Source organism: Streptomyces sp. NPDC096339 (assembly GCF_044762985.1).
Taxonomy (GTDB): Bacteria; Actinomycetota; Actinomycetes; order Streptomycetales; family Streptomycetaceae; genus Streptomyces.
In genome coordinates, this window is record NZ_JBIWFI010000009.1 from 121,636 (window position 1) to 179,306 (window position 57,671).

Annotated in this window: 44 protein-coding genes and 5 pseudogenes (1 of these 49 running past the window's edge); 23 read left to right on the top strand and 26 right to left on the bottom strand. The window is 70.1% G+C overall.

All coding sequences use genetic code 11. The features are described from left to right. Nucleotides 1-181: 181 nt before the first annotated feature. Nucleotides 182-1,378: a hypothetical protein gene (locus tag ACIQ5Y_RS15220; RefSeq protein WP_403879842.1), complete on the bottom strand. Its 1,197-nt coding sequence runs from the start codon at nt 1,376-1,378 to the stop codon at nt 182-184. 369 nt (nt 1,379-1,747) lie between these two features. Here ACIQ5Y_RS15220 and ACIQ5Y_RS15225 point away from each other — a divergent pair, with 369 nt between their 5' ends. Further along, nucleotides 1,748-2,488 (top strand): alpha/beta hydrolase, encoded by a 741-nt coding sequence (locus ACIQ5Y_RS15225; protein ID WP_403879844.1) that lies wholly within the window; start codon nt 1,748-1,750, stop codon nt 2,486-2,488. Nucleotides 2,489-3,151: 663 nt separating this feature from the next. Here ACIQ5Y_RS15225 and ACIQ5Y_RS15230 read toward each other — a convergent pair. Next, nucleotides 3,152-3,526, bottom strand: coding sequence for a DUF4260 domain-containing protein (locus tag ACIQ5Y_RS15230; RefSeq protein ID WP_403879846.1), 375 nt, complete (start codon nt 3,524-3,526; stop codon nt 3,152-3,154). Nucleotides 3,527-3,885: 359 nt separating this feature from the next. On the opposite strand from ACIQ5Y_RS15230, the gene ACIQ5Y_RS15235 reads away from it, so the two are divergent. Then, a complete protein-coding gene (locus ACIQ5Y_RS15235; RefSeq protein WP_403879848.1) occupies nt 3,886-4,311 on the top strand; it encodes a DUF3592 domain-containing protein in 426 nt (141 codons plus the stop codon). Between the two features lie 370 nt (nt 4,312-4,681). On the opposite strand, the pseudogene ACIQ5Y_RS15240 reads toward ACIQ5Y_RS15235, so the two are convergent. The 3 genes and pseudogenes from ACIQ5Y_RS15240 to ACIQ5Y_RS15250 form a co-directional block, all read right to left on the bottom strand. Beyond that, nucleotides 4,682-4,864 (bottom strand): annotated as a pseudogene (locus ACIQ5Y_RS15240) (IS5/IS1182 family transposase); the annotation flags it as partial. A 232-nt stretch (nt 4,865-5,096) separates the two neighbouring features. Then, on the bottom strand, nt 5,097-5,759 hold the full coding sequence (locus ACIQ5Y_RS15245) for a response regulator (protein WP_403879850.1): 663 nt from the start codon (nt 5,757-5,759) through the stop codon (nt 5,097-5,099). Beyond that, complete coding sequence (locus ACIQ5Y_RS15250) at nt 5,734-6,906, bottom strand: sensor histidine kinase (protein ID WP_403879852.1); 1,173 nt, start codon at nt 6,904-6,906, stop codon at nt 5,734-5,736. Before ACIQ5Y_RS15250 ends, ACIQ5Y_RS15245 begins: the two co-directional genes overlap by 26 nt. A gap of 175 nt (nt 6,907-7,081) precedes the next feature. Between ACIQ5Y_RS15250 and ACIQ5Y_RS15255 the strand changes: the two genes are divergently transcribed. After that, the gene (locus ACIQ5Y_RS15255) at nt 7,082-9,352 is read left to right on the top strand and encodes an MMPL family transporter (RefSeq protein WP_403879854.1); all 2,271 of its coding nucleotides are present in this window, start codon (nt 7,082-7,084) and stop codon (nt 9,350-9,352) included. Nucleotides 9,353-9,551: 199 nt separating this feature from the next. Further along, complete coding sequence (locus ACIQ5Y_RS15260; protein WP_403879856.1) at nt 9,552-9,731, top strand: hypothetical protein; 180 nt, start codon at nt 9,552-9,554, stop codon at nt 9,729-9,731. A 462-nt stretch (nt 9,732-10,193) separates the two neighbouring features. On the opposite strand, the gene ACIQ5Y_RS15265 is transcribed toward ACIQ5Y_RS15260, so the two are convergent. Then, the gene (locus ACIQ5Y_RS15265; RefSeq protein ID WP_403879858.1) at nt 10,194-10,430 is read right to left on the bottom strand and encodes a hypothetical protein; all 237 of its coding nucleotides are present in this window, start codon (nt 10,428-10,430) and stop codon (nt 10,194-10,196) included. 580 nt (nt 10,431-11,010) lie between these two features. On the opposite strand from ACIQ5Y_RS15265, the gene ACIQ5Y_RS15270 reads away from it, so the two are divergent. Next, on the top strand, nt 11,011-11,592 hold the full coding sequence (locus tag ACIQ5Y_RS15270; RefSeq protein WP_403879860.1) for a hypothetical protein: 582 nt from the start codon (nt 11,011-11,013) through the stop codon (nt 11,590-11,592). A gap of 51 nt (nt 11,593-11,643) precedes the next feature. Here the strand turns inward: ACIQ5Y_RS15270 and ACIQ5Y_RS15275 are convergent, their stop codons facing one another. Next, nucleotides 11,644-11,946: a hypothetical protein gene (locus ACIQ5Y_RS15275; RefSeq protein WP_403879862.1), complete on the bottom strand. Its 303-nt coding sequence runs from the start codon at nt 11,944-11,946 to the stop codon at nt 11,644-11,646. Between the two features lie 511 nt (nt 11,947-12,457). Next, entirely contained in the window at nt 12,458-12,853 is a 396-nt protein-coding gene (locus ACIQ5Y_RS15280) for a hypothetical protein (RefSeq protein ID WP_403879864.1), read from the bottom strand. A 266-nt stretch (nt 12,854-13,119) separates the two neighbouring features. Here ACIQ5Y_RS15280 and ACIQ5Y_RS15285 point away from each other — a divergent pair, with 266 nt between their 5' ends. Continuing rightward, nucleotides 13,120-13,443: a TfoX/Sxy family protein gene (locus ACIQ5Y_RS15285; RefSeq protein ID WP_403879866.1), complete on the top strand. Its 324-nt coding sequence runs from the start codon at nt 13,120-13,122 to the stop codon at nt 13,441-13,443. Nucleotides 13,444-13,614: 171 nt separating this feature from the next. Here ACIQ5Y_RS15285 and ACIQ5Y_RS15290 read toward each other — a convergent pair. Then, a pseudogene (locus ACIQ5Y_RS15290) lies at nt 13,615-13,782 on the bottom strand (hypothetical protein); the annotation flags it as partial. 334 nt (nt 13,783-14,116) lie between these two features. On the opposite strand from ACIQ5Y_RS15290, the gene budA reads away from it, so the two are divergent. Beyond that, a complete protein-coding gene (budA, locus tag ACIQ5Y_RS15295; RefSeq protein WP_403879868.1) occupies nt 14,117-14,899 on the top strand; it encodes an acetolactate decarboxylase in 783 nt (260 codons plus the stop codon). Nucleotides 14,900-15,034: 135 nt separating this feature from the next. Here the strand turns inward: budA and ACIQ5Y_RS15300 are convergent. The 4 genes and pseudogenes from ACIQ5Y_RS15300 to ACIQ5Y_RS15315 form a co-directional block, all read right to left on the bottom strand. Beyond that, nucleotides 15,035-15,130 (bottom strand): annotated as a pseudogene (locus tag ACIQ5Y_RS15300) (IS5/IS1182 family transposase); the annotation flags it as partial. A gap of 37 nt (nt 15,131-15,167) precedes the next feature. Further along, nucleotides 15,168-15,389: pseudogene (locus tag ACIQ5Y_RS15305) on the bottom strand (transposase); the annotation flags it as partial. A gap of 38 nt (nt 15,390-15,427) precedes the next feature. Continuing rightward, entirely contained in the window at nt 15,428-16,021 is a 594-nt protein-coding gene (locus ACIQ5Y_RS15310) for a hypothetical protein (RefSeq protein WP_403879870.1), read from the bottom strand. Then, nucleotides 16,018-16,302: a hypothetical protein gene (locus tag ACIQ5Y_RS15315; RefSeq protein ID WP_403879872.1), complete on the bottom strand. Its 285-nt coding sequence runs from the start codon at nt 16,300-16,302 to the stop codon at nt 16,018-16,020. The genes ACIQ5Y_RS15310 and ACIQ5Y_RS15315 overlap by 4 nt, the downstream gene beginning before the upstream one ends. Nucleotides 16,303-16,507: 205 nt before the next feature. Here ACIQ5Y_RS15315 and ACIQ5Y_RS15320 point away from each other — a divergent pair, with 205 nt between their 5' ends. From ACIQ5Y_RS15320 to ACIQ5Y_RS15340, 5 genes are all read left to right on the top strand, one after another. Then, nucleotides 16,508-19,525, top strand: a complete 3,018-nt coding sequence (locus ACIQ5Y_RS15320) for a hypothetical protein (protein ID WP_403879874.1) — start codon at nt 16,508-16,510, stop codon at nt 19,523-19,525. Between the two features lie 210 nt (nt 19,526-19,735). Beyond that, nucleotides 19,736-22,603: a peroxidase family protein gene (locus tag ACIQ5Y_RS15325; RefSeq protein WP_403879876.1), complete on the top strand. Its 2,868-nt coding sequence runs from the start codon at nt 19,736-19,738 to the stop codon at nt 22,601-22,603. A gap of 15 nt (nt 22,604-22,618) precedes the next feature. Beyond that, nucleotides 22,619-23,992 carry a hypothetical protein gene (locus ACIQ5Y_RS15330; RefSeq protein WP_403879878.1) on the top strand — a complete coding sequence of 458 codons (1,374 nt, stop codon included), beginning with the start codon at nt 22,619-22,621 and terminating at the stop codon, nt 23,990-23,992. Between the two features lie 10 nt (nt 23,993-24,002). Next, nucleotides 24,003-25,709, top strand: coding sequence for a thiamine pyrophosphate-binding protein (locus ACIQ5Y_RS15335; protein WP_403879880.1), 1,707 nt, complete (start codon nt 24,003-24,005; stop codon nt 25,707-25,709). A gap of 449 nt (nt 25,710-26,158) precedes the next feature. After that, nucleotides 26,159-27,097: an amidohydrolase family protein gene (locus ACIQ5Y_RS15340; protein WP_403879882.1), complete on the top strand. Its 939-nt coding sequence runs from the start codon at nt 26,159-26,161 to the stop codon at nt 27,095-27,097. 138 nt (nt 27,098-27,235) lie between these two features. Here ACIQ5Y_RS15340 and ACIQ5Y_RS15345 read toward each other — a convergent pair whose 3' ends face one another. The 3 genes from ACIQ5Y_RS15345 to ACIQ5Y_RS15355 all read right to left on the bottom strand — a co-directional run bounded on the left by ACIQ5Y_RS15345 (nt 27,236) and on the right by ACIQ5Y_RS15355 (nt 31,855). Next, nucleotides 27,236-30,157 (bottom strand): hypothetical protein, encoded by a 2,922-nt coding sequence (locus ACIQ5Y_RS15345; RefSeq protein ID WP_403879884.1) that lies wholly within the window; start codon nt 30,155-30,157, stop codon nt 27,236-27,238. A 280-nt stretch (nt 30,158-30,437) separates the two neighbouring features. Beyond that, nucleotides 30,438-30,611 (bottom strand): hypothetical protein, encoded by a 174-nt coding sequence (locus ACIQ5Y_RS15350; RefSeq protein WP_403879886.1) that lies wholly within the window; start codon nt 30,609-30,611, stop codon nt 30,438-30,440. 713 nt (nt 30,612-31,324) lie between these two features. Beyond that, nucleotides 31,325-31,855, bottom strand: coding sequence for a hypothetical protein (locus tag ACIQ5Y_RS15355; RefSeq protein WP_403879888.1), 531 nt, complete (start codon nt 31,853-31,855; stop codon nt 31,325-31,327). A 203-nt stretch (nt 31,856-32,058) separates the two neighbouring features. On the opposite strand from ACIQ5Y_RS15355, the gene ACIQ5Y_RS15360 reads away from it, so the two are divergent. The 3 genes from ACIQ5Y_RS15360 to ACIQ5Y_RS15370 are packed head-to-tail and all read left to right on the top strand — an operon-like array spanning nt 32,059 to nt 34,554. After that, the gene (locus ACIQ5Y_RS15360; protein ID WP_403879890.1) at nt 32,059-33,399 is read left to right on the top strand and encodes a radical SAM protein; all 1,341 of its coding nucleotides are present in this window, start codon (nt 32,059-32,061) and stop codon (nt 33,397-33,399) included. Next, entirely contained in the window at nt 33,396-34,409 is a 1,014-nt protein-coding gene (locus ACIQ5Y_RS15365) for an aminotransferase class I/II-fold pyridoxal phosphate-dependent enzyme (protein ID WP_403879892.1), read from the top strand. The genes ACIQ5Y_RS15360 and ACIQ5Y_RS15365 overlap by 4 nt, the downstream gene beginning before the upstream one ends. A gap of 7 nt (nt 34,410-34,416) precedes the next feature. Continuing rightward, complete coding sequence (locus tag ACIQ5Y_RS15370) at nt 34,417-34,554, top strand: hypothetical protein (protein WP_403879894.1); 138 nt, start codon at nt 34,417-34,419, stop codon at nt 34,552-34,554. Nucleotides 34,555-34,674: 120 nt separating this feature from the next. Here the strand turns inward: ACIQ5Y_RS15370 and ACIQ5Y_RS15375 are convergent, their stop codons facing one another. Next, nucleotides 34,675-35,319 (bottom strand): hypothetical protein, encoded by a 645-nt coding sequence (locus ACIQ5Y_RS15375; RefSeq protein ID WP_403879896.1) that lies wholly within the window; start codon nt 35,317-35,319, stop codon nt 34,675-34,677. 12 nt (nt 35,320-35,331) lie between these two features. Further along, complete coding sequence (locus tag ACIQ5Y_RS15380; RefSeq protein WP_403879898.1) at nt 35,332-36,219, bottom strand: HAD family hydrolase; 888 nt, start codon at nt 36,217-36,219, stop codon at nt 35,332-35,334. A gap of 547 nt (nt 36,220-36,766) precedes the next feature. Here ACIQ5Y_RS15380 and ACIQ5Y_RS15385 point away from each other — a divergent pair. Next, nucleotides 36,767-37,390 (top strand): C39 family peptidase, encoded by a 624-nt coding sequence (locus ACIQ5Y_RS15385; protein ID WP_403879900.1) that lies wholly within the window; start codon nt 36,767-36,769, stop codon nt 37,388-37,390. A gap of 509 nt (nt 37,391-37,899) precedes the next feature. Next, complete coding sequence (locus tag ACIQ5Y_RS15390; RefSeq protein WP_403879902.1) at nt 37,900-38,559, top strand: DUF1326 domain-containing protein; 660 nt, start codon at nt 37,900-37,902, stop codon at nt 38,557-38,559. Nucleotides 38,560-38,844: 285 nt separating this feature from the next. On the opposite strand, the gene ACIQ5Y_RS15395 is transcribed toward ACIQ5Y_RS15390, so the two are convergent. From ACIQ5Y_RS15395 to ACIQ5Y_RS15410, 4 genes are all read right to left on the bottom strand, one after another. Beyond that, the gene (locus ACIQ5Y_RS15395) at nt 38,845-39,306 is read right to left on the bottom strand and encodes a DUF5990 family protein (protein ID WP_403879904.1); all 462 of its coding nucleotides are present in this window, start codon (nt 39,304-39,306) and stop codon (nt 38,845-38,847) included. Nucleotides 39,307-39,551: 245 nt separating this feature from the next. Next, the gene (locus tag ACIQ5Y_RS15400; RefSeq protein ID WP_403879906.1) at nt 39,552-41,159 is read right to left on the bottom strand and encodes a phospholipase; all 1,608 of its coding nucleotides are present in this window, start codon (nt 41,157-41,159) and stop codon (nt 39,552-39,554) included. Nucleotides 41,160-41,393: 234 nt separating this feature from the next. After that, nucleotides 41,394-42,911 (bottom strand): alpha/beta hydrolase, encoded by a 1,518-nt coding sequence (locus ACIQ5Y_RS15405; RefSeq protein WP_403879908.1) that lies wholly within the window; start codon nt 42,909-42,911, stop codon nt 41,394-41,396. 905 nt (nt 42,912-43,816) lie between these two features. Next, the gene (locus tag ACIQ5Y_RS15410; protein ID WP_403879910.1) at nt 43,817-44,485 is read right to left on the bottom strand and encodes a lysophospholipid acyltransferase family protein; all 669 of its coding nucleotides are present in this window, start codon (nt 44,483-44,485) and stop codon (nt 43,817-43,819) included. Nucleotides 44,486-45,263: 778 nt separating this feature from the next. On the opposite strand from ACIQ5Y_RS15410, the gene ACIQ5Y_RS15415 reads away from it, so the two are divergent. Next, on the top strand, nt 45,264-45,788 hold the full coding sequence (locus ACIQ5Y_RS15415) for a peptidylprolyl isomerase (protein ID WP_403879912.1): 525 nt from the start codon (nt 45,264-45,266) through the stop codon (nt 45,786-45,788). A gap of 161 nt (nt 45,789-45,949) precedes the next feature. Here ACIQ5Y_RS15415 and ACIQ5Y_RS15420 read toward each other — a convergent pair whose 3' ends face one another. Beyond that, complete coding sequence (locus ACIQ5Y_RS15420) at nt 45,950-47,089, bottom strand: PucR family transcriptional regulator (RefSeq protein ID WP_403879914.1); 1,140 nt, start codon at nt 47,087-47,089, stop codon at nt 45,950-45,952. Between the two features lie 87 nt (nt 47,090-47,176). Between ACIQ5Y_RS15420 and ACIQ5Y_RS15425 the strand changes: the two genes are divergently transcribed. The 3 genes and pseudogenes from ACIQ5Y_RS15425 to ACIQ5Y_RS15435 form a co-directional block, all read left to right on the top strand. Beyond that, the gene (locus ACIQ5Y_RS15425) at nt 47,177-48,232 is read left to right on the top strand and encodes a ferredoxin reductase (protein WP_403879915.1); all 1,056 of its coding nucleotides are present in this window, start codon (nt 47,177-47,179) and stop codon (nt 48,230-48,232) included. A gap of 7 nt (nt 48,233-48,239) precedes the next feature. After that, on the top strand, nt 48,240-49,358 hold the full coding sequence (locus ACIQ5Y_RS15430) for a fatty acid desaturase family protein (protein ID WP_403879917.1): 1,119 nt from the start codon (nt 48,240-48,242) through the stop codon (nt 49,356-49,358). A gap of 58 nt (nt 49,359-49,416) precedes the next feature. After that, a pseudogene (locus tag ACIQ5Y_RS15435) lies at nt 49,417-49,503 on the top strand (DUF6207 family protein); the annotation flags it as partial. Between the two features lie 13 nt (nt 49,504-49,516). On the opposite strand, the gene ACIQ5Y_RS15440 reads toward ACIQ5Y_RS15435, so the two are convergent. Then, nucleotides 49,517-51,019 carry a glutamate synthase subunit beta gene (locus ACIQ5Y_RS15440; protein ID WP_403879919.1) on the bottom strand — a complete coding sequence of 501 codons (1,503 nt, stop codon included), beginning with the start codon at nt 51,017-51,019 and terminating at the stop codon, nt 49,517-49,519. A gap of 156 nt (nt 51,020-51,175) precedes the next feature. Here ACIQ5Y_RS15440 and ACIQ5Y_RS15445 point away from each other — a divergent pair, with 156 nt between their 5' ends. Continuing rightward, nucleotides 51,176-51,316, top strand: a complete 141-nt coding sequence (locus tag ACIQ5Y_RS15445) for a hypothetical protein (protein ID WP_403879921.1) — start codon at nt 51,176-51,178, stop codon at nt 51,314-51,316. A gap of 431 nt (nt 51,317-51,747) precedes the next feature. Further along, nucleotides 51,748-53,787 (top strand): M4 family metallopeptidase, encoded by a 2,040-nt coding sequence (locus ACIQ5Y_RS15450; protein ID WP_403879923.1) that lies wholly within the window; start codon nt 51,748-51,750, stop codon nt 53,785-53,787. A 92-nt stretch (nt 53,788-53,879) separates the two neighbouring features. On the opposite strand, the gene ACIQ5Y_RS15455 is transcribed toward ACIQ5Y_RS15450, so the two are convergent. Both ACIQ5Y_RS15455 and ACIQ5Y_RS15460 read right to left on the bottom strand, forming a co-directional pair. Further along, entirely contained in the window at nt 53,880-54,773 is an 894-nt protein-coding gene (locus tag ACIQ5Y_RS15455) for a hypothetical protein (RefSeq protein WP_403879925.1), read from the bottom strand. After that, nucleotides 54,770-57,671, bottom strand: the 3' portion of a protein-coding gene (locus ACIQ5Y_RS15460; protein WP_403879927.1) for a caspase family protein. Its footprint extends 1,616 nt past the window's final position; 2,902 of the gene's 4,518 nt are visible here — the last part of the coding sequence; its start codon lies beyond the right edge, outside the window; it ends in the stop codon at nt 54,770-54,772. The genes ACIQ5Y_RS15455 and ACIQ5Y_RS15460 overlap by 4 nt, the downstream gene beginning before the upstream one ends.

Genomic DNA, 57,671 nt, shown 5'->3' on the forward strand with positions numbered 1-57,671 from the left:
GCCGGGGCCGCCTGTGGCGATGGTGCTGGGAGCGATCCGCCGTCGCCTTACCCACCGCCGCCTTCGCCGGCACCCGCAGGCTCGTCGTGCTGCTCGCGCAGCTCGCCACCGTCACACCTGGAAGGGCGCAGCGAGGCGCCGGCGCGGGGCGGAGGCATGAGGGAAACGGTCCCCCGAGTGCCTACGGTTGACCCGGAATCAAGGAGCGGAAGGAAGCCGCCGCACGCTCGGCCACGGCTTCGACGTACGGCACGTACGCGTCAGGGTCTGCGTGGTCGGCCATCGGGAAGGTCAGGCGACCGTCGCGGCCCAGCGCGCGGAAAGCGATGATCTCGGTGCGCATCAGCCCTTCCGCGAACCGTTCGATGCTCTGCTTGAACCACTCGTACCTATAGCCATAGCCTCCCGGCGGGATCACTCTCCTGCTTTCCTCCGCAAAGCCGAACTCGCCGGAGCCGTTCACAGTGAGGATCTGGTCGGAGGGAAGGAACAACTGGTAGTGCCACCGGTTCTCCTCCACGCACCCGGGCGGTATCTGCGGTGGTTTCCTGAGCCCGGTGGTGGGGGGCAGGTCCGACCAGTCGAAGTGGATCCACCAGCCCCGCAGCACCTGGCTCGGGCCGGCCTTGATGGTGCTGATGCCCGGTCTGCCCGCCTCCTCCAGCGCCGCAACCGTTCCGGTGACCGCCTCGACGACGGTCCGTATGGCGCGTGCGCTCGCCTGCCGGTTGCGAGCCGAGGCCCGCACACCCTCCCACCACACGGCGGTGTCACCCACGGCCGCTTCCACTTCGGGAGGCCAGCTCGTGGGATCGTCCCCGTTCATTGCCATCTGCCGGGGACTGAGACCGCCTGGCAGGGGGCGGTCAGCCACCTCTTGCCGTCTCTCCCACTCCCTGAACCGGGCGATGATCTCCTTCCACTGACGCTCTTTCTCCAGATATGCACGTCTGGCCGTTTCACGCGCCCGAGCCTGCTGCTCCGCGAGGCGCGCTTCGATGGCGTTCCGGACGGGCTGGTAGGCCTCCACCGCAGGCCGCACCCGCTCCAGGAAGGATGTCCAGGCCGCGTCGTGCTTCGCCCGCGCCCGGCGGCCCGTCGTCATCCTGTCCCATCGCCGGATCCGGCGCTGTGCCCTCTCCAGCTCCTCCTGCTCGGCGGCGATCCGCCGCACCAACGAGGCAGCGGCGGCAGTCCAGGAGGCGATCTCCTCGGGTGTGCCGCTCACCTCCACGCGGCGGGGCATCGACGTGTGCCACGCGCCCAGGGTGTCCATGACGTAGTCCGCCGGCCGGTCGGGTTCACGGGGGAACCAGTACACGGTGATGTCCAGGTCCGTGCCAAGCGGAAAGCCCGTGTACGAGATCTGTAAGGCCATACACCCAGAGTGGCAGTTGCCCCGCCTTCGAGCACGGGGGTTCCGAAGGAACATCGAGAACCCGTCGGCCGGACGGTCCGGGCCCACCTGGCGGGGCACGGTGACGAAGACGATGACCTCTCGGCGATCTGCCCGGCACCCCGGCACCCCGGCACACGGCACACGGCACCCGATCCGGCCACGGAGCCTCCGCGAAAAAACCGTTTGGCCGACCTCCGCGACCGCTGCTACGTTTCCGGAGCCGTGCGAGAAACCAAGGAGGTGGTACCCGTGAACGCAGTATCGACATGGGTGCTCCCCTCCGGGGTCACGGTCGGGCGGTAGGTCGTCCGGGAGCGCCGTACAAGTGCACTCCCGAAAGGCACGACCATGCATTTCACTTCTGAGCGGCGTCTCGACGAGAACGTCGTCGAACGCGAATTCACCCTCGGCGAGATCCCCGGCATCCTGTGGACGCCGACATCCGCATCCGCGTCCACACCGGTGCCGCTGATCCTGCTCGGCCACCCCCCGCTCGGGCTGAACAAGATGTACTCCCGGCTGGCGGCGCGGGCCCGGCAAGCCGCGGCGGACGGTTTCGCCGCAGCCACCATCGAACTGCCCGGAAGCGGTGACCGGCCCCGTTGGGCCGCCGCCGAGCAGGCCCGCGCCGACCTGCGCCGGACCATGGAGGCCGGCGATCCAGTAGGCGACGAGATCATCGACGCCCTCGTCCTCCCCCTCGTCGAAAGGGCCGTCCCGGAATGGCAGGCGGCCTTGGACACCCTCCTGTCGCTGCCCGAGATCGGCGGCCCTGTCGGGTACTCGGGGGGAGTGATCTCCATCGGCGTTCGCCTTGCGGCGGTCGAACCACGCATCGTGGCCGCCGGCTTGTTCGCCGGGAGTCTCGTGCCTCGCGCCATGTTCGAGGAGGCCCGCCGGGTCACCATTCCGTTGCATGTCCTGCTGCAGTGGGACGACGAGGGCAATGACCGGCAGTCGGCCCTGGCCTTGTTCGACGCCTTCGGCTCCGAGGAGAAGTCCCTGCACGCCAACATGGGCGGGCACACTGGCGTCCCGCAGTATGCGGGGGACGCCGCAGCCCAGTTCTTCGCCCGGCATCTGAAGTGAAGACGGGCCGCCAGGCCGCCGGCAGACGGCGAGCCTCGCTGACCGGGAGGCTGCTCGTCCAGGGAAGGTCCTGGCGCTCGTCCGCTACTCGTACCGTGGTCCCCTGCCAACCCGGCAGGGGCCCGCACCACCCGAAGCCGTGTACGCCGAGCTGATCAATGGATCCGACAGCTGGGACCTCTGGCCGAACTGATCCATCTCCATCGGGGAAACGATCACCCACCTCGCGGGAAGCGATCTCCGCGTCGGCGAACACCGTGTGCAAGACCTGCTCAACTTCACACCCGGCACGGCGGGGAGCGGGAATCGTTGACGCATGGATGGGTGTCCCCGAGCACACGGCGAGACGTGTCCGGGCGGGACCCGGCTCGATCCTCAGGGAGGATCTTGACTTCATCGCACCGTGGAAGACTGCGTGCACTGGCCGCCGGCGGCGTACTGGCCCTCGCCGTCAGCGCCCTGACCGCCGCCCCGAGCAGCGCCGCCCCGCAGCCCGGCATACCCGAATCCGCCGCTACCCGGCCACTGACCGACCCAGCGGCGGATTCGGTCCCCGGGCCGCACCGGGCGGCGATCGCGAGTACCCAAGCGTCGTCTGAGGCGAAACGGCGAAGCTCCTGGTGGAAGGTCACGGCCAGGAACCACCTGGAGGTTCGATCGGGGCTAGGTGAGCTCGAGCCCGCGCGTCCGGTCGAAGGCGATGCGGGTGAGCCAGCCGAGGCCGGCCGTGAAAAGCGGTGGCCACACGATCGGCCCAACGGTGTAGCCGACAAGCACCACGAGTGGGATCCACCCACTGTTCACGGCCTGGTAGAGCACGCCGGGCCGGCGGATGCCGACGAGCCGCGCCAGGTCCGGCAGCACGAAGGACACCAGCGCAGCGGCAGTGGTTGACGTGCCGTACTTCTGACTTTCGAAGACGGCGAACGCGGCCAGGAGCAACGCGAGAGTGCCCCAGGCGGTTCGCGTGGGCCAACCACTGCGGCCCACGCCAGAGTTGCGCAACGGAGTGGCGGCGCCAGGGGGTTCAGTGGTCACCCGTAGAGCGTACAGAGGGCAACGCATCATCAGACAGAAGTCCGCAGGAGCCAGGGGGACAACAGGTTCAGCGGCCCGCGCCATGCGATTGCCGCGCAGACACGATGGCCGCCCCAGAAAGCGCGTTCCGGTCGCCTCGACGGCCGGCGTGTCCCGCCACAGCGGCGGCTGGCGCCGCCGAGGACAGACGCACATCCGGGTATGCCATCGCGGTCACAACGAGCGCTGGGCGACCTCGGGCATCGGCACGAATCGTAAAGATCCCGGCGAGCCAGGTCTCCCAGCCCGGCCCTACCCCACCTGCGGTTTTTTACCGTGCTCCACGCAACCGCCTGCCCGTCGAGCACGTCACCAAGCACGTGGAAATCGAATGGCTCTTCTCCCTCATCCCCCTGACCGTCGGCACAGTCTTCCTCTGCTTCGGCGTGTACGGCCTCCGCCGCGCCAGGACTCTGCGCCGCGTGGGTGTCACCGCCGCAGCTCGGATCGTCCGCTTCGACGTCAGGCGGGACGACGAAGGCTCCACGCTCCACCATCCGGTCGCGGCCTGGACGGCCCAGGACGGAAGCAGGTGCGAGTACTCCTCCAGGTTCGGCCGAGGAGTTGTCGGAAACGGCTTCGGCGCCGGGGCGCACGTCGTGGTCCGCTACGACCCGCGCGCGCCACACCGGTTCCTCATCGAGGGCTGGGACACGAAGGCGGTCGACCTCCTCTTCACGGTGCTGGGGGCGATGCTCACGGTAGGCACGGTGACGGCGGTACTCATCCGGCTGCTCATCGTCTGACCGCGACCGGCGTTCGGTCTCGACGCTCAGGACGGAGGCATCGGGAAGGCGTTGAGCTCCGTTGACCTGACCCAGCGGCGCCGGCCGACCCGGGTGCCTGCCCACGGCGGACGGCCGGCGCCCAGGGCCGGGATGGGCCACCGGTGCCGCGCCGGCCTTCGGGCACGACGACCCGTACGGCCTGCGTACCTGCGCCAGTCTCATCCTGGGTACCGACGTCCATGCTCATGACCTCGTACGTTCCGTCGACCGGTGGGTTGAAGGGCCAGTCGTCCGGCCCGCTCCTGCGCTGCGCGTCACGTTTGGCACGCAGCCGTGCAAGTCAGGGCCGGGGTTGTGGCCGGTCTGGTCATGCGGAGAGGGCGAGCTTCTACATGTGGGCGACGGCCTGGACCGCATGGTGGAGGCCGGTGCCGCGTTGGCGGCAATCGCGGAGGATCTTGTAGTGCTTCATGCGGGCGAAGGCGTGCTCGACGCGGGCTCTGACCCACCGGTGTTCGGCGTTGTCCGGCATGGCTCGGTCGGGGCGTTTGCGATGTGGGACGACGAGCCCGTTGATCATCGGGGGGTCCTGGTGAGGTCTTTGATCCAGATCATCGAGGCGTGCAGGTGGGGACCGGCGAGGTAGCTGCCGGGAGTCTTCTCGTATCGGGTGTCTCACCATCCCAGTTCCGGCCTCCTGGTACGTCACGCTCTGGGGCGGGTGAGGCACGTGGAGCCGACGTGAGCCGACCGGTGCACTGAAGTCCGGGCGCGGACTCATGGGACATGGCCCGGCACCCGGCTCAGGTTCCGGGGAGGATTCGGCGCGTTTCGTAGGCCCACATCGCGATCTCGACCCGGTTGCGGGCGCCGAGTTTGGCCATCAGGCTGGCCAGATGCGTCTTCACCGTGCTGAGGCTGATGTGCAATGCATCGGCGATCTCGGTGTTGGTCAGCCCGCGAGCGACTGCGAGGAGCACCTGCTCCTCGCGGGCGGTGACGGGGGAGACCGGCTGGGCCACGGGCCGGCCGGCGGGCAGGTCCGCGAACGTCTGGAGCAGACGGACGGTGACGCTGGGCGCAATGAGCGCCTCACCGTCGGACGCCGACCGTACGGCCTGCGCCAGAAGGTCCGGTCCCGTGTCCTTGAGGAGGAATCCGCGGGCGCCCGCACGCAGTGAGCCGTAAACGTACTCGTCGAGGTCGAACGTGGTGATGACGACCACGACCAGCGGGTCGGCGACGCCCGGGCCGGCGACCAGCCGGGTGGCCTCGAGCCCGTCGAGCACGGGCATGCGGATGTCGAACAGGCAGACGTCGGGGCGAAGTTCGCGTGCCAGACGTACCGCTTCGTGTCCGTCGGCGGCCTCGCCGACCACCTCGATGCCGGGCTGGGCGTTCAGCATGATCCGCAACCCGGTGCGGATGATCGTCTGGTCGTCAGCGACGAGCACGCGAATGGGCACCGCTCTCGCTCCTCGCTCTCGGCAGTTCGGCTTCGACATGCCAGCCCCGGTCGGTACCCGGGCCGGTTCGTAGTGTGCCGCCGAGCAGGGTCGCGCGCTCGCGCAGTCCGGTAAGTCCGTATCCGTCGCGACCCCGGCCGGTGCGCCGGCCGTTGTCGCGCACGCTCACCCGTACCGTGTGCCGTTCCGCGGCGACCCGGACGACGAGCTCGGTCGCGTCGACCGCATGGCGCAGCGCGTTGGTCACCGACTCCTGCACGATCCGGTAGACGGCCGCGTCCACGGCCGGGGGCAGCGCGTCCAGTTCGCCGTCGAGCCCCAGGTCGACCCTGAGGCGACCACCCGGGGTGCGCACCAGGCGCTCCAGATCCGCGACTCCGGCAGGGGGCGCCAGCTCGGCGCCGACCCCGCGGTCGCGCAGCGCGGCGACCATGGCGCGCATTTCCTCCAGCGTGCGCGCTCCTTCCTCCTCGACCCCCTCCAGCGCCTCGACGGCGGCGGACGGGTCGGTGCCCGCGAGCACCCGGCCCGCCTGGGCGATGATCACCATGGCCGACACGTGGTGGGCCACCGTGTCGTGCAGTTCCCGGGCGAGCTGCTCGCGCTCGCGGGAGCGCACCTGCTCCAACTGCCGCTCGCGAGCGGTCCCCCGGAACCGCACGGCAGCCCCGAGCACGCCGGGCAGCAGCAGGAAGACGAAGCCCACCACCTTTTCGATGACCGGGGTCTCGTCCGCGACGACACACAGCGCGCCGGCCGCGACGATCACCGCGCCGCCCAGCACGATCTCGCGTCCCGATCCCCACCGGGGCAGCGCGTACACCAGCACGAGCACGACCGCGCCGGTGTACAGGCCGACGGACTCGCGCGGTGCGGCGACGAGCGAGGCCACCGGAAGCACGATCACCGAGCCGAACGCCAGCGTCACCATCGCCAGCGGGCGGGTCCGGCGCCACAGGGGCAGCAGGCACAGCCATACGGTGAACACCACCGCCACCGGCCGCCACACGACGTTCTCGCGCAGGGTGGCCTCCAGCGCCACACCGGCAAGGCCCGCGGCGAGCAGCGCCCAGTCCCGCCGCACCCGGGCGGGCGCGTCGGGCGGCCGGGGTTCGGTCCACAGCGTTCGCAGGTCGTCTCGGAGCACGGTTCTCAGCCTAGGGACCGCGGCGCGCCGCGCATCGGCCGAAAGGACGGGGATTCACTCCGACTTGGGGCCGACGGATCCGCGACCCGCAGGCCGATGCCGCGGAGCGCCGTGGCGACGAGCCTCGGGATCGGTGGCCGTACACGAACGGCCGACGAGGTGGTTGGAGGACCCGATGCTCTCGAAAGCCCTGTTGCGCCTGGGCGCAGGCGCCGCCCGCCATCCCTGGCGGGTGATCGCGGCATGGCTGATCGCCGGCACGCTTACCGTCCTCGCCGCCGTCGCCTTCGGCGGGCGGACCGCGGACTCGATGACCGCTCCGGGACTGGACTCCCAGCGGGCCGCGGAACTGATCGAGCGGGCAGGCACCGGCCAGGAGGGGATGACCGCCCAAGTGGTCGTCACCCCCCTCGACGACGGTGCGACGTTCTTCGACGACGAGGGCGCGCGCACCGCTCTCACGCGGCTGCGGGTTGAGGTGAGCCGGCTGCCGCACGTGCTCGGCACGAGCGACCCGGCAGGGGCGCTCGACGCGGGCGGGGACACCGCCGTGCGCGGTGGCCTCGTTTCGGCCGACGGGCGGATCGCGGTCGTCCGGGTGCAGTACCCCGACCAGAGCCGACTGTCGGCCGAGGACCTCGACGCCCTCGTCGGTCTCGGCGACCGGCTGCGCGCCGAACTGCCCCTGCGCATCGAGATGGGCGGGAGCCTCTTCTACGCCTTCTCCGACCCAGACGGCGGCGCGAGCGAGTTGATCGGCCTCCTCGCCGCGGCCGCGATCCTGTTCCTGGCGTTCGGTTCGCTCGTCGCGGCCGCGCTGCCGATCGGCATGGCGGTCTTCGGACTGACCATCGGGGTCGCCACGATGACGGTACTGGCGGGGGTGACGGACGTCCCCACCTTCGCGCCGGTTCTGGGCAGCATGGTCGGGCTCGGAGTGGGCATCGACTACGCGCTGTTCGTGCTCGCCAGGCATCGGGAGTACCTTGCGCGCGGGCTCGATCCGCACGAGGCGGCCGGACGAGCGGTGGCCACGGCGGGGAGGCCGGTGGTCTTCGCCGGCGGCACCGTCGTCGTGTCGATCCTCGGCATGGCGGTCGCGAACGTGCCGTTCATGACGGTCGGCGGGCTTGCCGTCTCGATCGTCGTCCTGACCATGGTGCTCGCGTCGGTGACGCTGCTGCCGGCCTTCCTCGGCGCGGCCGGCCCGCGTCTGGGGCGGGCCGGTCGGATCGGCCGGGCTCTGCAGACCAGGAAGCCGGGCCGACTCGCACGGCGGCGGGACCCGGCGGCAGGCGCCGCCCACGCCGCCGGGTGGCGTCGCTGGATCGGGCACGTCAGCCGGCACCCGGTGCCGTACGCGGTCGGCGCGGCGGGGCTGCTGCTGATGGCGACGCTGCCCGTGCTCGGCCTGCGCGTCGGCCTGCCCGACGACGGCTCACTTCCTCAGAGCCGGACCGAGCGCCGCGCGTACGACCTCGTCGCCGAGGGGTTCGGCCCGGGCATCAACGGTCCCCTCGTCATCGCCGCGGACCCCACCGGTGATCCGGGAGTGCTGGACCGACTCGTCGGGGCGGTCGCGGCGGATCCGGGCATCGCATCCGTCGCGCCGACGCACATCGATCGGGCCACCGGCATCGCGACCCTCGTGGTGTTCCCGACCACCAGCCCTCAGGACAAGGCCACGGCCGACACCATCGCCCGGCTGCGCACCGACGTGCTGCCCACGGCGATCGGGCACGGCCCGGCCAGGGCCCACGTCGGCGGCGCCGCCGCGAGCCTGTCCGATGTGGGCCAACGCACCAGCCAACGCCTGCCGGTGTTCGTCGCCGCCGTGCTGGCGATGTCGTTCCTGCTGCTGATGCTGGTCTTCCGCTCGGTACTCGTACCGCTCAAGGCGGTACTGCTGAATCTGCTGAGCATCGGCGCGGCCTACGGCATCATGGTCGCGGTCTTCCAATGGGGCTGGGGAGGCGCACTCATCGGGCTGGAAGCGACGGTTCCGATCGTGTCGTTCATCCCGATGTTCCTCTTCGCCATCCTGTTCGGCCTGTCGATGGACTACGAGGTGTTCCTCCTCTCCCGCGTACGCGAGGAGTACCTGCGCACCGGCGACAACGGCACGGCGATCGTCGAGGGCGTCTCGGGCACCGCCCGGATCATCACCTCGGCCGCGCTCATCATGGTGGCGGTCTTCCTGTCCTTCGCCGTCGCCGACGACCCCTCCGCCAAGATGTTCGGGCTCGGCCTGGCCACCGCGATCTTCATCGACGCCACGGTCGTACGCATGGTGCTGGTACCGGCGACCATGACACTCCTCGGCCGGGCCAACTGGTGGCTGCCGAAGTGGCTGGACCGGATGCTTCCCCGCGGACCGGTCGGCACCGACGACCCCGACGCGGAATCCACGGGTGAGGCCCCGCGTCCACGGCTGGTTGACCGTTGACTCAACTCCCGCCCGCCCTTGGCGTCCGGCACCTCAGCGCGTCGCCTAGGGGCATATCGAGTCGTGATAGGCCGAGCTGAGCGGAGCGTCGCCGTGTCCTCTCGCCATAGCGTCCGCCGGTTGGCCCCAGTCAGGGTTCATGCGGGTGATGTCCTCATGGCGAATGCGACCCGGTGGGCCGAAGATCGTTGGTGGCAGCATGAAGATCAAGCGCGTACTCGTAGCCTTGGCGCTCGCCAGTGGTGCACTTGCCCTCTGCGGACCCGCCAACGCAGACACACACGTCCACGACGGTTCCGGCAGCGTCGGAGTAGCGGTGGATCAGTACCAGAACCGCTACTCCGACTATGAACACACGCTTGACGACGTGAACTTCTAGTCGCGGTGCCGTCCTCCGGTGCTGCTCGGCTCTACCGGAGGCAAGGCCCTGAGATGTCCCCACTGGTCCGGTGGGGACATCTTTCCGTTGCGCACCAGGTCAGCGTGGATCGCGTCACCTGAGAGTCGGTTCAACTTACGCAGGCACCTGCTGCACCGGCCCGCAGAAAGTCCCGCCGCACCGATCGGGACACGACTGGCGTCGCGGGGCCGGACATCGGACGGTGGCTCCAGCGGCAGCGCCGCGGTTGGAGCGAACTCTCCGAGGAGCAGGAGCGTCGGCTGACGGCACTGGGTGTGGAACCTGCCGAGCGGTCTGCGCCGGTGTCGGTGGCCAAGGGGGCCGGGGGGCATCGGCCTTCCAGCGGGGTCTGGCCGCGCATGCCCATTATCGGATGGGCGGATGGGCCGTTTGGTTGTGCATGCCGTGACATCGCAGCCGACTGGTCGTTGAGCCGGGTGGTCAGCGAAGTGACACAGCCAGGGCCCCGAGACGAGCGTCTCGGGGCCTGGTGCTGTTCACGGATGGCTGCGGCAGTTCGACGCCGAAGAACTCGATCACGGATGTGACGAGTCTGAGCGCGTACTCGCTCGCGTCCCGGCGCAGCCGCACGTACCTCAGCGGGTGCCGGTAGACGCCCGTGCGGTCGATCGTGGTGTCGGCACCAATCTCCGCGCCGAGGCCGGGACGGGCGAGCACGGCGTCGAGAACCGCCCGAGGGCAACGCCTGCGGTGAGTGCTCTGTCGCCGGCCGGCCGCAGTCGGGCCCGTCCGGCGATCAGGTGTGCGACGGGGATTCCCCGACCGCGAGGCTTCCGGGGACCGCCTGAGTCAGCCTGCGGCGCGATGGAACCTCGATCCCGCAATTCCGCCGTACCGATCGCTCTCGTAGGGCGCCGCGCTGGCAGACGTCCCGTCGATCCTGCCCTGTGGCGCCGTCCAGGACGATCGGTTCGTCGAACACAGTGATCCAGCGATCTGAAGAGGGGGACGTGCCGGCAGAACACCAGGGCGAGACGCCGTGGCAGAGCATCGCCGCGGTGATCAAGACCGCAGGGGTGTGCGTCGGCCGCAGCCCGGCTCGTCGGATGCTCTCAGGCCCGTCTTCGGTGACGGCGCGCGCCTTGGCTACTTGGGGACCTGGTTGGTCGTGACTGGCGGCTGACGTCTTGCGAGGAGAGCACCGGCGGCCGGTGCCGGCCAACTCCCCCCTTGATCGGCGCAACCGGGAATGACTAGGTTTACCGCCGACAACGGGACGAACAAGCAGGTGGGGCGTATGACCGCATTGGACGAGCTGGTGCAGTTGTTCGGCCCGCCGCCAGCCCGAGAGCTGTCCTCCGACGACTGGACCGAGGTCGAGGACTACGTCGGTTCGGCGCTGCCCGGCGAGTTCAAGAAGTTTCTTGACGCCTATGGCACCGGGGTGATCTGCGAGGAGTTGGTGGTCTTCCACCCCCGAGGGTCCAGTCCACTGCTCGAGCGAATGCAGCGGATCAGCGAGTCGTTCGGGCAGTCGTGGCGACGCGACCCGGACGCGTACCCCTTCCGGTTCCACCCTGAGCCGGGCGGGCTCATCTCCTGGGGATACGACCACTCCGGCGATGAGCACTTCTTCTGGCCGTGCGACCCGGACCCGGACCGCTGGAAGGTGGTCACCAACATCAACGGGACGGACCCCCAGGTCTTCGACGGCTCGTTCACCCAATTCGTGCTCTTCTTCGTCCAGCAACTGCGCGATGTGGAACCGCACCATGGAATCAACCCGGCTGCCTTGGAGTTCCTTGAGCCGGAAGACCTGAACGAGCTGGCAGAACGCGGAGAGATCGGTCCTGTCAAGCCATGCTTCGAACCGTTCTGATCCGGCTTGCGGCATCGGCATCTGACGCTCGGAACCGAGTGTCGAGACATGTCAGCGTTCGCTCCGCAGCATCGGCGTCGGTAGATCGACTACCGCGCTCGCGGCCGTTCTGGCCATCTGGCGCAGCATGTCTTCGGCGCCACCCAGGCTGATCCTGAGCCCTTCGACTTCTCCGAGCCGGCCTTCGCGCTCGGCCTCGGCGATGCGGACGACGAGGTTGTCGCGGAGGAAGTCCTCCCACTCGGTGGGGGTCGGGGTGCGGTATCCCTGGGCCGGGCGCAGGATGCGGCGGCGGGCGATCAAGGCCCGGTGGGCCTCGATGGTCTCGGTCGGGTAGACGGCGTTGTAGCCCATGGTGGTGTTGATGTTGGCATGTGGCCTTCCTCACGAGAACCGGTTCTCGTGAACAAGGCCACGGCGTGGCTTCTTCGCAGCCGCCTTCTTGCCGGGGAGCTCATGCACGGTGTCATGGGCCTCCGCGACCGCGCCCTGGTCCTCATGCGCGTCGCCATTGCCGGCCGCGAACACGAACAGACCGCCACCCAGGTACGCGACTACGCCGACGCCCCCGCGGCATCCAGGCCGCCCCGCACCGTCCCGGTTCTGTACACCACCAGGCCCTCCACCTGCCCGGTCCGGGCCTGGAACCGCCTGGAAGCGAGCCGCCGGACTCGACGCCGACCCGGACTCCCCCGCCTGGCGCCGCCTCCACTCCCTCTGGCACACCCTCAGCCGTCGGCAGCGTCATCATCCGCTTCGGCCGCCCGCGCCTGACTCGACATCTGCTTCATCGCCAAGCAGGGCGGCTGGGCCCGCCTCCAATGTGCTCGTTGGCTGCCTCGAAGTCGTGGACCAGTGGGAGGACTCAGGCTTCGGTCAGCCAGCCTTCTTCAAGACCGCCCAGAACAAACCCGTTCTCGAAGCGAACCCTGTATCTGATCTGAGCGCCGACTCCGGCGTCGAGCCCTCCGTGCCGGATGATCTGCTGACGGAGGTTGTCGATCACACCGGCTGTGAAGCCATCGAACTGTACGCCGCGGATTTGGCGTTCGAATTCCGCGAGCCCCTCCTGGGCCAAGCCGCCGGCTTCCTTTGCCGAGCCCGTGACGATGCCCTTCAAGCCCTCGGCCAGGCACAGCGGACCGGGGAAGCCGATCCTGCCCGCCGTGTCGTTTGCGGTGACCTGCACATCCCTGGTCAACTTCACCTTCGCGCCGGTCTCGTACGGCATGGGAGTGCCCCCTGTTTCGATCTTGGCCATGACCATGGCAAGCGTAGTCGGGACACCACGGGAGAAGTGGGTGTCCGGCAAGATCGGGAGCCCCACCGCTAGCCAGGCGGGGCCCTTCGTATCGGCCTCGGACTCAGGTTCAGCCGGGATCCTCGGCACCGGCTTCCGGTCAGCCGTTGTGCATCAGCGCCAACCGCCCCTGACCGGCGAAGCCGGCCGCGCCGCAGGCGGTCACGACGGGTGTGTTCCCGCCGGAAGGGCGGGCGAGTGACGGAGCGGAAGGTTGGTGTTGGGTCATGGCGTACGACGAAATGCTGGCGGAGCGGGTCCGGGAACAGATGGAGCCGGAAGGGGTGGTCGCAAAGAAGATGTTCGGCGGGATCACCTTCCTGTTCCAGGGCAACGTGCTCGCCAACGTCTACGAGGAAGGCCTGATGGTGCGCGTCGGTCCGGACGGAATGGACGAAGCCCTCGCCCGCCCCGGCACCAGACAGCTGGTGTGCCGCGGCAGAGCACAAAAGGGCTGGGTCGTGCCGGCGGAGGAAGCCCTCGACGACGACGTCCTGGACCAGTGGCTGACCTGGACCCTGGACGTCACCGCCCAGCTCCCGCCCAAGTGACCCTGGCCGCGGTCCGCCCTGGGCGCCGTACACCATGCCGTTTTCCCTCACCGGGCCGCGGCGCCATTCTCCTCATCCCCTGTCCCCTCTACGGTCCCGCAGCCGGCCCGCGGCCTGCCCCTTGCCGTACGACACCCGCTCACCGCACACACGGCCTCGCCTTGGATGGGGCTACGGGCGGCCGGCCCTGGCCTCGGCCGGCACATGGCACGCGTGGAAGTCGTCGACGGTGAGGTTGTGCGTGGTGACGGCGAAGCGGTGGTTGCGGGTTGCCTGCACGGTGACGGTGCTGCCGTTGGGCCGGCGGAGCCGATCGCCCGGGGCGAAGTCGCCGGCGTCGAGCCACCGGTGGCGGGTCTCGCTCCTGCCTCGGCACGCTGGTGTCTGCCGGGGCTACAGGCTGGAAGCGTCCTCCGCGTTGCTCGTCCACGCGGTCACGGAGTCCTTGGGGGCGAGACGTACAGACCCTCAGTCGGGCACGTTGGTGTCGGCGGCGTTGGTCACGGGCGTCGCGGGGCAGTTCGCAGGCCCGGTGCACTGCTGTGTGCCAACGCGCGACCAGGCACGCGCCGTTGTGACGGTCTCGCTGGTTCCCTAGCGTGCTGGACCCAGGTCTGGGGGAAGCACGGAGCGCCGTCGGACCGTCGTACTCACGGCGACTCAGGGGGAGCACATGACAGCACCGGACTCGACCGCGCACGACACGCCGGAACAGCAGGGGTCGCGGACTCGGCCCAGGGGGCGCATCTTTCAGGCCTCGACCATGACGGCCATGCTGGAAGGTGTCTACGAAGGCACGACCACCATCGCCGAACTCCGTCGCCATGGAGACTTCGGCATCGGAACCTTTGACCGGCTCGATGGCGAAATGATCGTCCTCGACGGCCGGTGCTACCGGCTCCGCGCCGACGGGACCGCCGGTGAAGCCGACCTGGCCACGCGAACGCCCCTCGCAGCGGTCACTTACTTCCACGGCGAGTACGACTGGCGAATCACCGAACCGGTGGACGCCGCAGGGCTACGCACGGTGATCGACAACTGGCTCCCGAGCCCCAACCTGTTCTACGCGGTCCGCGTAGACGGACAGTTCGACCACATGGTCACCCGGATGCTCCCCGAGCAGCACCGCCCCTACCCCCGGCTGATCGACGCGGTGGCGGGCCAGATCATTTCCACCCACACCGACCTCCAGGGGACGATCGTCGGTTTCCGCAGCCCCACGCACATGCTCGGGGTGGCCGCTGCCGGATATCACCTTCACTTCCTCTCCGGCTGCCGCACACGCGGCGGGCACGCCTACGACTTCGTACTGCGCTCCGGGCGGGTGCGCATCGACGTGGAGTACGAGCTGCTCCTGCGCATGCCGCGTACACAGGACTTCCGCAGCGCTTGCCTCGGCCGGGGCGACATCGCAGGTGAGATCGCGGCGGTGCTCCAGGGCAGCCCGAGGCCGTGAACGGTCGCAGGCGGCAGGTCCAGTGCGTCGAGGACGGTCGGCATGATGTTGAAGTCGGCCGTTTCGTCGGTGTCGGCCGCCTTCGCCGCGCGGGCCTGTTCCAGCCACTCGTGGAACTGCCCGTAGTCGATCTCTTGCCACCGTTCGCTCCACGGTCCAGCGGTAGCGGCCGAGCCGCTGGGAGGACTCGATGCCTCTGCGGGCGATGCGCGGGACGATGTTCCGGGCGCGGAGCCATCGGCGCAGGTCACGTCGTAGGCCGGCCCCGCTCGGTGGAGTGACGGTGCGCGGTCGGGCCTGACGGGCCGGAACCCGGAGGCAGTTGGCGCCATGTGCAACCGGTCGCGGCCACGCACACGATGGCCGCCAGAACCTGCCGGGCCCCATACCGACGCCGGCCACCACGCTGCGGGCGCACCGAGCCGGCCGGGACCACCCGCCGGCACAACTCCCACAACCCGTCAGGCACCAGACGCTCCACCATCGCCATCACGGTCGGCAGCTTGGTGAGCCGGTTGAGACGATCTGTTAGATGGCGTGGTTGACGGGCCGCTTGTAATACCGCCACGGGAACCATCCCGCACCGACGGGGATCCAACCTTCCGATTCCATCCGCCGGTGTCGTGTGACAGAGGGAAGCGTGACCCGGCAGTGCTCCCAGGGGTGGCCGGACGCCTCCACCTCGTGGAAGAAGGGGCCGTAGCCGACCATGTGCCACCCGTCGCGACCGGCCTCCTCGAGGGCGGCCATCTCGTTGAACGCGGTCAGTCCTCCGAGGGTGCGGCGCTTCGGGGCGTTCGGCCCCTCGGCCGGCGGTGCCGACGACCCCGCGCCCGCGGCCTTGCCCGCGAAGCGCTGCTGAGCGGCCTGGCGGCTCACCCCGAGGACACGACCCACCGTGTCCCAGCTGTGGCCGGCGGCCCTGGCACCCTGGACCGCTTCGCGCAGCAGCCGGCTCGCCTCCTCGGCGCCGACGCGCGAGGCGTCCAGCAGGCGCAGGTACCCGTGGGCGTCGTGTTCGAGCGATTCGGCGAGCCCCTCGGGGGCGCCGAGGACGGCCGCGGCGATCCCCTCTCGGATCCGGTCCATCTCCGTCGGGTGGAGCAGTGGTTCGTTGTTCATCGGCGCAGTCCGGCAAGGGGTTCGAGGGCGTCGAGGATTTCCTCGTCACGGCGTGCCTGCTCGGCGGAGTCGCGGGCGGCCGTTCGGGCGGCCAGGGCGGAGGTGCAGGCGATGAGTGCGAGGCCCACGCCGATCAGGGCGACGGTGGCGAAGTTGCCGAACCGGTCGCCGAACATCACCGTCACAGCCGGCAGGCTCACGGCGAGCGGTAGCACGGCGGCCATGGATGTGGTGGCGGGGAAGACGTCGCGGTGCTCGGTCTTCGACTTCAAGATCAACATGCGTCAAGGAAACATTGACACGCCGGACTTGTCAAGAACTCCTTGACGCGGGGTGCCCGCTGTTGTCAGCGCTGCGGGTCGTACTCGCGTTGTTTCGCTGGGCGAAGGGGCCGTTGGATCCGGTCGCCGCGCCGCCCGCAGCGCGTATCGCGGACCCATCCGCGCGCATCCCTGGATACGGCTTCGGTTTCACTACCGTGGGTACATGGCGCCCACTCAGGAGCACACCCCGAGACGTCGGATTCCGGGCTGGGCCCCCTGGTTCTGCTGGGGCGGTCTGATCATCGGCCTCGTCTTGGTGCTGGTGTACGTGTTGGCCCCGCCCATGGACAAGCCCGGCGCGAGGGCGGAGGTGCGGCTGCAGTTCGCCGCGGGCGGGAACCTCCCGACCCGCCGGACGGTGCTGGACATCATCGACGGCAACGGCAGCGACGCAATCGAGCTCTTCAAGGACGGGCTCCTCCTCGACTGGCTGATGTTCATCCCGGGGTACACATTGGCGCTGGCCGCCGTGTTCGGCTTCGCGACCCTCTTCCTCTACCGGAGGTCCTCGCGTCTGTGGGCCCGCCGCGCGCTGGCCCTCACCGCCGTACCGCTGGTGGTGGACTGCGCGGAGAACCTCTTTCTGCGCCTGGGCCTGGACCGGCTCGACAGCGGCCCGGAATGGGCCTTCACCTGGGCCGCCTACTGCGCCCAGGTGAAGTGGACGGTCGTCGTTCCGCTGATCGCCGCGGCCCTGTGGATGGGCGCCATCCTGGCCTTCCGCTGGATCCTGCGCCCCGGGGCCGAGGTGCACGGACCGCGGCCTCCGCATCCGCGCGCCGTCGTACGCAGCGCCCACAGGCTGGCCGACGGTTCCGAAAGCTGGTCGGACGACCCCGACGTGATCGCCCCGCCCGCGGCACCGGAAGCCACCACACCCTTGGCGGACTGGACGGCCCCGTACACGCCGCCCGCACCGAACCGCGAAGAGCAGCCCGTACCCAAGGACACCGCGAAGGCCCGCTGGCACACCAGGGCGCTCCAACTGCCCGGCCGGGAGCCGGCCGAGGTCGGCATCTGCGCATCCGGCGGCGGGATCCGCTCCGCCTCGGTCGTCCTCGGCGCCCTCCAGGCACTCCGGGACGCGGGTGTGGTCCGCACGGCACGCTATCTGGTGTCCGTATCGGGTGGCGGCTTCACGGCGGGCGCTTTCCAGCTGGCACTCACCCCGGAACAGCCCAAGGACAGGAACGGGAAGCCCTTCGTGCGGGCCGATCTCGCCACGCCCGAGGACGTGTTCGCGCCCGGCAGCCCCGAAGAGGACCACATCCGGCGGCACGCGAAGTACCTCGCGGACAGTCCCAGGGAGAAGCTGCTGGCTGCGGGGACGGTGCTGCGCGGCATGGTCGTGTCCCTCGGCATGCTGGCGCTGATGTTCACCGTGGCGGGCATGTACCTGCACGCCTTCTACTCGTACCTCCCGCTGACCGACCTCGACAGCCTCCGGCGCCCCGGTGACCAGGTCCCGCACCTGAACCTGTACGCGCACGTCCGGAACCCGGTTCTCGCCCTCCTCGCGCTCGCCGGTGTGGTGACCCTGGTCGCCTCGCTCGTCAGGGCCTTCAGTGGGCAATCCCGCCCGGCCTGGGTGCGGAGCGTCATCAAGGCGATCGTGGCACTGGCTCTGGCGGTCGCCGCGTACACCGTGATCATTCCTGCCGTGATCTGGTTCTTCGTATGGCTGTCCGAGACCCAGACGCTCCTCCCCAAGGGCGGCCGGGGCGTGTCCCTTCTCGCTGCGCTCACGGCCGCGGCGACATGGCTCGGTGCCCTGTACACCGCGGCCCACAAGTCGGTGAAGAAGCTCAAGCCGGACGGCGACGCGGCGGGCATGTTCTCCAAGAGCAACAAGTCGATCACCGTGCAGAGCAGTACCGGCTGGGTGAAGGCCATCGTCTGCTGGCTGGTGCTGCTCCTGCTCGGCTTCTTCGGTCTCGCTCTCCTCTCCTGGGTCGCCGTGTACGCGGGCGAGTGGGACTGGCGGTGGAAGGTGGGCCTGCCGGTCGCCCTGCTCGTCCTGCCGTTCCTCATCGACCAGACCACCTTCAGCCTGCACCCCTTCTACCGGCAGAGACTGGCCGGCGCTTTCGCCGTGCGACGCGCGGTGCTGAACGACGGCTCGGTCGGGGGCCTCCCGTACGACTACAACGCCGAGCCGACCCATCTCAGCACCCATGCCCGGAAGGTGGACCGCTTCCCCCAGGTGATCTTCGCCGCCTCCGCCGCCGTCTCGCTGCGCAACCGCACCGCGCCCGGCCGCCCCGCGGTCCCCTTCACCTTCGCCTCCGACTATGTGGGCGGTCCCGACACCGGCTGGGTGCGAACCTCCACGATGGAGGCGACGGCCCGGCCGCTGATCAGGCGCGACATCACGGTGCAGTCCGCCGTCGCAGTGTCCGGCGCAGCCTTCGCCTCCGCGATGGGCACGCAGACGATGTTCTTCGAGCGGCTGCTCGCGCTGTCCAACCTGCGTCTGGGCACGTGGGTGCCGAACCCCGCCTATCTCGCCGAGCTGGCGACGTACGGTCCCGACTGGACGATGCCCCGGCTGCCCAGGATGCGGCGGCTCCGCTACCAGTTGCAGGAACTCGTGGGCCGGTACTCGGACACCAGCCCCATGGTTCTGTGCACCGACGGCGGGCACTTCGACAATCTCGGGCTGGTCGAGATGCTCCGGCTCCGCTGCCGGACGATCTACGTCATCGACTCCAGTGGGGACACGCCGCCGTTGGCCACCACCCTCGCCCAAGCCGTGACCCTCGCCTACGAGGACCTCGGGGTGGTCATCGAATTCCCGAAGGACGAGGTACTCAAGCTGGTGCCGGGCAGCGCCGAGCCGCTGAGGCCGACCGAGGCGATGGCGGCCCTCAACGCCCGGTTCTCCGCGAGCTGTGTGGTGACGGGCACGATCAGGTACCCCGAGCCGGTCCTCTTCGCCCCCGGCACTCCCCCCTCAGACGAAGGCACGATCGTCTTCGCCAAGGCGAACCTGACCCCGGACATGTCCTACGAGCTGCTGAGTTACGCCCTCAAGGAGAAGGCCTTCCCACGGCAGGCCACCTTCGACCAGTGGTTCGACCATGCCCAGTTCGACGCCTACCGGGCACTCGGCCACTACCTCGGCACGGCGGCCGGGAAGGCCGGGACGAGCGGGCAGGCCGGGACGAGCGAAGCCGACTAGCCGGGGCTCTCCGCGCGGCCAGTGTGGCAAGGGCACGCGACGGTGGTCGAGGCCGGGCCTGCGGCCGTACGGGGGACGGTCCCGGCCCGGATGCGAGAGCCGGGGCGCCGGCTTCCTTCGCCCGTCTGCCCCGCTGCGCACGACAGCGTCCGGGACGGTGGGGCACCGTCGTACGGAGTGGACGGAAACCCCCTTCGCGAAGAGGCGCGCATGGATGAGGCCGAGCGGTACGAGCGCTACGTCGGCGGCAGCCCGGAGGCCGAACGCCTGGTCTTCGAGCGACTCGCAGGTGACCTCCTGCGGGTGCAGCTCAAGGTGAAGAAACGCAGCGGCTCCCCCACTCTCGAACGGACCTTCCACGCCAAGGCGGTCCTCGGAGTGGAGAACGCCCGTCTGAAGTTCCACGACGACCTCCCCGAAACGCTGCGGACGGGATTCGCCAAGCCCGGAGCCGAGTATCCGGTCACGGTCCGGCTGTCCAATGCGAGCGGTGTCCGGCAGCCCGACTTCGCGCCCGATCTGCGCGGGGCGGCGCTGCGGGTCGCGGTGGGCCCCGAGGAGACCCACGATCTGTTGATGACGAGCTTCCCGGTCTCCCATGCCCGCAATGCCGGGGAGTTCGTCGCTTTCGCGCAGGCCATGGCGGGAGCCGACTCACGGCTCCGCAAAGGCTTCGCCCTGTTCGTCAAGCTGCCCCTGGCGGTCGGGTGGCCCACGGCTGCCCGCATGCGGCGCAATGTTGTCGCGGGAACCGCCCACACGGTGTCCAGCCTGGCGCTGGAGACGTACTGGAGCCGCGGCGCGATTCTGTGGGGCGACCGCGGACCGGTGCGCTATCAGCTGCGACCCGCCGCGGACGCCTCACCGGCCCCGGACCTGCCCCGCACCGATCCCGATCACCTGCGGCGTGAGCTAGCGCGGCGGCTGCGTGACACGGACGTCGTCTTCGAGCTCTGCCTCCAGCGCTACGTGGACGCCCGCCGCACCTCCATCGAGGACGGCGCGGCCGAGTGGACGGAGGAGGACGCCCCCATCCTGCCGGTGGCCACGCTGACCATCCCGCGCCAGGACGTCCACACCGCCGGAGCACGCGCCTGCGCGTCGCGGGTCGAGCTGCTGGCGTTCAACCCGTGGCACACCACGGAAGGCTTCCGCCCCCTGGGCAACCTCAACCGTGCCCGCAAGCTCGCTTACGAGGCCGGCAGCGCCCACCGCCTGGGCCACCGCTTCGTGACCGTCGAGCCACGGCGCAACACGCTGCTCGGGGCGCCGCTCCGCGCCGCCTTCCGCACAGTGAACCGCTTCGTCCCATGGCACCGGCTGCCGACCCCGCTCGGCCTGCTCAACCTCATGGCCTTCCGGCAGACCCTGCGCCGGCACAACCTCATCGACACCGAAGTCCACCAGGCCCCGCCCCAGGCCCAGCCGGTCGAGGCCCCGCCCGACGAGGAGCTGCTGGTCAGGCGCAGCTACGACGGCACCTACAACGATCTGTCGGCGCCGCAGATGGGTGCTGTCGGCGCAACCTTCGGCCGCACCATGCCGCCCGTCTACCGCCCGGACCAGTTCGACACTCCGCATCCGGTGACCGTCAGCAGGGAACTGCTCCGGCGTGACGCGTTCATCCCCGCGACGTCGCTGAACATCATCGCCGCCGCGTGGATCCAGTTCCAGGTTCACGACTGGGTCAAGCACAAGAGGCTTCCAGTCGCCACCAAGAGCGTCGAAGTGCCGCTGCCACCCGGTGAGACCTGGCAGAACACACCAGGCGGACCACGCGAGAAGGTGATGCGCTTCGGCGAGGACGAGGCGCTGCGGCCGCACGGCGGCGACGGCTCTCCGATCCTGTTCGCCGGCGACGTCTCCCACTGGTGGGACGGTTCGGAGGTCTACGGCGGTGACCAGTCCCTCGCGAAGTCGCTTCGCGAGCCCGGCGGCGGCGCGGGGCTCCGGCTGGAGGAGGGCCACCTCCCGAACGGCTCGGAGGGCGTCCCGCTCACCGGATTCACCGACAACTGGTGGCTCGGCCTCAGCGCCATGCACACCCTGTTCGCCCGCGAGCACAACGCCGTGTGCGAAGCCCTGCGGCGCGAGTATCCGCGCATGGACGAGGACCGGATCTATCACACGGCGCGGCTGATCGTGTCCGCCCTGATCGCGAAGATCCACACAGTCGAGTGGACTCCGGCGATCCTCGCCACCAAGACGCTCGACATCGGGATGAAGACCAACTGGCAGGGACCGCCGAAGAACTGGCTCGACCAGCTGGGCGTCTGGCTGCTGGAGGCGAACGGGCAGAAGGGCATCCCCAAGACCCTGCCCGACCACCACGGTGCCCCGTACTCCCTCACGGAGGAGTTCGTCACCGTGTACCGGATGCACCCCCTGATCCCCGACGACTACGAACTCGTCGACCACCGGTTCGGCCGCCGGCTGGACACCCTGGGTTTCACCGACCTCCAGGGCGCCGCCGCGGAGCCGCTCATCCGGAAGACCGGCCTGGTGAACACCCTGTACTCACTGGGCATCGCCCACCCCGGGGCGATCACCCTGCACAACTTCCCGCGCGCACTTCAGGCGTTCGAGCGGGACGGGGAGGTGATCGACCTCTCCGTGGTCGACCTGGTGCGCACCCGGCGCCGCGGCGTCCCGCGCTACAACGACTTCCGCGCCGGCCTTCACAAGCCGCGGATCCGGCGGTTCGAGGACCTCTCCTCCGATCCGCAGACCGTCGCCCGGCTCCGGGACGTGTACCGCTCGGTGGACGACATCGACACCGTGGTGGGGCTCTTCGCCGAGAATCCGCCCACGGGCTTCGGCTTCAGCGACACCGCCTTCCGGGTCTTCATCCTGATGGCCAGCAGACGGCTGCAGAGCGACCGGTTCCTCACGGTCGACTTCCGGCCCGAGATCTACACGCCCCTCGGCATGGACTGGATCGAACGGGGCGGCATGACGAGCGTCATCCTGCGGCACTGCCCCGAGCTGGCGGGCGTCCTGCCGCGCGGGGCCGGCGCGTTCGCTCCCTGGCGTCCGGTCCAGCCCGTCCGCAACAACCACAGCCCCGGCCACGGCTGAGCGAGAGGAGGCGCCATGTCCACACCCGACAGCGCAGGCCACCCGGGCCTGGAAGCCCTTCTCTCGCGTCCGCTGTGGGAGACGGTCTTCAAGCGGCGCACCCACCGTGTCAGCCGGGGCGCGTCCGTGCCGGCCGGGTCGATGAGCCACCGCTCCACCCACCGGCCGGAGCCGCTGGGCGAGCTGGAGGAGGCGGTGCTCATCGCCCTCACCGGCTCCTCGGGACTCACCATGCCCGACCGGCCCTTCGAGGACCCGCGTGATCACAAGCCCATCATGGCCAAGCCGAACCTGAACATGACGGGCCGGACGGCGGGTAGTCCCGACAACGCGCAGGCCACCCACTTCTTCATGATCAACGACAGTGGCACGTACTACCTGAGGAAGCTGCCTCCGTCGCGGGACCACACCTTCGACCCCGACACCCTGATCGAGCGCGCCCGCCAGTCGAAGGTCCGCGTACTGGACCACCGCTTGGACGTCGCCGAGGGGATGCGCGACTTCCCGGCGTACCTCGACTCCAACCGGTTCCTGTCCAACCTTCCGGGCACCACCCTGTTCCTGCCGGTGGTCGACCTCTCCCACCAGTACATCAACGCTCTGATGTACCTGCTCACCCAGCCCGAGGGAGCCCGTCCCACGGTCGTCGACGACCGCAACTTCTACCGCCCGGCCGGGGTACGGAAGTGGGTGAAGAACGGCTTCCTCAACCCCGACATCAAACTGCCGCTCGGTTCGATGGGACCGATGCGCACCCAGGTCGAAGCCGACCTGCTGCTGCAGAACATGATGCTGGTCGCGGACGCCATGGGACTGGGCGCCTGGATCCACGCGACGATCAGTCCCCAGATCATGCTGGGCGACCCGAAGTTCTCTCGCGCATACGGCCGCATGCTGGGCTTCGACTTCGTCACGCCGAAGTTCCGTCCCGCAGACATCCTGCGCTGGCAGGTGCCGCTGCCGAAGTACGCCGAGTTGCGCGCCCACCCAGTGGGGCTGCGGGCCAGCGGTGAACACCTCGTCAAGGGCGCCTGCCCACCCAACTACCCGTCGATGCACGACGCCGTCGACTCCGTCGTCCGATCCAAGTTCGCAGACAACGGCATCTACGCGGACAAGGACCTCTTCACCCGCATCTACAAGGACGACTACGCCCAGCGGTACCTCGCCGAGGCGAGTGAGTACGACAGGCAAGTGATCGAATGCGCGCGGGACATCTGCGTGTACATCCACGAGACCCACGGGCGGTTTCCGGCTCACACCGACGCCATCCATGTGCCCGGCATCTGGCTGCAGGCGCACCACGTGGAATCCGAATACTACGACCGGTTCTTCCAGGACGGCCTGACCGAAGCCCACCGTCGGCACGCCTCACGCTGGGACGGATGAGGGAGACCCGATGAGAGTCTACGAGGCCATCGTCAAGGGGCTGGAAGGCATCGGGGTGCGAACGGCCTTCGGCGGTGCCGGGGAGAACGCGGCCGGCCTGATGCTGGCGCTGAAGCACTCGCAGCAGATCCGGCCGGTCATCACGCGACACGAACAGGCCGCGTCCTTCATGGCCTGCGGCTATGCCATGTACACCAATCGGCTGGGCTTCTGCTTCGCGACGGCCGGTCCGGGCGCGTTCAATCTGTTCTCCGGGCTGGCCGTGGCCATGTCCGACTCCTATCCGGTCCTCGCCGTCTCGGGGTACGCGAGCATGAAGTGGCGCGGATGGGGCTCGCTCAACGAGACGTCGGGGCTGAACCGCACGCCCGACTCGCAGGCCATGTTCGCGGCCACGACCAAGAAGTCCTTCCTCCTCACCGACATCGCCGATACGTGCGACGTCCTGGAGGAAGCGGTCAACGTCGCGTTCGAGGGCAGGCCGGGACCCGTGCACATCCACGTGCCCGAGGACCTGACGCACCGCGGGGTCGAGGTGACGAACTTCCGGCCGCCGAGGCTCGACGTGAAGCCGGTCCTGCCGGACCCTGCCCGGGTCGCGGAGATCGCATCGGTGCTGGCGGACGCCCTCGCAGCGGGGAAGCGGATCGTGGCGCTCGTCGGCTTCGGTGCGGTACGGAGCGGCGCGGGGCCGGAGATCAAGCGGCTGATCGAGCGGTTCCAGATCCCCCTGCTCACCACCCTGGACGGCAAGGGCATCGTCTCCGAGGGGCACCCGCTCGCGGTCGGTGTCTTCGCCGACAGCGGCCACTCCAGTGCGTGGAAGGCCTTCCGCGAGGCCGACGTCGTGCTGTGCATCGGCAACTCCCTCAATCAGCACGCCACGTTCAACTACCGCGAGGACCTGTTCGAGAACAAGCTGCTCATCCATGTGAACATCTCCGAGGGCGAGTTCCGCAAGGCCTACCGGCCCGATCACACCCTGCTGTCGGACGCGCGGCCCGCGGTGGCCGCCCTGGTCGACGCGCTGGAGCGGATGGTCGGCGAAGTCCCTGCGGTCGAGGTCGACGGCCGGGACTACGAAGCCCGGAAGATCATTCACCTGGCGGGAAAGATCCATCCCGGAGAACTCGCTCAGTCGATCGGGCGCATGCTGCCACCACAGGGTGTTCTGCTCGCGGACGCGGGCGCCCATCTGGCGTGGCTCGGGTACTACGTGGAGCTTGAACAGGGGCAGAACTTCCGAAAGGCCGGCTCCTTCGGACCAATGGCCGGACACGTCAACGGAGCCATCGGTCTGAAGGTCGCCCACCCGGACCGGACCGTCGTCGTGGGTTGCGGTGACGGATGCTATTCGCTGTCCGGCTTCGAGCTGATGACCGCCGTGGAGCACGACATCCCCGTCATCTGGGTCATCTTCAACGACGGGGAATTCAAGCTGATCAAACTCTTCCAGCTGGCCACGTACGCCGAATCCGGCCTTGTCGAGTTCCGGAACCCGGACTTCGCCGCGTACGCCCGCGCATGTGGCGCCGACGGCTACCAGGTGGAGACGCTCGATGAATTCGAGGAGGCGTTCCGCGCCGCACTGGCCTCGGGCCGGCCCACGGTCATCGACGCCAAGATCACGCGATGGGCGGTGCCGCACTACAGCCCGTCGCCCGACGGCGTGATCGACGGTCTCGTCGAGACCCTCGAAGCACGCTTCCGAGACTGAACGCCCGTCGGTACGCACCAAGGCGCGGTGAGCGTGACCCATGTCCCGAGCACCCGAGCACCCGAGCACCCCACACGACGCCACCGACCGGCACGATCACGGCGACTGCGCCGAGGACGATTCCGGCCCGCGCCGCCCGCCCGCGAGTCGGGTCCGGCCGGCCGGCCGCGCATGTCGCGAAGGGGACCGCCCATCGCCACCGCGAGGGCGCCTGCGGACAGTGAGAACGTCCCCGTCCGAGGCCGGGGCCGGGCAGCCTCGCACCCCGGTCCGAGTCGGCGAAGGCGCGGGCCGCCTGGGCCGCACGGGTGGACCGGCTGTCGCGGTGTGCGCGTGCGCCGGCGGACGTCAGCGTCCGTGAAGTCTGATGGACCGCGGTCGGCCCTCCGCGTTCTCGTCCAACGTGCATCGGCTGCCCCGGAGGTCAACGGCAGGAAACGAGGAGCGCCATGACCGAACACGCGCGCATCGACGTCCATCAGCACGTGATCCCGCCAGACCGGAGCCGTGCGATCGCCGACCGCGCCGCTTCCCTCGGATGGCCGGTGCCCGCATGGGACCGGCAAGGTGCGATCGCGATGATGGACCGCCGCTCGATCGCCACCGGCATCCTCTCGTACGCCGCTCCGCTGGGGGCTCCTGACGACATCAAGGGGGCCCGTGCCGCGGCCCGGGACGTGAACGAGTTCACCGCGGAGTTGGTGAAGGACCGGCCCGACCGGTTCGGCAACTTCGCGGTGCTCCCCTTGCCGGACGTGGACGGAGCAATCGCCGAGGCCGTGCACGCCTTGGACGAGCTGGGTGCCGACGGGGTGATGACCCTGTCCAACGCCAACGGGCGCTACCTCGGAGACCCGGCGTTCGAGCCGCTGTGGGCCGAGCTGGACGCACGCGCCGCGGTGGTCCTCGTCCACCCCACCGCGCCGCCGGGTGCGATGGTCCCGGGCCTGCCCAGCCCGCTGGTGGACTTCCCGTACGACACCGCCCGCACCGCCCTGCACCTGGCCGTCGCCGGTGTCCCGGGCAGGTACCCGGGGCTGAAGATGATCCTGCCCCACGCGGGCGGCTTTCTTCCGTACGCCGCCCACCGCTTCGCGGCCGCCGCCCACCTGCGACCCGGCGCCGCTCCCGAGGACCTGCTCGCCGAGCTGCGCCGCTTCTACTTCGATACCGCGTTCTGCGCGGGCCCTGCGTCGCTGCCCTCGCTCCTCGCCTTCGCCGAGCCCGGACACGTCCTGTACGGCAGCGACTTCCCGATGGTGCCCGAGGAGTGGTGCGGCAGCTTCGACGACGGGCTGGACGGCTACCCGCGTTGGGAGGACGGGCAGCTCCACTCGATCAACCGGGGCAATGCCGAGTACCTCTTCCCCCGGCTCGCACGATCCTGATCCGGGCCAGGGCCTCTGCCGTCTGCCGAGGCACCGCCGTGTCCTCGACGGCCCGCGCTGCGCGGCGAGGCCCCGCGCCCGGCGCGGGAGTGCGCTGGAGCGGGGCCTCGGAGCGTACGAAAGGCTTTGGGACAGCCGTCAGTACTGCTCGATCCTGTTGGCGTTGATGTCGTCCAGCACTCCGATGATCCTGCTGTAGCGCTGCGCGGTGCCGGAGTTCACCGGGAGGAGCAGCGTGTCCTGTGCGTAGATCACGGCATCGCGGACGTTGTACAGGCCCAGTGACTGGGTGTTCCGCGAGAGGATGGCCGTTCCGGCGTTGATGCGCCGGGCGGCGAGGTTGAAGTAGACGGCGATCAGCTGCTTGCCCAGCACGCTCTTGGGTGCGGTGCTGTCGCCGAAGGCCGCGGTGACCTCGGCTGCGGACAAGGCCCCGCTCCGGTCGGTGTCGTACCGCTGGTCAGTGGCCTGTGCGCGGGCCAGCAACTCGGCGGTCCACAGCTCCGGGTGGTTCCTCCAGAAGCCCTGGGAGAGCGGGTCGCGGCTGGGCGGCGTCACGGTGATGGTGGTGGTGGCGGAGTCCGTGACGGGTGCGAAGGTGCACGCCCCGCCGGCGTTCTTGTAGCCGACGGAAACGGTGTCGGTGTACGTGGTACCGGCCAGGGCCAGGAGCGTCGGCCTCGCGGTGAAGACGATCTGCCGGTCGCCGGAGTGGGCCGGGAGGCTGCCGACGTTCCAAACCAGGGTCCGGGTGCCGTCGCTGTTGAGGGTCACGGAACTCGGCCTGGGCCCGGTGCCGAGATCGAGGGCCTGGCTGTAGTAGACACCCGCCGGCAGGGTGTCGGTGAGGGTGACGCCGGATGCGGCGCCGCTCCCCGTGTTCGCGTAGGTGAGGGTGTACGTGATGGCCTGGCCGGCGTTGACGGTGGCCGTGGCGGCCTTGTCCACGGTCAGGACCGGGGCGTGCACGGTGGTGGTCGCCCGTGCCGTGTTGTCGTCCGTGTACGGGTCGGGCACACCGTCGGTGTCGGTGCCGGTGACCGTGGCGCGGTTGGTGAGGACCGTGCCGTCGGCCGTGTTGCACGGTACGAGATAGGTGAAGGCCGGCGTGACCGTGGCGGTGGCGCCGTTGGCCAGGTCGGCGAGCGAGCGCTGCTGGGTGCTGCCGTCGGGCAGGGTGTCGTCCACGTGGATGCGGGTGGCGGTACCGGGGCCGAGGTCGGTCACGGTGGTCGTGTAGTGCACCGTGTCGCCGCCGGTGGCATCGGCTTCGTCGGCGGACTTGGCGATCTTCAGGTCGGCCTTCTGGGACATCGCGAGGACGGTTTCCTCGGTCAGCTCCGGCGGCAGGTTCGGACGCGCCCCGTCGGCGAAGAAGGCCGCGTTGAGGCGGGGGTTGTACTGGATGTGAGCCCAGTCGTCGAAACCGTCGTGGGTCTGGCCGGCGCTGGTCGCGCTGCATCCGTACTTGTCCATGGGACCGATGGACTGGATGTAGTTGATGTCGGCAGCGGCGTTGGTCTCCGTGCCGGTGTTGGCCTCGTTCCAGTCGACGGAACCGTTCGTGGCCAGGGCGACGCGGAGCTTTCCGCCGACCCCGTAGACGGTGTTGCGGGCGGGTGCGGGCGTCCCGTACACACCGTTGTTCTCGTTGAGGCTCGCCTCGTTCAGGACCGTACCGGGGGTCGTGCCGAGGGCCGTGCCCCTGGCCGTGCTGGAGTAGTCCAGGGCGCGTGCGGAGTCGTTGTCCTCGAACTGCAGGGTGTAGTTCATGACGCTGAGGTAATTGGGCTTGCAGTTGGTGTAGTCGTCACCGCCGTGTCCGAGGCTCAATGTGTGTCCGAGCTCGTGCATGAAGGTGGCGCCTTCGGCCTTCCTGCGTCCGCCGACGTTGTCGAGTGCCGTGGCGCCCCAGGAACCGACCGTCACGATGAAGTCGTTGCCGCCCTGGGGACCGACCTCGTTCCATTCCGAACTGCCCGAGGATCCGGGAGACTCGGTGTAGCTGTTGCCGAAGATCATGTAGCGGAAGACCGAGCGCTTGGCGCCCAGGATGTTCGCGCAGTTCGGGCTGGACCGGTCGGCCGCCGTGCCGAAGAACCCGTTGCAGGGGCCGGCCGGATTGCCGCTCTTGAGGTCGTTGAAGTCGTCCTGCATGCCGGGGCCCGGGGTCTGGAACCGGAGAGGGACCACGGTCGGGACGGCTTCGCCCTCCATCGCATGGAGGTTGACGCCCCGGAACTTGGTCTTCGTCACGTCCGACGGGTCGGGGTACGGGTCGACCGGCGCGGCTGCGAATGCCTTGACCACGTCGTCGAGGGCACCGGCCTGCGGCTTGTCCGCCGCCATGTAGTCCGCTTCGACGAAGAGGTCCTTGCGGTAGGGGACGGCCCCGTAGGGCTGGTCCCCCAGGGGCAGGTCCACGTTCCCGTCGTTGTCGAAGTCGTAGCCCCTGCCCGGAACCTCCCAGGTGTTCATGAGGCTGTCGCCGTCGCTGTCCACGCTGTTCGCCAGGTTCACGCACGATGGTGTGGTGATCGTGAAGTAGCCCCGGGCCGTATCCTTCCCCGTGCCCTCGCTCTCACCGGCCAGGGTGGGGACCCCGGCTCCCTGTTGACTGGTCAGACCGCCGCCGGTGAACGTGCAGTTCATCAGGTCGAATTCGAGGTCGAGGGAGTTGCTCGAACCGACCCACCGGATGGGGTCGTCGGCGCTCAGGTCGTCCTGGTCCCACAGCTCCATGTGGATGTCGACGGGGTTGTGACTGGTGTCCACGGTCGCCGCCCGGACCCAGTTGGTCCTGAAGTCGGCCCCGTGGGCGCAGCAGTAGTCGTCCTTCCCGTCGAACAGACCCTGATGGTCGATCTCGAATTTCGGGTAGTAGTCGTTCCCACACGCCTCGCCGTCTCCCTCGTCACAGGAGATTTCGACGACCCGGTAGAGGCTCACGGTGATTTGCTCGGTCGCGGCGTGGGCGGAAGTGGCGCCTACGGCGGCCGAGCCCACGAGCATCAGCAGAAGTGCGGCGAAGAGACGCGCGCACCGACCGACCCTTGACATTGGATGGTCCTCCTCAAGGCCTCACGGCCGGATCAATAGAGGAGCGGATGTTTGCTCGATGTTTGCACTAACCAGCGGATCCGGATCAGGCAACACGCTTGCCTGCCGCCACCGCTTTGCAAGTGCGCTCGACCGGGCGGCCACAGCCCGAGGATCATCGGATGGTCGACCGATGCGAAGGCGCGATCATCGCGACCGGCGACGACCGGCCACGCACCGGCCGCGCACCGGCCGCGCACCGGCCGCGCACCGGCGAGCGGGCGCGGCCGGTCCGCGTGCACTACGCGTGCCAGAGCGAGCTGCGCCGGTGGCGCGCGGGAGGTACGTCCACGCCGTCCGCGGCCTCGACGGCGAGTCCCTCTCCGGGGGAGTTCACCAGCCGTAGGAGCAGCCCGACTTGGGCACGCAGCCGCTGCCGCGCCCGGCGTTCCTCGGTGGTGGAGGACACCGCCACGGACCGGTCTTGCTGGTACCGGGGGAAGGAATGGATGGCCACCGTGCGTCGGACCGGGCGGGGTTGTGCCTTTCCGGATTCCCGTGCCGCATCGGCAAGGGTGCGCGCACTGAACCGGAGGTCGTGGAGAACGACGGAATACCAGACGGACTTTGGTGGTTCGGCGGGCGGCTCCTGGTGTTGCGCATGGCGGAAGTGGTGGGCGGTACGTGTCACGGGGCTCCGTTCGGAGCACCGCCGGGAATCTCCCGGCGGGCTACCGGAAGCCCGTCGGCCCCGTGGAGCGTTCGTATTCCATGCGCGTCACCCTAACTCCTCGTTCCCGGCCCCGAACCGGCGTGGCCTGCGGCCGATTCGCGGAGCCCGGTCAGGCCGCGCGTGCGGGCGCGAACCTCGTCGGCGGGGGCCAGAGCAGTGGCTCGGCGAGATCGAGGGCATCGACACGACCTTGACGTTCGTCCGCACCACGCAGGCCGACACTGCCCGACTCTTCGCCGAGGAACGCGAATCGCTCGCCGTCCACGGGCTGCCGCGCAAGGAACCACCCGCATACCCGATCAAGCGCGGGATCGGCAACGGCCGGCCCCCCGGCCCGCCTCCATGCCGGGCTCCGCCGGGACATCGGCAAACACTGCACCCCCCGCCACCCCGGAACGGATACGGCATCTCCTGGCCCGGACACCGACGGAGCATCAGCAGCGGTGCGGGCCGGGTCAGACGGTGGGCGAGCCCGTGTAGTCGTGGCGCCCGTAGCCGCGGCCGTCGCCGTGCCAGTCCAGGAACAGCACCGAATCGGCCAGGGCACCACTCCCGGCCCGGTGACTGATCGTCGGCGTGCGGTAGCGCCCGTCATAGTTCCCGCCAGACGTGCTGTCCTCCAGCCGACGCTCGATCTCGGTGAAATCCCTCTCGATCACCACGGGATCGGTGCCGTCACGGGACAACTTGATCTGTAGCCGCAGCTTGGCCCCGTCGAAGATCGTTGGATCGTCCACCTCGCGAAACCTCGTCCCATCCCAGTTCGCTTCGGCGTAGGCATAGACCGTGTTCCCGGACCTCGCCGCGCACGTCCTGATCGTGATCTTCCAGTTGTCCGGCCATGGCCCGTCATAGCCGGCGTCGTCGATGTCCTGACTACTGGACGAGCACTGGTAGACCGGCGCGGCCGTGGCGGCGGGCGCGGCCGGTGCCGCCACCGCCGCCACCGTCAGCGCGGCCACCGCCGCGCGCTTGAAGGTGTTCATGCCCGGTCAATGGCGAAAGCGGTGAGGACGACACGGCCGCGCCTTGAAACCGCCACCGACGAGGGACACGAACAGCCCGGATCCCCGAGCGTGCCCAAGTCCCCAACTGTCCGGGCGGTGTCAAGGTGGTCGAAGTTTGGGCCGCAGCGTTCCACCTGCAGTTCGGCCGATGTCGTATGGGCCCGTTCATGCATGATGACGGGATGGACCATGGCTACCAGCGCTTCCACGTCATCGTGCTGTCGAACTTCGCGAGGGGTTTCGACAAGTACGCGTTCGCTTACGGCAAGGCGGAGATTCCGGAGAGCACCTATCCCGACCGGTTCCACCTGCTGACCCGTGCGGAGTTGGGAATCGGCATCGGCAAGGCGCGAGGCCTGCTGGAACGCCTGGCCATTCCGGGCGACCGGCTGCTGGTGCTGGAAACCGAGGTGGACGTCGACAAGCTGGTGCCCAACGTGTCGACCGGCCTCGGCATGGAACTGCACGAGGCGCGCATCCGGTTGTCAGCCGTCCACGAACTCGACCAGGTGGGCGACGAGTTCACTCTGCGCTCGACGACCGTCGAGGATGCGATGGCGGCCTCCCTGCACCTGCACGGATCGGCCCGGCGTCGCTACGCCGACACTCGACCGCGCTCGGTCTCGCTTCTGCCGGTCGCCTCCGCCTGCCAAGCCCGGTGTTCGTTCTGCTTCTCCTCGGCTTCGATCTCCAGCGACCAGGCGCCGGCACGGGTTCCGTGGGACGCGGTCACCCACTGGCTGGAGCGCGCCCGTGCGGCAGGTGCCGAGCGTGCAGTGATCACGGGCGGCGGGGAGCCCACACTCATACCGTTCGAACAGCAACTACGGCTGGTGTCCGCCTGCTCGATGGCCTTCCCGAAGGTCGTCCTGATCACCAACGCGCACACCCTGGCGAAGGGCCGGCACGCCGACCGGGCCGGCCGACTGGCAGCCCTCGGCGCCGCAGGCTTGAGCGTGCTGGCGGTCTCCCGGCACCATCAGGACGACGCCGTCAGCGAACGGCTGATGATGCTGCGCACGCCGGTGACGTCCGTGATCGACACCTGGCGCCTGGAACGTCACCGCTGGCCGGGGCTGCGGATGCGGCTGATCTGCGTGCTCCAGCACGGCGGCGTGGCCGACGCGACCGGCGTCGCCGACTACCTTTCGTGGGCCGCGGCTCTCGGTGTCGAGGAAGTCTGCTTCAAAGAGCTCTACGTCTCCACCAGCACCGAGTCGCTCTACTTCGACCGCGCCGCCAACGTCTGGAGCCGAGAGCACCAGGTTTCGCTGTCCGTCGTCACCCGGTTCGCCGAGCAGCACGGCTTCGAACTGGCGAGCCGTCTGCCCTGGGGTGCGCCGGTCTACCACGGCAGCTGGGACGGACGGCCGATGCGGATCGCCGCTTACACCGAACCCAGCCTGCTTTGGGAACGCACCAGCGGGATCGCACGCAGCTGGAACGTCATGGCCGACGGACGCTGCTACGCGTCCCTGGAAGACCGGGCCAGCGAGATCATGCCGGAAGGTGCAGTGGCATGAGGTTCGACGAGTTCCAGGAATTCCGGCAGCGGCAACTCAGCGCTTCCTCCTCGCTTCTGGACGCCTCCGAGACGAACGTGTACCGGGCGCTTGCTCCGCTGCGGCCGGAACCGCCGACCGACATGAGTACGGTGCACCGGTGCGATCTCGCCCGTACCTGGCTGCGGCGCTTCGAGCTGCCGGAAGAGTGGTCCGGCCACGCCATGGTCTGTCGAGGGGTCCGGCACGGGCTCGGTGTGGTGTTCCGCCGGCTGCGCGCCGTGCGAGCGCGGTTGTGGCTGCCCGGTGACGTGTACCCGGTGTACTTCGAGCTGGCCCGCGCTGCGGGTCTGGCGCCCGCGTCCTACCCGACGCTACCGACGCCTGCCCTGCCCATGTCGCCGGCGGACCACCGGCCCGAATACCTGCTGCTCGCCAACCCCAGCAAGCCGCTCGGCCGATACCTGTCCGATGCCGAGTGCGCCGCGGTGATTTCGTGGTTGCGGGAATCACCGAGCCGCCGGCTGCTGATCGACGGCGTCTACGACCTGGGAGCCCCTTTCGCTGCCGGCACTCGGCGATTGCTGGACACCGGTCGTGCGGTCCTGCTGCATTCCGTCACCAAGGGATGGCTGTGGCCACGCACGTTCGGCGTGGTCCTGCTGGGTCCGGCGCAAGCCGAATTGGCCGAAGCGTTCCGGGCGGATCCGCCGACATCGGCACAGCTGAGGCTCGCCGACCATCTGCTGACCGAGCACAGCGACGTGCCCCGGCAGGTCGTCGACGAACTGGACGCACGGGCTGAGCGGCTGTTCGAACGGTTGCCGGAGGAAGTGCTCGCGGCGATTCCCACGGCGAGCCGGACTTGTCCCGGCAACTACTTCTTCCCGGTTGAACTCCCTGTGGAAACGCTCCAGCGCGAGTACGGCGTGCTCGCCATGCCGGCCGGCGTGTTCGGGGAGAGCGGTTGGTCAGGCTCCATCCTGACCACCCTTTCTGACGCTTTCGGAACGACGGCGGCGACAGGGTGATCCGAACATGAACGCCGGCCCGTCCGGAGAGGTTCCAGGCCGGTGTGCCTGCCGCACGGTGGTGCCGGTCACCCTGGCCACCGTGCCGGGCCGCTCACCCGTACAGGCGGCGGCCTGCTCGATGAAGGAGACGATCGCGGCCTGACGGGCAGAAAGCCCATCCGGACCTCAGCCGGCAGGCCCCCGGCGGACGGCCGGGACGGCGTACGGACTCGACGGCATGCATCTGGTGCTCCCCTGAGTCCTCGTAGGGCCCGGGCCACCGTTAGTGAGAGATGGTCCAGGTCTTGAGGAGTTCGCGGGCGGCTCCGCTGTTGCCGAGCTGGTAGACGGCGACTGCGGCGGGGTGGACGTCGAAGGCGTCGAACGGCTCGGCCTCGATGGTGTCGAGGTCGTCGAGGGTGGCGAAGCCGACGGTGACATGGGCCGTGTAGGTCCCGGGCCCGATCTGGGCGGGCACGTAGTGCTCGACCCAGTCGCGGGTGCTCTGGCTGATGTCCTCGCCCGGATCGGTGACGAACGCCGCGGCCGTGCCGCCGGACTCGGTGAAGGGGATGACGGCGGCCAGGAGGGCGGCTTGGAAGTCGAGCACCTGCTCGCTGGGCTGAAGGAGGATTCCCGCGAGGCCCTGACCGGGCACGCCCCAGTCGGCGTGCTTGATCGCGACCGCCCGGTAGGAGAGCGCTCCGGTGTCGGTTGCGGTCAGGGTGTCGCCGATGGCGGCGTAGACCTCGTCCAGCTCGGCGGTGCGCACGTAGCGCTGGAGTGTGGTGATGTGCGGCTGGTGGGAGGCGTCCAGCGCGAAGCCGCCCGGGACGCTCTCGCGCATCCGGGCGTTCCAGGCGCGGGCGTGGCGGAGGGTGTTCTCGTCCGGGTTGACGAGGATGTCGATGGCGGTCAGGGCGCTCACGGGGTCTCCTGGTCAGAACAGGGTGGTCCAGTCGTTCTTCATGCTCACGACGGTCCAGCCGAGTTCGGCGGCCTTCGCGAGAGAGGTCTCGGCGCCCGTCGTGTAGGCGAACTCGCGCTGTTCGTCGTCGTGGTTGACGAGCAGAGCGAAGCGGGCGCTGGCGAGCATCTCGATGTCCACGTCGGCGTTGCCGCCGGCCAGGACGGGCAGCCGTCCGGTGTGGGCGAAGATGTGCTCGGGTTTGCCCGCCCCCAGGTCCAGGTCGCCGAGCAGCTCGCGGGAGCGGACGAGCCTGCCGTCGGCGTAGGTGTACGCGGCTGCCGAGCCGATGACGTTCTCCTTGGGGATCCCCCAGGTCTCCTCCGCGAAGACCCGCATGAAGTCGCGGCCGCCGCCCGAGCACACGAACACCCGGAACTCGTGCGTGTGGAGGAGGTCGAACAGCTCCAGCATCGGCCGGTAGACCAGCTCGACGTAGGGACGGCCGAGCTTCGGCTGCCTCACCGTGCTCATCCACTCCCGCACCTGCGCGTCGAAGTCCTGCGGCGTCGTGCCGGCCCACGAGCGGGCGAACGCTTCCAGCAGCGTCGACACCACCTGCGGCTCCTGGGTCGCCAGGCCCTGGAAGAACCCCTGGTCACGCTCGATCAGCGCCTTGTACGGCTGCCGGCCGGCGAGCTGCGGGTCGGCCTTCACCTCCTCCTCCCACGTGCGGAACACGAAGTCGAATTGCGGAGGCAGCGGCTGCTCGACCCACAGGGTGCCGTCGTTGTCGAAGGTGGCGATCCGGTCGGCCACCTCGATGAACGCCGCCCCCGGCGTGGTGGCTGAGCGGACGAAGTCCAATACCGCTCGCTTGGTGGGGCCGTCCTTCCAGCTCGCCAGCACCTTCTCGGTCATGGGCCCTCCTCGGCTCGGCGATCACGCCACCGGCGGATACGGCAGCCCCAAGCGATATTGCACAGTTGTAACTCATTCTCAAAGGAATGCCACTGTATGGGCATGTTTGAGGCACCTAAGCGGAAAGGGGATACGGGGCCGGAGTTCCATGGGCGGCCATGCACGGCTTGAAGCATTGCCTCGTGTCCTCGTGTCCTCGTGTCCTCGTGTCCTCGTGTCCTCGTGTTCCCCGGCTTCCAGTGCCGGACTCCGCCATCAGGATCAGCAGCGAGGAGGCCCCGCGCGCCGAGGTCGAAGCGGGAGTGGAGTGCCGTGTTTGTGATCCCAGCAGGTGCCCGACCCCGTACGGCCGTGTGGGCATCCGGCAGTGCGCCTTGGGGCCGGTTCCGGCCGCAATGCGCCAGAGCATCGGCGAGCTGGTCCTGGTCATGGCGGAGCGGCCCTCGATCCATGCGTCCGCGGCCTTCTTGTGCAGCTGATCGAGCACGTCCTGGACACGGCGGTCACCAAGTTCTCGTACGTGCCTTGACGGCGGCAGAGTGGGCACATGACTGTTGCCACGTCCCATCACGTCCCCTACTTCGCGCAGTGGGAGTCCGCCGCCCTGGTGCCCGACTTCATCTCGGGTGCCTCTTCGGCGGCCGACGATCCGCTGTGGGAGTCCTCTGGTGCCGACTCGGCCGAGGAGTACGCCTTCTGGGCACCCCGCATGTGCGGCATGGCATGCCTGCGGATGGCGCTCGGCTACTTCGGGCATCGTGTGCCCGCGTCGGTTCCGCTGGTCCGTGAGGCGCTGGCCGCTGGGGCGTACGTACGCGACGGCGATCAGGTCCAAGGGCTGATCTACGCCCCGTTCGCCGCATGGGTGGCCTCTCGCTGGGACCTGTTCGCCGAGGCCAAGCCCCAGCTGTCCGTGGAGCAGGTGGACACCGAACTCTCCCGCGGGCGTCTGGTGCTGCTGTCGGTGCACAAGACCATCCGCACGCTCGACCCGGAGCCGGCGGAGCGCGGCGGGCACCTGGTGCTCGCCGTGGGCTCCGGCCCCGACCACATCACGATCCACAACCCGTCCGGGTTCCCCGGGCACTCCCAGGAGTTCCATCAGGTCCCGCGGTCCGACCTGCCCCGGTTCTTCGCCGGCCGGGGCGTCGTCCTGGGCCGCGCACAGTAGGAGCCTCGTGATCCCGCCTTCGCGACGCCGCGCCCGTCTCCGGCCGCCGCCTCACCGGAGCCGATGACGCCGAGCGGCTGACCAGCGGCCCACTCGTCTTCGACTCCCTCGACATCGCCCCTGGCAGCCTGGTCCGCTGCCTCAACGGCAAGACGCTCGACGGGCGCGACTTCGTTGCCCAGGCCGTAGAAGCCGGGGCCGGTCGCCGTGCTCGCGGATCGCCCGGTAGACGCCCCCGCCATCGTGGTCCCGGAGAAAGCCCTCCTGATCCGCAAACCAGCAGGTCAGGATGGCTTCAGACCCGCTCTCAATGCCTTCGCAGTCAAGCATCAGCCGGCCGATGGTGACAGAGCGTATCGAGGCAGGGCGCAGGCCGGCCTTCCCCTCCGTGCCCCGGGGCGGCACGCTGGGATAGAGGCCTCTCGCGATTCCGGGAGTGGACTCAGGACAACGGTCTCGTGGCACCGGCCGGCTCCTGCGGGGCGTCGGCAGGAGGGAAATGAAGCACGATGACTGAACAAGCCGCGACCACAGACATCCGCTGGCACCTCGCCGGTGACTGGTTCGACACCTGCAAGTGCACCATCCCGTGCCCCTGCACGTTCGCCCAGCCTCCCACCTCCGGCGACTGCGAGGGCATCATGGCCTGGCGGATACGCGAAGGCAACTACGGCGACGTGCGCCTCGACGGACTGAGCGTCGTCATGCTCGGCTCCTTCACGGGCAACCCGTGGACCGGCGAGCACACGGACCCATACGCCGGCATCTTCCTCGACGAACGGGCCGACGAGCGGCAGCGGGCCGCGCTGGGAGCGATCTTCGGCGGGCAGGCGGGCGGCTGGCCCGCAGAGTTCGGCGAGATGTTCCATCCCGAGATCCGCGGGATGGAATTCGCCCCCATCGAGGTGAACGTCGACGACGACCTCGCCACCTGGACCGCCGAGATCCCGGGCCGGGTGCGGGCGAGCGCAGAAGCGCTCACCGGGCCGACCACGCCGGAAGGCATGCGGGTCCAAGTCCACAACTCCCCCGGCTCCGAGGTGGGCCCCGGCCAGACAGCCACCTGGGGACGGTCCACGGCCGACCGCGCGGATGCCTTCGGCTTCAGCTGGGATCGTGCCGGGCGGTCGAGCAAGCATTTCCCGTTCGACTGGAGCGGCCCTTCCTGACATCCACCCGATGTCCATTGAGTCGCGCCCGGCTCGCCGGTCACGACGATCGCCTGGCGCCTGTGCCACGTCCTCCACGGCGTGCTGGGGGCGCGCAGCCCCTCGCACTTCGGCGGACCGCCCGTGGACTGCATGACGTACGCGTATCCGGGCACTGCGGCAGAGGCGTTGGAGCAGCTCGACGCCGCCTACGCCCGGGTGTCTGCACATCAACCGCGAGATGATCCACCACGGAGCGGAGGTCTCCCGCCTACGGAACCTGTACGCCCACCGGGCCCGAGGCCGTCAGTCCGCGGCCCCGGCGGACCAGGTCACGACCGGTGGACGGACAGCGGCGCACAGGGGCCGGCCATGGGCATCGGTCAGGCCGAGACGGGCGACCAGCAGCCCGCTGTCCACCGCCTGGTCGGCCACCGAAGGGTCGACGGCGTCGAGCATGAGCTTCGCACGGCGGAACATGGTGTGGACGCCGGCGCTGTCGACTCCGCTCCACGAGAGGTAGACGAACCGCTGTCCGGGACGGCCCTGGATCCACGGACCCGTCACGTCGACGCCCTCGGCGCCCCGGCGCGCGGTGCACTCCAGGGTCCAGACCGCCGATCCGGCATCGCCGGGACGGGCTTCCAGCGGCTGCCCGCCCCGCGCGCACGGCTGGACGGCGACGTGAATGTCGCCGTACCCGGGAAAGCCCGGGCCTGCCGCGCAGGTACGGCCCGGCAAGTCGAATCCCTCGATCCGGATCTGCATGGAACCACTCTGCCATCCGGCTCGGATCAGAGCGGTGTGATCGGGAACCCGTGGCGTTGCCTGTCCGGGGACGGAGGCACGGTCTTGCTCGCTGCGGTGACAACCGCCGCCTCGGGGACCGCTGGTGACGTGGACTTCCCGTCGGCGTGGTGGCACCCGCCGTCCACTCCTTCGTGCGGTGCCGCCACGAAGTGCTCCGTAGCGGCACCGCCGTGCGGGCCGGACTCCCCCGGCGGGTGGGGTCGTCAGGCCTGGCAGAGGCCGCGGGCGTAGTCGTACGTCGCGGTGGTCTGCGAGTAGCGCCACTGCGGGTCCAGCAGGTCGCTCTTCAGCTGTGCGGCTGCGGCCGGGCTCTCGACGACGTACCCGAAGTCCTGCAGCCAGGACGGGTAGAGGTTCTTCGAGCCGATGTAGAAGGCCGATCCGTCGACCGCGACCAGCTTGTGGTGCTGGGCGTACGGCTTGCCATCCGCCCAGGTCGGCCGGTCCGAGGCGCGGAAGGTGGCCAGTTGGAGGTTCTCGCACAGCGCCGTACGCGCCCGCGCGCTGTCACCGGTCAGGGACGTCAGCCGGCCGCGCAGGGCGTCGCTCACCTCGGAGAGGGACTTGATCTGCGAGTACCCGCCGCTGCCGATCGTCCCGCGGTTCGCCGGGTCGCTCACGACGATGCGGACCTTCACGCCGGAGACGAGCTTCGCGGCGAGGGCGTCGTACAGGCGTACGTCGTAGCGGGGCAGCGGCGGGCAGGTGGCATGGACATCCTGCTGGGAGATCTCGATGTGCGAGGTCGCGCTGGAGACCAGGGCTCGCAGGGCGCTCTCCTCCGGGTTGACGGTGTCGTAGTCCCGGTCGGCGTTGGTGTTGTCGTGCAGCCCGATCCCGCACTTGGTGTCGCCTGCGGTGGGCAGGACCGGGCGGAAGGAGGAGGTGGGGTCGTTCTGGCGGATGCCCACGCCGAGACCGCCGACGGCGAGCGCGGGCACGTTCCCCCCGCCCCCCGGGGCAGCCGGCCGGGGCAGGGTGGGCATGCAGTCCGCGCCGGACGAGGCGGCGAACCAGACGGAGTTCCAGTTGTTCTTGTTGCGGCAGGTCCAGTCCCACAGGGAGTCCAGGTAACGCCCCGCGGAGCCCGCCGCGGGCCCGGACAGCGCGAGGTCCACATCGCTCACCGGGTGGGTGGTCTCCAGGTAGTCGTCCTTCCAGCTGTTGATGCCGCCGGTGATCACCGAACTGCCGTCCACCACGACCAGCTTGGAGTGGTTCCAGGAGAACGCGGTCTTCGAAGTCGTCATCGAGGCCACGTTGAGGGTGATGCTGCCGGCGGCGGCCGGGCCCAGCTTCGCGAGCAGTTCGTCCCGGTAGGCCGACGGGATCACCGTGGAGTGGTATATGGGTGCGGCGCCGACCATGATGCGCACCTTCAGCGAGTTGCCCTTCTGGGCGGATTCCCGCAGGCCCGCGACGATCGCCTCCTGGTAGCCGCCGTTGGGGAACGGCGCCAGCGTCGATATGTCCACCGTCTGGCGGGCGTCGGCGATGTCCTGGCGCATCTTCTCCAGGAGACGGCGCGATCCGGGCCGGTCTGAACACCTGTCGTCGCCCCAGCAACCGGGGGTCTGGAGCAGCCAGTCGGCGCCCCCGGGCGTGGAAGAGCCGAGGCGGTTGCCCGAAGTGCGTTCCCAGACCGACCCCTGGAGGCCGGGCGAGACCTGACGCAGGGTCTGCTCGACCGAGTCGAGGTGCGGTGTGGGTGCGTCGGCCGCGGCCGCGGGGGCGGTGGCGGCGAAGAGGGAGAAGCCGAGTGCGAGGGCCGAAGTGGAGACGAGAGCCGTCGTGCGGACGGTGCGTGCCAATGTGGTTCCTTGACTGGGGGTGGCTCTGGTCGGGAGCGTGGCCGACCACGGCTCCGACCTTGATCAACTCCAGGAAGTTACCAGTTGGTAGCCACCCGTTCACCGGCTCCGGTCGAGTTCCGGCCACGCGGGCGCGGCCCCCCGGAGGTCGCAGGCGGCCACGGCCGCGGGGCGGCGGCACTGGGCTGACGCCCCGAGCAGGTCGGCTCGCGAGGGCCCCTGCCCGGGTCGCAGCTACGCCGTGCACCATGGATCGGCCGGCGGGCGGTGCCCGGTCAGGAGGAACCCCGTCACCGCCCGGTCGCCGCAGGCCTTGCCGTCGGCGTGGTAGGAGCCATGGCCGCCGCGGTCGACGGTGACCAGGCGGGCTCGGTCGCCGAGGGCGGCCCGCATGCGCAGGGCACCGAAGTACGGCGTGACCGGGTCCCGGAGGTTCTGGAGCATCAGGATGTTGGACGGCCCGTCCGAGGATATGCGGACCGGCTTGTCGGTCGGCTCGGTGTGCCAGAAGGCGCAGGGGGTGATGTTCACCGGCTGTCCCGCGGTGAGCGGGTACCGGATGCGGTCGGTGGCCACGGCGTGGGCGTAGCCGCGAACATCGTGGGGCCAGCTCACGTCATTGCATTGCGTCGCCGTGAACACGGCGGCGTCGCGGTCCGGCATCGGCGTGGCGTATCCGGGCGGCAGGGCAAGCGTGGCGTTGGGGTCTTCGGCCGCCTTGATCAGTTGGGCCAGCCAGGGGAAGTCCGCGTCGCTGTAGCTGAGCGCCTGCTGGACGGCCTGGCGAAGGATGTTGCCGGTGAGCGGCTTGTGCGGCGTGGTGGTCGCGCGGGGCGTGCGGTCCAGTCGGTCGGCAAGGGACAGCACCAACGGCCGCACCTCACTATCGCGTTGGGCCAGCCGTAGCCCGTCGCGGTCGCGGGCGGGGTCGGCGGCCCAGCGGGCGAAGTCGGGGAACCGCTCGTCGGCGCCTGCCGCCGTGTTGGCGAGCCAACCGCGTTCCACTCGCGCCGGGTCGGGATCGCCGGTGCTGTCGAGCACCACCCGTTCGGTGTGCTCGGGGTACTCCTGCGCGTAGACGGCGGTTACATACGTGCCGTACGACACCCCGTACATCGACAGCTTCGCGGTACCGAGGGCCTGGCGGAGGCGCTCGATGTCGCGGACCTCGTTCGCCGTGGAGTAACTGCGCACCACGGCACCGCCGTTGCGGGCGCAGGCGTCTGCGATGCGATGGGCGCGGGCGACGCTGTCGCTGATGTCGCCACCGGGACCAGGCCAACTGCGGAGGTTCATCACGTCCCGGTCGTCCGCGCTCAGCCCGCAGCCGACTCCCGTGGAGCCACCCACCCCGCGCGGGTCGAGGCTGACCAGATCGTATGCACCGTCCAGGGCCTTGCGCATCGCCGGTCCTGTGGAGGCGAGCGCATCGACGCCGGATCCGCCCGGACCGCCCGGGACGACCAGCAGGGTGCCGCGCCGGGCGGCCGGCCGGTCGCTGACCAGACGCGTGACGCGCAGGGTGAGGCGGGCGCCGTCCGGCTTCCGGTAGTCCATGGGGACGGACAGATCAGCGCACTGCTGGTCGGCAGGGCCGTCTGGCTGGGCACATGGATTCCAGGAGAGTGTGGTCGCTGACGCCGGACCGGCGACGGCGAGGCACGTCGCGCTGAGCGAAAGCACGCCCAATAGCACGGCGAGTCGTTTCATCGTTGTCTCCGAGGTAGAGGTGTTGACGGCCGGCTGTGGCATCCGCGTGGTTGCGTGGTCTCTGCGGTGGGCCGTGCGGCACGAGCTTGCGCGTCAGGTCACCATCGGGGGGCCTGGCCCGCGCCGGGAAACTCGGTGCCGGGGTCGTGTCCCGGGGCGGGCCGCACGGTGACGGTGAGCCGTTCCGCCACCCGGATGCCACCGCGGTCCTTCGCGAGGTCATGGCCGTCGATGCTGATGACGTAGCCACCTTGGCAGTGGAGGGGGCCCCGCGACCTCCCCCGTCGGTGGGTTCGCTCTCCCCCATATGGGGGAGCCGCCGCGCTCGTCCCACTGGCAGGATGACCAGGAGCCCAACTCCAGCCGTCCCACCCGATTCCGTCGGCTCCTACGGCGGTTGGCGCGTCCGGTCATCTCGCCGGGAACTCCCCGGCCTGGTCGATCACGCTCATCCGGGTGGCGTGCGCGCCCCCGAGGAACGTCGTGACCGCCCCGGAGAGGGTGGATCGGTGCCGCCTGGGCGGGGTACGTGGCGGCGCCGGGTGTGGCCCTCCTCGTCGACGATCCGGAAGCTCACCACCCCGAGCTGCGGGTTTAGGCGAAGGCTTCCCGTACGAGCCGCAGCGAGTCGGTCCGCGGCAGCAGCCCGTCGTCGTCCAGGACCAGCACGATGTCCGCGCCGCCGTGCTCGCGCAGCAACCTCACGGCGGCGCTGGGCTACGACCGAATTCGCGAGGTTGACCACGGTCAGGGCGTGTCCACGCCGGTACGTGCCCGGCGCACCGGCCACCATCGCCGCGCGGTACTGCCGTTCGGCCGCGGAGTATGAGCCACGCCGCGTGCCCGCCGGGGCGCTCTCTCAGGCCGGTTGGTACCCGAGCGGGCAGTACTGCTGTGCCGCTCCGGCGCCGCTGCGGGGTAGGTGCCGGTGCCCACCCTGGCGAGGGTCAGCCGGTGAGTGCGGCCTGCTCGTCGAGGTGCGCGGCCGCGGTCCGCCACGCGCGGGTCACCGCGGTCCGGGCCCGGGCCGTACGTTCGCGGTGGTCTCCACTCAGCAGGACCGGTGCGCCCACGTGCACGTGCAGGCCGGGGCGCCGCAGCGGTGCGGTGGCCACCCCCGCGAGCTGCTTGGCCACGCTCCCGGACGTGATGCGGCGCGCACCGGCCTGGCCCACCGGGACGACCGGCGCACCGGTCCTCTCGGAGAGGCGGGCGAGGCCGCTGCGGAAGGCCTCGGGGGCGGCCTCGGCCGCGTCACCGCGCCGCGGCAGTCCGCCCTCCGCGTAGATGAGCACCAGCCGGCCCTGTCCGAGGGTCTCCGCGGCCGTGTCGAGTGCCCCCGCGGCCCGCGGGTCCCCGCGGAAGACGGGGATGTGCCCGCCACGCGCCAGAGCCCGCCCGAGTACCGGCACCCGCCACAGACCGGCGGCCGCCATCACCACCGGTTCAACGCCGAGCCTCCGCAGGGCGGCGAGCACGACGGCGGGATCGGCGAGCGACGTGTGGTTCGGGGCGATGATGCTGCCGGGTCGGAAGGCGGTCCCGGCATCGGTGTCGCAGGTCACCGACAGCCGCCCGAAGGCGGGCAGCAGGGTGTCCGAGATGGTGCTGAGCATGAAACGGGTCCTCCCGGTCCGACGGTCCGGCTTCCATCGTCTTCGCCGGCGGCCCCGGACCGCCTGAGTCGCCGTACTCGGGGCTTGTACTCATCCCGGGCGCTGCACTGGGGGTGAAATCACCCAGGCCGGCCCATGGGGGCGGGCGAGAAACGTGTCGCCGGCCGCGGGGGTAAGTGTGTGGCGGGCGTCCAAGGGCACCTCGTCGGTGCCCGGGCGAGGAGTTGGCCGCCGCTCAGGTCCGCCGACGGCATCCGCGACCTCCTCCGCGACGCCGCCCCCTACCTGAGGCTCGATCAGGAACACGGTCAAAGCGTCTACCGCCTCGCCCACGGCCGGGCCTACCGCAGACCGGAGCCACTGGCTGTTCGTCAGATCCCCATGTCCCACAAGGCGTGGTCACGAACCGATCGGCATCCGTGCCCGCCCGGCTCGCAAGACCGCGCTGATCGAGCTCGCCGCAGAAGTCCCGGCCGTGGCACTCGCCGGCCTCCTGTCGCTGCCATTCCCGCCGACCAGACCACGCCCTAGACTGCGACCGCTCCAAAACCTGGCGATCATCAGGAGGGCGCGCAAGATGAACCGAGTACTGATCAGCGCATTCGCGGCCGTGACGTTAGTCGTGTCCGGGGGAAGTGCCGCCGCCGCTTCCGACGGCGCTCCGCCGCGCACCACGCACGGTCCGTGCCAGTACACACAGACCCCGGACGAGCCGCCCGCGCGTCCTGTTCCGCTTCCGCCTGACCCACGGCGAACCCCCAGCCATGGCACGGTCGACATGGCTGTCGCGACCAGCCAGGGCCCGCTCCCGCTGCGTTTGGACCAGGCCAAGGCGCCGTGCACGGTCCAGAGCTTCCTGCACCTGGCACGGCACGGGTTCTACGACCGCACGGTGTGCCACCGTCTGACGGCGTATCCGACGCTGAAGGTCCTGCAGTGCGGCGACCCGACCGGTACCGGTGAGGGCGGACCCGGGTACAAGTACAAGGACGAGCTGCCGGTGGATCTGCCACCCGCACCGACCGATCCCACCGGCACGCGCCGACTGTACGGGCGCGGCCTGCTGGCGATGGCCAACGCCGGGCCGGACACGAACGGCTCACAGTTCTTCGTCGTCTACGGCGACTCCGCGCTGCGACCGAACTACACGGTGTTCGGCACGGTCGGCCCCGACGGCCTGGCAACACTCGACGAAATCGCCGCCGGAGGCATCGAGCCGACCGCGGAGAACCCGGCTCCGGTCGACGGCACACCCGTCCTGCGGACCGAGCTGCTACGCATCCGGCCGTCCTGCCGGCATTGACGCACCGCGACGGCCGCGCCGATACCGCGGCCGCGCCGCCTACCTGCGATCTCTCGGTTTCGTGCCGGTGCGCCACCCGCACGAAGGCCGCCCCGTGACAGAGGAATCACCCCGTCGCCTGGACCGCTCGCGGACTCGGTCGTGGACGGTGGAAGTACGCGTCAGCTGACCCGGAGACCGACCGCCAGCGTCAGTTCGAGGACCCGGTGTGGCGATGCGAGATCCGGAAACAGCTCCCGCAGCTGCGACATCCGGTACCGGACGGTCTGGGGGTGGACGAACAGTGCCGCCGCCGCCTCGTCCCGCCTGCCCTGGTGCAGCAGCCACGCCCGCAACGTCTCCTCGAGCCGCTGCGCGGTCGCGGCCGGCAAGGCCCGCAACGGTGCGAGGGCTCGGGCACGCAGGTCGGCGAACGCGTCCGCGTCGGCGCTCAGTACCAGCTCGGGCAGGTGCTCCTCGGTGTCGCGGATGTCGCAGGAGAGGGAGCGCGCGCGTGCGGCTCGTTCGTACGAGGCGGACGCACGCGTCCACGGCCGGGCCGGGCCGACCACGGCGGTGCGGTCGGGCAGCTGCCTCAGCAGGTGTGCCCGGTCGGCATCGGGGACGAGCAGCACGCCGGAGCCGTCCGGCAGGTCGTCGAGGACGAGGGTGCCCGGGTCGAGCGCGCGGTAGGCCGGCCGGGCCTGGGCGGCGGGCAGCAGGACGGCGGTCAGCGAAACCGGCGGCTGCCACCCGGCCCGCCCGGCAGCGGCGAGGAGCACGTCCGGGCTCGCGCCGGAGAGGAGGTCGCGGGCCAGTTGTTCCAGGTGGCGCTCGTGGGCCCGACCCCGCGCGGCCAGTTCGTCGGCGTGGCCCGCGGCGCTCGCGGCGGAGAGCTCGTCGATGTAGGCGAAGGTCAGCTCGGCGAACTTGGCGACCTGGGCGGCGGGCAGACCCGCCGGTACGGCACCTGCCGCCAGGCCTCGCCAGGCCACGCGGGCGCCGACCCGGTAGGCGCTGAGCAGGGCGTCCATCGAACGGCCGTCGCGAACCTCGCCGCGGCCCAGTTCGTAGGCCGCGTCGCCGGCGTCGCGGCCCGTGGCCTTCCCGCTCGCGAGGTCGAGGTAGAGGCCCAGGGCGGTGCGGACGGCCCGGCGGATGGTGGCGCCCATCCGGCCCGAAAGGGCGTTGGCGTAGGACGGGACCTCGTCGATGATCGCCTGGACGACCTCGTCGGCGGTGGTCCTCAGCGCGGCCCGAAGCGCGGTGACCGTCGTCTCATCCAGGACCAGTTCGCCGGCCCTCCGCACTGCATGGCTCACGTTTTTGTTCCTTGCGAACAATTCAACTGATCAGATTCACGTCCTGCGGACAGGACTTTACCCCCCGAAGCACATCAAGCTGGGGTCATGACGAGTGCAGCCCTCCGCAGTAGGGCGTGGAAACTGCTGGAGATGCTCACGACGCCGCTGCTGCCGTCGGACTACCTCGACCTGGTCAGCCCGCTGCGTGCGGGCGGCGACCTGCGGGGGCGCATCGAGGCCGTGCACCCCGAGACGGGTGACGCCGCGACCATCGTGATCAGGCCGGGACGGGGCTGGCGCGGCCATGCCGCCGGTCAGTACGTGCGGATCGGGGTCGACGTCGACGGGGTGCGCCTGTGGCGCGCCTACTCGCTCACCTCGCCGACGAACCGCCGGGACGGCAGGATCTCGATCACCGTGAAGGCCATCCCGGACGGCAAGGTCAGCAACCACCTGGTCCGCAGGGCGCAACCGGGCACGCTGATCCAGCTCGACCAGGCGACCGGCGACTTCGTGCAGCCGGAGGCCAAGCCCGCCAAGGTGCTCTTCCTGACGGCCGGCAGCGGCATCACGCCGGTGATGGGCATGCTGCGCGACGTCGGGTTCGACGACGCCGTCATGGTCCACTCCGCACCGCAGCCGCACGACGTGATCTTCCGCAACGACCTGCACGACCTGGCCGCGGCCGAGAAGCTGCGTCTGACCGAGCTGCACACCGACACGGACGGCATGCTCGACATCGCGCGTCTGGGCGAACTCGTTCCCGACTGGGCCGAGCGTGAGACCTGGGCGTGCGGGCCCGCGGGCCTGCTCGACGCCGCCGAGGACCACTGGACCGAGCACGGCATCCCGGAGCGCCTGCACACCGAACGCTTCCGTCCCGGCGTCGTCGTCACCGGCGACGGAGGCGAGGTCACGTTCGCCGCCACCGACAAGACCGTCGACGCGGACGGCGCCACGCCGTTGCTGGACATCGGCGAGGAGGCAGGCGTGCTCATGCCGTCCGGGTGCCGCATGGGCATCTGCTTCGGCTGCGTCACGCCGCTCACGGCGGGCGCCGTCCGCGACCTGCGCACCGGCGAGATCACCGAGGCCGGGCCGGGCGTCCTCATCCAGACCTGTGTGTCCGCCGCGGCGGGCCCCTGCGAACTCGAACGGTAGGACCACCTTGACCGCCATCGACCCCACCGCCCACCTGACCGCGGAGCAGATCGAGGAGCTCGGCCGCGAGCTGGACGCGATCCGCGACGAGGTGATCGCGAGTCGCGGTGAGAAGGACGCCGCCTACATCCGCAAGGTCATCTCGGCGCAGCGCAAGCTCGAGCTGGTCAGCAGGGGTGTCCTGCTGTTCTCGTTCTTCCCGCCCGCGTGGCTCATCGGCACCGCCGGGCTGTCCGTGGCGAAGATCATGGACAACATGGAGATCGGCCACAACATCCTGCACGGCCAGTGGGACTGGATGCGGGACCCGAAGATCCACTCCACCACCTGGGAGTGGGATCACGTCTCGCCGTCCGACCAGTGGAAGCACTCGCACAACGAGCTCCACCACACGTACACCAACGTGATCGGCAAGGACAACGACCTCGGCTACGGCATCATGCGCGTCGACGAGGACCAGAAGTGGCACCCGTTCCACCTCGGCCAGCCTCTGTGGAACTTCATCAACGCCTGCTTCTTCGAGTACGGCATCGCCGCCTACGACCTGGAACTCGGCAAGAACCTGCACAAGCGCCGCCGCAAGGACCCTGAGTTCCGCGCGCGGGCCAGGGCCGTGGGCCGCAAGATCCGCAAGCAGGTGCTCAAGGACTACGTGATCCACCCGCTCCTTTCGGGCCCGTCGTTCCTCACCACGCTCGCCGCCACGTTCACCGCGAACCTGGTCCGCAACATCTGGTCCCACTCGGTGATCATGTGCGGGCACTTCCCCGAGGGCGTGCAGGTCTTCGAGCGCCGGTCGATCAAGGGCGAGACACGCGGCCAGTGGTACCTGCGCCAGATGATGGGCTCGGCGAACATCAGCGGCAGCAAGGCCATGCACTTCATGACCGGCAACCTGTCGCACCAGATCGAGCACCACCTGTTCCCGGACCTGCCGAGCAACCGGTACGCCGAGGTCGCGGTGAAGGTGCGCGCGCTGTTCGAGAAGTACGAGCTGGAGTACGTCACCGGGCCGCTGCCCAAGCAGGTGTTCTCCGCGTGGCGCAAGGTCTTCCGGCTCTCGCTGCCGAACAAGAAGCCCAAGGTCACGAGGCCGGACCGCGAGAAGGAGCTCGTCGCGGCCTGACTCCCGGTACCGGGTCGCCCGCTTCGTCCGTACCAGCGGCACTGCCTGGTTCGGTGGGATCCGTTGCGGACGGTGGGCGGCCGCGATACCAGACCGTACGACACGGGATCCGGGGCGGCCCCGTGTCCGGCTGCGCAGCCTGGACGTGCGCCGGGAGCTCACCCGTACCGCAGGCGCCCCAGCGCGGTCATGGGCCGGTCGTGCGCCGCCACCGGGGCCGGCAGGACCGTGGAGCCGGTCAGGTAGCGGTCCACCGCCGAGGCCGCCGACCGGCCCTCGGCGATGGCCCACACCACCAGCGACTGGCCCCGGCCCGCGTCCCCGGCCACGAACACCCCCGGCGCCCGTCCGCCGGCGGCGGCGAAGTCCGCGTCCCGCGCGAAGTTGCCGCGTTCGTCGTACTCCAGCCCCAGCTGCTCGCGCAGCCCGCCGGCCCGCTCGGGCCCGGAGAAGCCCAGCGCCAGCAGGACCAGTCCGGCCTCGATCACCCGATCGGTGCCCGCCAGGGGCCGCCGCTCCCCGGCCTCGACGGCGGTCAGCCGCAGCGCCCGCACCCGGCCTCCGGCGTCCCCCTCGAAGCACAGGGTGGCACTGGAGAACAGCCGAGGGTCACGGCCCGCCCGGCCGCGCGCCTCCTCGTGGGCGTGGGAGATCCGGTACACCTTCGGGTGCACCGGCCAGGGCTCGCCGTCGGCCCGGTCGGGCCCCGGTTCGGGGTTGATGTCCAGCTGGACCACCGACAGCGCGCCCTGCCGCAGGGCCGTGCCCAGGCAGTCCGAGCCGGTGTCGCCGCCGCCGACGACCACCACGTGGGCGCCGTCGGCCGTCACCGGGGACGCCGGGCGGTCCCCGGCGCACACCCGGTTGGCGCAGGTCAGGTACTCCATCGCCTGGTGGATGCCGCCCAGGGAACGCCCCGCGACCGGGAGCTCCCGGGGCTCCCCGGCGCCGACCGCGACGACCAGGGCGTCGTAACGGCCGCGCAGCGCGTCGGCCGGTTCGGCCCCGCCCACGTCCGAGTCGGTCACGAAGGAGGTGCCCTCGTCCCGCATCTGCTCGATCCGGCGTTCGAGGTGCTCCTTCTCCATCTTGAACTCGGGGATGCCGTAGCGGAGCAGCCCCCCGAGCCGGTCGGCCCGCTCGTGGACCACGACCCGGTGTCCGGCCCGGGTCAGCTGTTGGGCCGCGGCGAGGCCCGCCGGGCCGGAGCCGATCACCCCCACGGACCTCGCACCCCGCCGCTCCGGCGGGCGGGGGGTCATCCAGCCGCGCCGCCGGCCCTCGTCCGCGATCGTCTGCTCGACGTTCTTGATGGTCACCGGGTCGGCGTTGATCGCGAGGACGCAGGCGTCCTCGCAGGGCGCCGGGCAGAGCCGGCCGGTGAACTCGGGGAAGTTGTTCGTCGCGTGCAGCCGCTCGTAGGCGGCGTGCCAGTCTGAGCGGGCGCTGTAGGCGTTCCACTCGGGTATCAGGTTGCCCAGCGGGCAGCCGGTGTGGCAGAAGGGGACGCCGCAGTCCATGCAGCGGCCGGCCTGCTCGCGGACCAGCGGCAGCAGGGCCTGCCCCGCGTACACCTCACGCCAGTCCCCGAGCCGCTCCTCGACGGGCCGCGCCGGAACGGCCTTGCGGGGGATCTTGAGGAAGCCGAACGGATCGGTCACTCGCCGCCTCCCTGACCCGGGTGCGAAAGGTGAGAGGCGCGGTACGGCGCGCCCGAAGCGCGCCGTACATCACCTTTCCCCCAGATTACGCCGTCCGGGCCAATCGGTCCCCGGCCGCGGCAGCGGCGGCTCCAGGCGCACGCCTTCCTCCTTCGCGTGGATCACGTCCTCCAGTGCTTCGCGGTACTCGTCACGCAGGGCGTCCATCCGTCGACCGCGGCGGCCATCGAGATGTCCGGTGTGCCGCGCCGTCCGCCGACCACGTTCTCGATGCCGTCCGGAAGGCCGGACGGCTGAAGACGTGGGACTGGCCGCCCGACGGGCTGGACGCATTGCGGACGTCCTTGGGGGTGGCGCCGCTCGGAGCGACCGCTCCGCGATCAGATCCGTCAAGTCATGTTCAGAACAAGATTGTTTGACGCTTGATGCCGAACGCTTTACCTGATCGCGAAATACGCCATTCACTGTCTTGACCTGCGTGAAGCACCGCCCGAAATAAGGCGAGTTGGCGGCGAATGAGCCCAACCGTCCAGGCCCTGAGCGTCCGTTCAGCGGACGCGGTAGGGCGGAATCCGGACGTGTTTCGGCCAATACCTGACGTGTCCATGGCGCTCATGGAGATCGCTGGCAACCTCTCCACATCCCCAGCAGGACGAGATCGACACGCTCCGCCCGGCCGGCCTCATCCCGGCCGCCGGTTCCACCCCCCACGCATCGAAGGAGTCCGCGTGAAGTCCACGCACCGGCGGAACGCCACCGCCACGGGAGCCCTGTTCGCCGCAGCCGCCCTCCTCACCGTCGGCGTCCAGGCCGGCACCGCCAACGCGCAGCCCGACCCGTCAGCGAACGCGGCCGCCCCCAAGGGCGAGGTCCGCAACCCGGGCGCGCTCCCCGCACAGCTCACCCCTTCCCAGCGCGCCGAGCTCATAGCCAAGGCGCAGAGCACCACGGCCGCCACGGCCAAGGAACTCGGCCTCGGCCCGCAGGAGAAGCTCCTCGTCCGCGACGTGGTCAAGGACCAGGACGGTAGCACCCACACCCGGTACGAGCGCACGTACGAGGGACTCCCCGTCCTCGGCGGCGACCTGGTCGTCAACCGCACCGCGGCCGACCGCACCCAGAGCGTCGGCAAGGCGTCCGAGGCCAAGCTCCAGGGCGTCTCCACCTCCGCCCCGGCCGACGCTCCGACGACCGCCTCCGCGAAGGCCCTCGACGCCGCGAAGGCGGTCGGCTCCAAGGCCGACAAGGCCGACGCCGCCCCCCGCAAGATCGTGTGGATGGCGAACGGCGTGCCGACCCTGGCCTACGAGACCGTCGTCGGCGGGCTCCAGGACGACGGCACCCCCAACCAGCTCCACGTCATCACCGACGCCAAGACGGGCGCGAAGCTCCACCAGTGGCAGGGCATCGAGACCGGTGTCGGCAACACCCACTACAGCGGCCAGGTCACCCTCGGCACCTCGTCGTCCGGTTCGAACTTCACGCTGAACGACGCGGCCCGCGGCGGCCACAAGACCTACAACCTCAACCACGGTACGTCCGGCACGGGCTCGCTCTTCACCCAGTCGACCGACACCTGGGGCAACGGCGCCAACTCCAACGCCGCCACCGCGGGCGCCGACGCCGCCTACGGCGCCGGGGTCACCTGGGACTTCTACAAGAACGTCTTCGGCCGCTCCGGGATCCGCGGCGACGGCGTCGCCGCCTACTCCCGCGTCCACTACGGCAACGCCTACGTCAACGCGTTCTGGGACGACGGCTGCTTCTGCATGACGTACGGCGACGGGACGAACAACAACGACCCGCTGACCTCGCTGGACGTCGCCGGCCACGAGATGTCGCACGGCGTCACCGCGGCCACCGCGGGCCTGGAGTACAGCAACGAGTCGGGCGGCCTGAACGAGGCCACCTCCGACATCATGGGCACGTCCGTCGAGTTCTACGCCAACAACGCGAGCGACCCTGGCGACTACCTCATCGGCGAGAAGATCGACATCAACGGCAACGGCACCCCGCTGCGCTACATGGACAAGCCGAGCAAGGACGGCGGCTCCGCCGACGCCTGGTACTCCGGCGTCGGCAACCTCGACGTCCACTACTCCTCGGGCCCGGCCAACCACTGGTTCTACCTGGCCTCCGAAGGCTCCGGCGCCAAGGTCGTGGGCGGCGTGAGCTACAACTCGCCCACCTCCGACGGCCTGCCCGTCACCGGCATCGGCCGGGACAAGGCACAGCTCATCTGGTACAAGGCGCTCACCACCAAGTTCAACTCCACCACGGACTACGCCGGTGCCCGCGCCGGCACGATCGCGGCGGCGACCGAGCTGTACGGGGCCGGCAGTCCCGAGGTCAACGGCGTCACCGACGCCTGGGCCGCCGTCAACGTCGGCGCCCGTTCGGGCGGCGGCACCCCGACCCCGGGCAAGGTCTTCGAGAGCACGACCCGCGTGGCCATCCCGGACTCCCCCGGCCCCGCGGTCACCTCGTCGGTCGCCGTCACCGGCATCACCGGCAACGCGCCGAGCACCCTCAAGGTCGGTGTGAAGATCACCCACACCTACGTCGGTGACCTCCAGATCGACCTGGTGGCCCCCAACGGGACCTCGTTCCGCCTGCAGAACTCCTCCTCGGACTCCACGGCGAACCTGGACAAGACCTACACGGTGAACGCCTCGGCCGTGGCGGCCAACGGCACCTGGAAGCTGAAGGTCCAGGACAAGGCCGCCGCCGACGTCGGCACGATCACCGACTTCAAGCTCACCTTCTGACCGACCGACCGGCCATGGTCTGAGACAGGTGCCCGGAGCCACCACGGCTCCGGGCACCTCCGCATGCCCGAACCGGGGGCCCGCCCGCCGACTCAGATGCCGAGGTACGGAGCGACGGTGGCGGCTGTCGTCGAGGCCTGGAGGTAGCTCGTCGCGTGGTGGAAGCGGAACAGGCCGCTGACGGTGGTGGTGTGGTCGAGACTGATGCCGTCGAAGAAGCCTGCGAGGTGGGGAGGGACTGCGACCGGGTCGCCGGGGTCGGCGATGTTGACCCAGCGCGTGCCGCCCGGCATGCGGACTCCTCTCGGGGCGGGGCCGTCCGGGCGGGGTGCGGGGGTGAGCCGGTCGAAGACCGCTCGCGGGAGCGCCAGGGGCGAGCCCAGGGTGAGGAACAGTTCGGGCTGCAGTTCCGGGTGGGCGTGCAGGGCTTCGTAGGCGACGACCGAGCCCAGGGAGTGGGCGATCAGGATCCTGGGCCGGTGGCGGGCGATCCGTTCCGCCACTTCCTCCCGGGCCGCCAGTCGCTCGTGGGCGTCGGGGGCTCTCAGGTAGGCGGCGACCTCACCGCACCACATGCGCAGGAACACCCGCAGCGGCCCCTCCGCGAGGTCGAACCGACGGGCCACCCAGGACGAGAAGGCCCTCAGCGGTATCGTCGCGTGCCCCTGTGCCGCCTCGTCCGGTACTCCCAGCGCGCGGGCCAGCCCTTGCAGGATCTCGGACGCCGCATCGTCGAGGAGGTCGTCGTCCCCCGACCCCTGGGCGACGTGTTCGCCGGCCAGTTTGTCGGCGTAGTAGGCGAAGTCGAGGTCGAGCCGGTCGGGCGCGACGCCGAGACCGCCGGCCAGGTGACGGGTCCAGAGGGCGGCCTTCAGTGCGCGGAGCTCCTCCGAGCGGGGTGCGCGGACTCCGGCTCCGAAGCTGTTCCCGATGCCGTGGACGGCGACGATCCGCAGGGCCGGGGCTGGGGCGAGGGGGCTGGTCAACGGATCCTGCCTTTCAGGGGTGTGGTGACGTCGAGTACGACGACCTCGTTGACGACGCCTAGGACGACCGTGCCGTCACGGGTGACGGCCACGGCACTACAGGTGCTGGGGAGATGGAAGGTGGACAGGCAGGTCCCGGTGTTCAGGTCCCACAGCCGCGCGGTCCCGTCCTCGCTTCCCGTGACCGCGTACGGGCGGCCTTCCAACTCCGCGACGGCGACCGCCCGTACCGCGCCGTTGTGACCGACCAGGGTGCGCAGGCAAGTCCCGGTGTTCAGGTCCCACAGCCGCGCGGTCCCGTCCTCGCTTCCCGTGACCGCGTACGGGCGGCCTTCCAGCTCCGTGACCGCGACGGTGTACACCGCGCCGGTGTGACCGGCCAGAACGCGCCTCTGCACGAGCTTTTCGGGGGAGAGGTCCCAGATCAACACGTCGCCGAAGGCGCCGCAGTCGATCGCGTGTGGACGTCCTCCCAGCGAGGCGACTGCGATGGCGTAGGTCCTGTAGACCTGGTAATGCCCGTTGGCGGCGTAGCCCCTCCGGGCGCCGGTGGCCAGGGCCCAGGCCTCGACCACCCCGTCACCGTCCATGTCGATGGTCGTGGTGATCACGTGCGGGTCACCGTGCAGTACGGCCAGCGCCGCCGGCATCTGGAAGCGCCGACCGGTGCGGATGGTGCGTACGACGTCGCCGGTGGCCGGGTCCCACAGCTTGACCTCGTCCTGTCCGGTGCCGACGACCACGATCGGGCGGCCGTCGAGTTCCGCGACCGTGATCGTGTACACCTCGCGACGGAGACCGGTCAGGGTGCGGACGCACTCGCCGGTGGCCAGGTCCCACAACCGCACCGATCTGTCTCCGTCACCGCCACCGGTGACGGCGTACGAACGGCCGTCCAGCTCCACCACCGCGACGGCCGTCACCGCGCCGGTGTGGCCCGCCAGAGCCTGACGGGGAACGCTCCTGGCCAGGTCCCAGACCCGCACCTGACCGTCCCAGCCGGCGCCGAGGACGTGCGGGCGGCCGTTCAGCTCCGTCACCGCGACCACGGGAACGTTCTCGGTGTGGCCGGTGAGGGTGTGGACGCACTCGCCGGTGGCCAGGTCCCAAACCCGCACCTGACCGTCGTGGCTGCCGGTGAAGACGTGCGGCCCGCCGTGCACCTGTGCCACGACGGCCGTGGACACCTCCTCGGTGTGGCCGGTCAGGGTACGGACGCACCCGCCGGTGGTCAGGTCCCAGACGTCCACCTGACCGTTACGGCGCGCGGTGAAGGCGTGCGGGCGGCCGAACGCCTCGGCCACCGCCACGACGTCCGTCAGGCCGTCGAAACGTCCCATCGGGATGGTCCATGTGTCAGTGACCGGGTCCCACTGCCGGACCCGCGCGTACGCGCCCCAGCCGGCCACGCCCTCGACGATCGCGTACAGTCGGCCGCTCAATACGACCAGCTTCTTCGCCCGCGGGTGGACCATGTCGCGGTTGTACCTTCCCGCCGCCACGCTCCAGCCCTCTTCCGCCAGGCGTGCCGGAGCATGGGCGGGCTTTCCGGTCGCCGGCTTCCAGACCCGCACCTGTCCGTCTTCGGCACTGGTGATCGCGTAGGCCCTGCCCTTCAGCTGCCCGACCGTCACTGCCGTCACGTCCGCGGTGTGACCGGTCAGCGTGCGGACGCGGGCCCCGGTGGCGATGTCCCACACCTGTACCTGCCCGTGCCGGCCGTCGACGAGCAGGACCGGCCGGCCGTCCAACTCCGCCACGGCCATCGCCCGCGTGAGGCCGGTGAGCGGCACGGTCCGGATCAGCACTCCCGTGGTGAGGTCCCACACTTCGGCCGGCTGCAGAAAGCCGACGGTGATCACGTGCGGGCGGCCGTCCAGCTCCACCACCGCCATCGACAGGCCGTAGCCCGGCTCGCCGAGCCTGGGCAGGACGCGGACCAGAGACGGTGAGACCTGGCTCCCCGTGGCCCACCGCACGCGCCAGTCGGGGTCGCCCGGCAACTCGGCCCGCAGCCTCCGGTGACCGAAACGGGCCGCGTCCAGGGCCAGCAGCTGGCGCCTGGCTCCCGCGGGCAAGTCCCGGTGGACGCCCCAGGAGGCCCGGTACACGGCGGCGTTCAGCTGGGCCTGGTCGGAGCGGGTGAGGGTCATGGCCTCCGCGAGGCCATGAGGATCCGCGTGGATGAGGAAGCCGATGTCCTCGATGAGAGCGTCGACCCGGCCGGCGTCCACCGCGTGCCGAGCGATGTGCCGCAGCAGGTACGGGAGGGCACGCTCCCACTGCGGACGGCCCTCGTCATCGCGGTCCACGCATCCCATCAGCCGCTCGTACAGCGCGACGCGCAGGGAGGCTCCTGTCGTGGTCCGCCCGGCGCCGTCCGTTGCGGGGTGCGCTCCGGCCGGGTCGTCCCGCATCCAGTCCGCGAGGCCCTCGTGGAAGAGCCGGTAGAGGGTGGTTCCGTCGTCGTCGACCTCGCGGCGCAGGTAGAAGCGGGCCTCGCCGTCGAGGAGTTCTTGCAGTTCCTTCCACGGGACCGGGCCCTCGTCCCCGGATGCGGTGAAGGCCACCGCGGCCTCGGCGAGTACGGATTCCGGCATCCCCCGGCCCTGTGCGAAGGCAAGGGCCGTCAGTACCGGGCGCAGGAGCGGACGTGCGCGGTGGCGTCGCAGGTCGAGGTCGAGGAAGGCGGGGAGGGTGCGGGGGACGGCGCGGCCCAGGTCGGCGGCTTCCTCCACGGTGTCGCGGGCTTCCTCCGTGGTCAGGAGGTAGTGGACGTAGAGCCCGGCGGTCAGGAACTCCCCCCATTGCAGGGCATCGCGCCGTTCGTGCGGATCCTGGTCGTCGTGGTCGGTGAGTTGCCCGGCGATGGCCCCCGCGAGGGCGTTGCGTGCCGGG

What these genes read in the sequence shown, in the direction of transcription:
- ACIQ5Y_RS15220 (WP_403879842.1), bottom strand. Translation starts at nt 1,378, where the DNA reads ATGGCCTTACAGATCTCGTACACGGGCTTTCCGCTTGGCACGGACCTG.
- ACIQ5Y_RS15225 (WP_403879844.1), top strand. Translation starts at nt 1,748, where the DNA reads ATGCATTTCACTTCTGAGCGGCGTCTCGACGAGAACGTCGTCGAACGC.
- ACIQ5Y_RS15255 (WP_403879854.1), top strand. Translation starts at nt 7,082, where the DNA reads ATGCTCTCGAAAGCCCTGTTGCGCCTGGGCGCAGGCGCCGCCCGCCAT.
- ACIQ5Y_RS15260 (WP_403879856.1), top strand. Translation starts at nt 9,552, where the DNA reads ATGAAGATCAAGCGCGTACTCGTAGCCTTGGCGCTCGCCAGTGGTGCA.
- ACIQ5Y_RS15270 (WP_403879860.1), top strand. Translation starts at nt 11,011, where the DNA reads ATGACCGCATTGGACGAGCTGGTGCAGTTGTTCGGCCCGCCGCCAGCC.
- ACIQ5Y_RS15275 (WP_403879862.1), bottom strand. Translation starts at nt 11,946, where the DNA reads ATGGGCTACAACGCCGTCTACCCGACCGAGACCATCGAGGCCCACCGG.
- ACIQ5Y_RS15280 (WP_403879864.1), bottom strand. Translation starts at nt 12,853, where the DNA reads ATGGCCAAGATCGAAACAGGGGGCACTCCCATGCCGTACGAGACCGGC.
- ACIQ5Y_RS15285 (WP_403879866.1), top strand. Translation starts at nt 13,120, where the DNA reads ATGGCGTACGACGAAATGCTGGCGGAGCGGGTCCGGGAACAGATGGAG.
- budA (WP_403879868.1), top strand. Translation starts at nt 14,117, where the DNA reads ATGACAGCACCGGACTCGACCGCGCACGACACGCCGGAACAGCAGGGG.
- ACIQ5Y_RS15310 (WP_403879870.1), bottom strand. Translation starts at nt 16,021, where the DNA reads ATGAACAACGAACCACTGCTCCACCCGACGGAGATGGACCGGATCCGA.
- ACIQ5Y_RS15315 (WP_403879872.1), bottom strand. Translation starts at nt 16,302, where the DNA reads ATGTTGATCTTGAAGTCGAAGACCGAGCACCGCGACGTCTTCCCCGCC.
- ACIQ5Y_RS15320 (WP_403879874.1), top strand. Translation starts at nt 16,508, where the DNA reads ATGGCGCCCACTCAGGAGCACACCCCGAGACGTCGGATTCCGGGCTGG.
- ACIQ5Y_RS15325 (WP_403879876.1), top strand. Translation starts at nt 19,736, where the DNA reads ATGGATGAGGCCGAGCGGTACGAGCGCTACGTCGGCGGCAGCCCGGAG.
- ACIQ5Y_RS15330 (WP_403879878.1), top strand. Translation starts at nt 22,619, where the DNA reads ATGTCCACACCCGACAGCGCAGGCCACCCGGGCCTGGAAGCCCTTCTC.
- ACIQ5Y_RS15335 (WP_403879880.1), top strand. Translation starts at nt 24,003, where the DNA reads ATGAGAGTCTACGAGGCCATCGTCAAGGGGCTGGAAGGCATCGGGGTG.
- ACIQ5Y_RS15340 (WP_403879882.1), top strand. Translation starts at nt 26,159, where the DNA reads ATGACCGAACACGCGCGCATCGACGTCCATCAGCACGTGATCCCGCCA.
- ACIQ5Y_RS15345 (WP_403879884.1), bottom strand. Translation starts at nt 30,157, where the DNA reads ATGTCAAGGGTCGGTCGGTGCGCGCGTCTCTTCGCCGCACTTCTGCTG.
- ACIQ5Y_RS15355 (WP_403879888.1), bottom strand. Translation starts at nt 31,855, where the DNA reads ATGAACACCTTCAAGCGCGCGGCGGTGGCCGCGCTGACGGTGGCGGCG.
- ACIQ5Y_RS15360 (WP_403879890.1), top strand. Translation starts at nt 32,059, where the DNA reads ATGGACCATGGCTACCAGCGCTTCCACGTCATCGTGCTGTCGAACTTC.
- ACIQ5Y_RS15365 (WP_403879892.1), top strand. Translation starts at nt 33,396, where the DNA reads ATGAGGTTCGACGAGTTCCAGGAATTCCGGCAGCGGCAACTCAGCGCT.
- ACIQ5Y_RS15370 (WP_403879894.1), top strand. Translation starts at nt 34,417, where the DNA reads ATGAACGCCGGCCCGTCCGGAGAGGTTCCAGGCCGGTGTGCCTGCCGC.
- ACIQ5Y_RS15380 (WP_403879898.1), bottom strand. Translation starts at nt 36,219, where the DNA reads ATGACCGAGAAGGTGCTGGCGAGCTGGAAGGACGGCCCCACCAAGCGA.
- ACIQ5Y_RS15385 (WP_403879900.1), top strand. Translation starts at nt 36,767, where the DNA reads ATGACTGTTGCCACGTCCCATCACGTCCCCTACTTCGCGCAGTGGGAG.
- ACIQ5Y_RS15390 (WP_403879902.1), top strand. Translation starts at nt 37,900, where the DNA reads ATGACTGAACAAGCCGCGACCACAGACATCCGCTGGCACCTCGCCGGT.
- ACIQ5Y_RS15395 (WP_403879904.1), bottom strand. Translation starts at nt 39,306, where the DNA reads ATGCAGATCCGGATCGAGGGATTCGACTTGCCGGGCCGTACCTGCGCG.
- ACIQ5Y_RS15405 (WP_403879908.1), bottom strand. Translation starts at nt 42,911, where the DNA reads ATGCCACAGCCGGCCGTCAACACCTCTACCTCGGAGACAACGATGAAA.
- ACIQ5Y_RS15410 (WP_403879910.1), bottom strand. Translation starts at nt 44,485, where the DNA reads ATGCTCAGCACCATCTCGGACACCCTGCTGCCCGCCTTCGGGCGGCTG.
- ACIQ5Y_RS15415 (WP_403879912.1), top strand. Translation starts at nt 45,264, where the DNA reads ATGGCTGTCGCGACCAGCCAGGGCCCGCTCCCGCTGCGTTTGGACCAG.
- ACIQ5Y_RS15425 (WP_403879915.1), top strand. Translation starts at nt 47,177, where the DNA reads ATGACGAGTGCAGCCCTCCGCAGTAGGGCGTGGAAACTGCTGGAGATG.